Source organism: Modestobacter excelsi (assembly GCF_005930495.1).
Taxonomy (GTDB): Bacteria; Actinomycetota; Actinomycetes; order Mycobacteriales; family Geodermatophilaceae; genus Modestobacter; species Modestobacter excelsi.
The window spans coordinates 1-55,319 of the sequence record NZ_SJEX01000023.1; the positions used below are offsets into that span (position 1 = coordinate 1).

Annotated in this window: 52 protein-coding genes, 1 pseudogene and 1 riboswitch; of the genes and pseudogenes, 25 read left to right on the forward strand and 28 right to left on the reverse strand. The window is 75.5% G+C overall.

Going from position 1 to position 55,319, the window contains the following annotated elements:
* Nucleotides 1–233: hypothetical protein (locus FHL80_RS25410; protein WP_216870577.1), on the forward strand; the 233-nt coding region annotated here is incomplete at its 5' end.
* A 288-nt stretch (nucleotides 234–521) separates the two neighbouring features.
* Nucleotides 522–1,079 (forward strand): sugar transferase, encoded by a 558-nt coding sequence (locus tag FHL80_RS25415; RefSeq protein WP_281283457.1) that lies wholly within the window; start codon nucleotides 522–524, stop codon nucleotides 1,077–1,079.
* 18 nt (nucleotides 1,080–1,097) lie between these two features.
* Here the strand turns inward: FHL80_RS25415 and FHL80_RS10055 are convergent, their stop codons facing one another.
* Nucleotides 1,098–1,379, reverse strand: coding sequence for a hypothetical protein (locus tag FHL80_RS10055; RefSeq protein WP_138733287.1), 282 nt, complete (start codon nucleotides 1,377–1,379; stop codon nucleotides 1,098–1,100).
* A 392-nt stretch (nucleotides 1,380–1,771) separates the two neighbouring features.
* Between FHL80_RS10055 and FHL80_RS10060 the strand changes: the two genes are divergently transcribed.
* A complete protein-coding gene (locus tag FHL80_RS10060) occupies nucleotides 1,772–2,530 on the forward strand; it encodes a methyltransferase domain-containing protein (protein WP_138733288.1) in 759 nt (252 codons plus the stop codon).
* Between the two features lie 21 nt (nucleotides 2,531–2,551).
* Here the strand turns inward: FHL80_RS10060 and FHL80_RS10065 are convergent, their stop codons facing one another.
* The 5 genes from FHL80_RS10065 to FHL80_RS10085 all read right to left on the reverse strand — a co-directional run bounded on the left by FHL80_RS10065 (nucleotide 2,552) and on the right by FHL80_RS10085 (nucleotide 7,484).
* On the reverse strand, nucleotides 2,552–2,761 hold the full coding sequence (locus FHL80_RS10065; protein WP_138733289.1) for a hypothetical protein: 210 nt from the start codon (nucleotides 2,759–2,761) through the stop codon (nucleotides 2,552–2,554).
* Nucleotides 2,762–2,899: 138 nt separating this feature from the next.
* Entirely contained in the window at nucleotides 2,900–4,477 is a 1,578-nt protein-coding gene (locus tag FHL80_RS10070; RefSeq protein ID WP_138733290.1) for a glycosyl hydrolase family 28-related protein, read from the reverse strand.
* Between the two features lie 139 nt (nucleotides 4,478–4,616).
* Nucleotides 4,617–5,753: a glycosyltransferase gene (locus FHL80_RS10075; protein WP_138733291.1), complete on the reverse strand. Its 1,137-nt coding sequence runs from the start codon at nucleotides 5,751–5,753 to the stop codon at nucleotides 4,617–4,619.
* 1 nt (nucleotide 5,754) lies between these two features.
* A complete protein-coding gene (locus FHL80_RS10080) occupies nucleotides 5,755–6,945 on the reverse strand; it encodes an OmpA family protein (protein ID WP_138733292.1) in 1,191 nt (396 codons plus the stop codon).
* Between the two features lie 5 nt (nucleotides 6,946–6,950).
* The gene (locus FHL80_RS10085) at nucleotides 6,951–7,484 is read right to left on the reverse strand and encodes a YdcF family protein (RefSeq protein ID WP_216870579.1); all 534 of its coding nucleotides are present in this window, start codon (nucleotides 7,482–7,484) and stop codon (nucleotides 6,951–6,953) included.
* A 317-nt stretch (nucleotides 7,485–7,801) separates the two neighbouring features.
* Between FHL80_RS10085 and FHL80_RS10090 the strand changes: the two genes are divergently transcribed.
* The 5 genes from FHL80_RS10090 to FHL80_RS25435 are packed head-to-tail and all read left to right on the forward strand — an operon-like array spanning nucleotide 7,802 to nucleotide 13,986.
* Entirely contained in the window at nucleotides 7,802–9,295 is a 1,494-nt protein-coding gene (locus FHL80_RS10090) for a tyrosine-protein kinase domain-containing protein (protein ID WP_138733294.1), read from the forward strand.
* On the forward strand, nucleotides 9,292–10,647 hold the full coding sequence (locus FHL80_RS25420; RefSeq protein WP_216870580.1) for a lipopolysaccharide biosynthesis protein: 1,356 nt from the start codon (nucleotides 9,292–9,294) through the stop codon (nucleotides 10,645–10,647). The genes FHL80_RS10090 and FHL80_RS25420 overlap by 4 nt, the downstream gene beginning before the upstream one ends.
* Nucleotides 10,644–11,525: a glycosyltransferase family 2 protein gene (locus tag FHL80_RS25425; RefSeq protein ID WP_216870581.1), complete on the forward strand. Its 882-nt coding sequence runs from the start codon at nucleotides 10,644–10,646 to the stop codon at nucleotides 11,523–11,525. The genes FHL80_RS25420 and FHL80_RS25425 overlap by 4 nt, the downstream gene beginning before the upstream one ends.
* Nucleotides 11,522–12,865, forward strand: coding sequence for an O-antigen polymerase (locus FHL80_RS25430; RefSeq protein WP_216870582.1), 1,344 nt, complete (start codon nucleotides 11,522–11,524; stop codon nucleotides 12,863–12,865). Before FHL80_RS25425 ends, FHL80_RS25430 begins: the two co-directional genes overlap by 4 nt.
* A complete protein-coding gene (locus FHL80_RS25435) occupies nucleotides 12,862–13,986 on the forward strand; it encodes a glycosyltransferase (protein WP_216870583.1) in 1,125 nt (374 codons plus the stop codon). Before FHL80_RS25430 ends, FHL80_RS25435 begins: the two co-directional genes overlap by 4 nt.
* A 25-nt stretch (nucleotides 13,987–14,011) precedes the next feature.
* Here FHL80_RS25435 and FHL80_RS10105 read toward each other — a convergent pair whose 3' ends face one another.
* On the reverse strand, nucleotides 14,012–15,040 hold the full coding sequence (locus FHL80_RS10105; protein WP_138733296.1) for a GNAT family N-acetyltransferase: 1,029 nt from the start codon (nucleotides 15,038–15,040) through the stop codon (nucleotides 14,012–14,014).
* Between the two features lie 413 nt (nucleotides 15,041–15,453).
* Here FHL80_RS10105 and FHL80_RS10110 point away from each other — a divergent pair, with 413 nt between their 5' ends.
* From FHL80_RS10110 to FHL80_RS10125, 4 genes are all read left to right on the forward strand, one after another.
* On the forward strand, nucleotides 15,454–16,872 hold the full coding sequence (locus FHL80_RS10110; protein ID WP_138733297.1) for a tyrosine-protein kinase domain-containing protein: 1,419 nt from the start codon (nucleotides 15,454–15,456) through the stop codon (nucleotides 16,870–16,872).
* A gap of 101 nt (nucleotides 16,873–16,973) precedes the next feature.
* A complete protein-coding gene (locus FHL80_RS10115) occupies nucleotides 16,974–18,800 on the forward strand; it encodes a polysaccharide biosynthesis protein (RefSeq protein ID WP_138733298.1) in 1,827 nt (608 codons plus the stop codon).
* Nucleotides 18,797–19,954, forward strand: a complete 1,158-nt coding sequence (locus FHL80_RS10120; protein WP_216870584.1) for an aminotransferase class I/II-fold pyridoxal phosphate-dependent enzyme — start codon at nucleotides 18,797–18,799, stop codon at nucleotides 19,952–19,954. The genes FHL80_RS10115 and FHL80_RS10120 overlap by 4 nt, the downstream gene beginning before the upstream one ends.
* The gene (locus tag FHL80_RS10125; protein WP_138733299.1) at nucleotides 19,951–20,577 is read left to right on the forward strand and encodes a sugar transferase; all 627 of its coding nucleotides are present in this window, start codon (nucleotides 19,951–19,953) and stop codon (nucleotides 20,575–20,577) included. The genes FHL80_RS10120 and FHL80_RS10125 overlap by 4 nt, the downstream gene beginning before the upstream one ends.
* Before the next feature lie 56 nt (nucleotides 20,578–20,633).
* Here the strand turns inward: FHL80_RS10125 and FHL80_RS10130 are convergent, their stop codons facing one another.
* From FHL80_RS10130 to FHL80_RS10140, 3 genes are all read right to left on the reverse strand, one after another.
* The gene (locus FHL80_RS10130; RefSeq protein ID WP_138733300.1) at nucleotides 20,634–22,247 is read right to left on the reverse strand and encodes an FAD/NAD(P)-binding protein; all 1,614 of its coding nucleotides are present in this window, start codon (nucleotides 22,245–22,247) and stop codon (nucleotides 20,634–20,636) included.
* A complete protein-coding gene (locus tag FHL80_RS10135; RefSeq protein ID WP_138733301.1) occupies nucleotides 22,244–22,951 on the reverse strand; it encodes an acetyltransferase in 708 nt (235 codons plus the stop codon). Before FHL80_RS10135 ends, FHL80_RS10130 begins: the two co-directional genes overlap by 4 nt.
* A 198-nt stretch (nucleotides 22,952–23,149) precedes the next feature.
* Nucleotides 23,150–23,710, reverse strand: coding sequence for a phosphatase PAP2 family protein (locus FHL80_RS10140; RefSeq protein ID WP_216870585.1), 561 nt, complete (start codon nucleotides 23,708–23,710; stop codon nucleotides 23,150–23,152).
* A gap of 136 nt (nucleotides 23,711–23,846) precedes the next feature.
* Here FHL80_RS10140 and FHL80_RS10145 point away from each other — a divergent pair, with 136 nt between their 5' ends.
* Complete coding sequence (locus FHL80_RS10145; protein ID WP_138733303.1) at nucleotides 23,847–24,713, forward strand: HAD family hydrolase; 867 nt, start codon at nucleotides 23,847–23,849, stop codon at nucleotides 24,711–24,713.
* 3 nt (nucleotides 24,714–24,716) lie between these two features.
* Here FHL80_RS10145 and FHL80_RS10150 read toward each other — a convergent pair whose 3' ends face one another.
* Nucleotides 24,717–25,514, reverse strand: coding sequence for a Fic family protein (locus FHL80_RS10150; protein ID WP_216870586.1), 798 nt, complete (start codon nucleotides 25,512–25,514; stop codon nucleotides 24,717–24,719).
* Nucleotides 25,515–25,590: 76 nt separating this feature from the next.
* Between FHL80_RS10150 and FHL80_RS10155 the strand changes: the two genes are divergently transcribed.
* The 3 genes from FHL80_RS10155 to FHL80_RS10170 all read left to right on the forward strand — a co-directional run bounded on the left by FHL80_RS10155 (nucleotide 25,591) and on the right by FHL80_RS10170 (nucleotide 27,674).
* Nucleotides 25,591–26,181 carry a histidine phosphatase family protein gene (locus FHL80_RS10155; RefSeq protein WP_138733304.1) on the forward strand — a complete coding sequence of 197 codons (591 nt, stop codon included), beginning with the start codon at nucleotides 25,591–25,593 and terminating at the stop codon, nucleotides 26,179–26,181.
* A 162-nt stretch (nucleotides 26,182–26,343) separates the two neighbouring features.
* Complete coding sequence (gene cobU, locus FHL80_RS10165; RefSeq protein ID WP_138733305.1) at nucleotides 26,344–26,907, forward strand: bifunctional adenosylcobinamide kinase/adenosylcobinamide-phosphate guanylyltransferase; 564 nt, start codon at nucleotides 26,344–26,346, stop codon at nucleotides 26,905–26,907.
* Nucleotides 26,904–27,674, forward strand: a complete 771-nt coding sequence (locus FHL80_RS10170) for an adenosylcobinamide-GDP ribazoletransferase (RefSeq protein ID WP_138733306.1) — start codon at nucleotides 26,904–26,906, stop codon at nucleotides 27,672–27,674. Before cobU ends, FHL80_RS10170 begins: the two co-directional genes overlap by 4 nt.
* 1 nt (nucleotide 27,675) lies before the next feature.
* Here FHL80_RS10170 and FHL80_RS10175 read toward each other — a convergent pair whose 3' ends face one another.
* The 4 genes from FHL80_RS10175 to cobN all read right to left on the reverse strand — a co-directional run bounded on the left by FHL80_RS10175 (nucleotide 27,676) and on the right by cobN (nucleotide 33,328).
* Nucleotides 27,676–28,053, reverse strand: a complete 378-nt coding sequence (locus FHL80_RS10175) for a hypothetical protein (RefSeq protein ID WP_138733307.1) — start codon at nucleotides 28,051–28,053, stop codon at nucleotides 27,676–27,678.
* Between the two features lie 78 nt (nucleotides 28,054–28,131).
* Nucleotides 28,132–28,416 (reverse strand): MoaD/ThiS family protein, encoded by a 285-nt coding sequence (locus FHL80_RS10180; protein WP_138733308.1) that lies wholly within the window; start codon nucleotides 28,414–28,416, stop codon nucleotides 28,132–28,134.
* Nucleotides 28,413–29,570, reverse strand: a complete 1,158-nt coding sequence (locus FHL80_RS10185; protein ID WP_138733309.1) for a beta propeller repeat protein — start codon at nucleotides 29,568–29,570, stop codon at nucleotides 28,413–28,415. The genes FHL80_RS10180 and FHL80_RS10185 overlap by 4 nt, the downstream gene beginning before the upstream one ends.
* A gap of 116 nt (nucleotides 29,571–29,686) precedes the next feature.
* Nucleotides 29,687–33,328, reverse strand: coding sequence for a cobaltochelatase subunit CobN (gene cobN, locus FHL80_RS10190; RefSeq protein ID WP_216870587.1), 3,642 nt, complete (start codon nucleotides 33,326–33,328; stop codon nucleotides 29,687–29,689).
* A gap of 51 nt (nucleotides 33,329–33,379) precedes the next feature.
* Nucleotides 33,380–33,447, reverse strand: a riboswitch (cobalamin riboswitch).
* Between the two features lie 155 nt (nucleotides 33,448–33,602).
* On the opposite strand from cobN, the gene FHL80_RS10195 reads away from it, so the two are divergent.
* Nucleotides 33,603–34,796: a CynX/NimT family MFS transporter gene (locus FHL80_RS10195; RefSeq protein ID WP_138733311.1), complete on the forward strand. Its 1,194-nt coding sequence runs from the start codon at nucleotides 33,603–33,605 to the stop codon at nucleotides 34,794–34,796.
* 10 nt (nucleotides 34,797–34,806) lie between these two features.
* Here FHL80_RS10195 and FHL80_RS26215 read toward each other — a convergent pair whose 3' ends face one another.
* The 3 genes from FHL80_RS26215 to FHL80_RS10210 all read right to left on the reverse strand — a co-directional run bounded on the left by FHL80_RS26215 (nucleotide 34,807) and on the right by FHL80_RS10210 (nucleotide 37,508).
* Nucleotides 34,807–35,352, reverse strand: coding sequence for an FKBP-type peptidyl-prolyl cis-trans isomerase (locus FHL80_RS26215; protein ID WP_138733312.1), 546 nt, complete (start codon nucleotides 35,350–35,352; stop codon nucleotides 34,807–34,809).
* Nucleotides 35,353–35,521: 169 nt separating this feature from the next.
* On the reverse strand, nucleotides 35,522–36,943 hold the full coding sequence (locus tag FHL80_RS10205) for a family 43 glycosylhydrolase (RefSeq protein ID WP_138733313.1): 1,422 nt from the start codon (nucleotides 36,941–36,943) through the stop codon (nucleotides 35,522–35,524).
* 220 nt (nucleotides 36,944–37,163) lie between these two features.
* On the reverse strand, nucleotides 37,164–37,508 hold the full coding sequence (locus tag FHL80_RS10210; RefSeq protein ID WP_138733314.1) for a tetratricopeptide repeat protein: 345 nt from the start codon (nucleotides 37,506–37,508) through the stop codon (nucleotides 37,164–37,166).
* Between the two features lie 174 nt (nucleotides 37,509–37,682).
* Here FHL80_RS10210 and FHL80_RS10215 point away from each other — a divergent pair, with 174 nt between their 5' ends.
* The 6 genes from FHL80_RS10215 to FHL80_RS10240 all read left to right on the forward strand — a co-directional run bounded on the left by FHL80_RS10215 (nucleotide 37,683) and on the right by FHL80_RS10240 (nucleotide 43,513).
* A complete protein-coding gene (locus FHL80_RS10215; protein WP_138733315.1) occupies nucleotides 37,683–38,369 on the forward strand; it encodes a DUF4383 domain-containing protein in 687 nt (228 codons plus the stop codon).
* A gap of 241 nt (nucleotides 38,370–38,610) precedes the next feature.
* Entirely contained in the window at nucleotides 38,611–39,801 is a 1,191-nt protein-coding gene (gene cobG, locus FHL80_RS10220) for a precorrin-3B synthase (protein ID WP_138733316.1), read from the forward strand.
* On the forward strand, nucleotides 39,801–40,421 hold the full coding sequence (locus FHL80_RS10225) for a precorrin-8X methylmutase (protein WP_138733317.1): 621 nt from the start codon (nucleotides 39,801–39,803) through the stop codon (nucleotides 40,419–40,421). The genes cobG and FHL80_RS10225 overlap by 1 nt, the downstream gene beginning before the upstream one ends.
* 25 nt (nucleotides 40,422–40,446) lie before the next feature.
* Nucleotides 40,447–41,943: a precorrin-2 C(20)-methyltransferase gene (locus FHL80_RS10230; RefSeq protein ID WP_138733318.1), complete on the forward strand. Its 1,497-nt coding sequence runs from the start codon at nucleotides 40,447–40,449 to the stop codon at nucleotides 41,941–41,943.
* Between the two features lie 38 nt (nucleotides 41,944–41,981).
* Nucleotides 41,982–43,220 carry an MFS transporter gene (locus FHL80_RS10235; RefSeq protein ID WP_138733319.1) on the forward strand — a complete coding sequence of 413 codons (1,239 nt, stop codon included), beginning with the start codon at nucleotides 41,982–41,984 and terminating at the stop codon, nucleotides 43,218–43,220.
* Nucleotides 43,221–43,315: 95 nt separating this feature from the next.
* On the forward strand, nucleotides 43,316–43,513 hold the full coding sequence (locus FHL80_RS10240) for a hypothetical protein (protein WP_138733320.1): 198 nt from the start codon (nucleotides 43,316–43,318) through the stop codon (nucleotides 43,511–43,513).
* An 87-nt stretch (nucleotides 43,514–43,600) separates the two neighbouring features.
* On the opposite strand, the gene FHL80_RS10245 is transcribed toward FHL80_RS10240, so the two are convergent.
* The 7 genes and pseudogenes from FHL80_RS10245 to FHL80_RS10275 form a co-directional block, all read right to left on the reverse strand.
* Nucleotides 43,601–45,199 (reverse strand): YfjP family GTPase, encoded by a 1,599-nt coding sequence (locus FHL80_RS10245; RefSeq protein ID WP_138733321.1) that lies wholly within the window; start codon nucleotides 45,197–45,199, stop codon nucleotides 43,601–43,603.
* A complete protein-coding gene (locus FHL80_RS10250; RefSeq protein WP_138733322.1) occupies nucleotides 45,196–46,896 on the reverse strand; it encodes a GTPase family protein in 1,701 nt (566 codons plus the stop codon). Before FHL80_RS10250 ends, FHL80_RS10245 begins: the two co-directional genes overlap by 4 nt.
* Nucleotides 46,897–46,941: 45 nt before the next feature.
* Nucleotides 46,942–47,910: pseudogene (locus FHL80_RS10255) on the reverse strand (FAD-dependent oxidoreductase); the annotation flags it as partial.
* Between the two features lie 13 nt (nucleotides 47,911–47,923).
* The gene (locus FHL80_RS10260; RefSeq protein WP_138733324.1) at nucleotides 47,924–48,409 is read right to left on the reverse strand and encodes a hypothetical protein; all 486 of its coding nucleotides are present in this window, start codon (nucleotides 48,407–48,409) and stop codon (nucleotides 47,924–47,926) included.
* Nucleotides 48,406–48,759 carry a VOC family protein gene (locus FHL80_RS25445; RefSeq protein ID WP_216870588.1) on the reverse strand — a complete coding sequence of 118 codons (354 nt, stop codon included), beginning with the start codon at nucleotides 48,757–48,759 and terminating at the stop codon, nucleotides 48,406–48,408. Before FHL80_RS25445 ends, FHL80_RS10260 begins: the two co-directional genes overlap by 4 nt.
* A 58-nt stretch (nucleotides 48,760–48,817) precedes the next feature.
* Nucleotides 48,818–49,462, reverse strand: coding sequence for an HAD hydrolase-like protein (locus FHL80_RS10270; protein WP_138733325.1), 645 nt, complete (start codon nucleotides 49,460–49,462; stop codon nucleotides 48,818–48,820).
* Nucleotides 49,459–50,190 (reverse strand): cobalt-precorrin-6A reductase, encoded by a 732-nt coding sequence (locus tag FHL80_RS10275; protein ID WP_138733326.1) that lies wholly within the window; start codon nucleotides 50,188–50,190, stop codon nucleotides 49,459–49,461. Before FHL80_RS10275 ends, FHL80_RS10270 begins: the two co-directional genes overlap by 4 nt.
* A gap of 26 nt (nucleotides 50,191–50,216) precedes the next feature.
* On the opposite strand from FHL80_RS10275, the gene FHL80_RS10280 reads away from it, so the two are divergent.
* Nucleotides 50,217–51,296, forward strand: coding sequence for a cobalt-precorrin-5B (C(1))-methyltransferase (locus FHL80_RS10280; RefSeq protein WP_138733327.1), 1,080 nt, complete (start codon nucleotides 50,217–50,219; stop codon nucleotides 51,294–51,296).
* Nucleotides 51,297–51,298: 2 nt separating this feature from the next.
* On the opposite strand, the gene cobM is transcribed toward FHL80_RS10280, so the two are convergent.
* The 3 genes from cobM to def all read right to left on the reverse strand — a co-directional run bounded on the left by cobM (nucleotide 51,299) and on the right by def (nucleotide 53,973).
* Complete coding sequence (cobM, locus tag FHL80_RS10285) at nucleotides 51,299–52,039, reverse strand: precorrin-4 C(11)-methyltransferase (protein ID WP_138733328.1); 741 nt, start codon at nucleotides 52,037–52,039, stop codon at nucleotides 51,299–51,301.
* A gap of 76 nt (nucleotides 52,040–52,115) precedes the next feature.
* A complete protein-coding gene (gene cbiE, locus FHL80_RS10290) occupies nucleotides 52,116–53,336 on the reverse strand; it encodes a precorrin-6y C5,15-methyltransferase (decarboxylating) subunit CbiE (RefSeq protein WP_138733329.1) in 1,221 nt (406 codons plus the stop codon).
* A 79-nt stretch (nucleotides 53,337–53,415) separates the two neighbouring features.
* Nucleotides 53,416–53,973 (reverse strand): peptide deformylase, encoded by a 558-nt coding sequence (def, locus tag FHL80_RS10295; RefSeq protein WP_138733330.1) that lies wholly within the window; start codon nucleotides 53,971–53,973, stop codon nucleotides 53,416–53,418.
* Nucleotides 53,974–54,018: 45 nt separating this feature from the next.
* Between def and FHL80_RS10300 the strand changes: the two genes are divergently transcribed.
* A complete protein-coding gene (locus FHL80_RS10300) occupies nucleotides 54,019–55,071 on the forward strand; it encodes a cobalamin biosynthesis protein (RefSeq protein ID WP_138733331.1) in 1,053 nt (350 codons plus the stop codon).
* Nucleotides 55,072–55,319 lie beyond the last annotated feature (248 nt).

The following is a 55,319-nucleotide window of genomic DNA, read 5'->3' on the forward strand; positions in this document are numbered from 1 at the left end:
CCCTGCCACCGCCCGCCCTGCCGCCGCCGGTCACGCCGACCAACGCAGCCGCCGGCGGGTGTGGATCGGGCTCCTCCGGATTCGAGGAGCGGCTGCGCACCGGCGACCCGTCCTCGGCTCTCCCCGCTGGTGACCGGGCCGACGACGGCCTCGCCGGTGACGTCCGCGTACTGGTCGCCACGGTGGCACGGGTGACCTGCCACGAGGGCGACCCCGCCACACGCCCGGACTGAGCGGCCGCCGACCCGCGGCTCACCCGTTCCCGCCCGGCGTCGCCCGGGCGGCCTCGTCCCGGTGCACCAGCCGGTCGACGGCTGGAGACGGCGTGCCCGCGGTCGCACTCCCCGTCATCCATCGCTGCGGCCGTCGTGCCGCGACCACCCGAGGACCGACCTCATGACCGCCACCGTGCGCGGCAGGAGTCATCTGCCTTGCGCCGCCCGCGGCGTCCGGACGACCGCGACCGCGCCGACCCCGTCCGGACCCCGCCTCCTGATCACACCTGGCTCTGGGAGGACACCGTGTCCCTGACCATCCGCCACGACCTCGATCCACACGGGCCGCTCCCGCCCGCGAAGGCTGTCCTGGACCGCCTGGTGGCAGCCGTCGTCCTGCTGCTCGCTGCTCCGTGGATGACCCTCCTGACCGTGCTCCTGTGGAGCCACGGTGACGGTCCGGTGCTGCAGCGTGAACGGCGGCTGGGCCAATGGGGTCGACCGTTCGACCTGCTGCGGTTCCGCACCGTGGACCCGGCCGGTCCGGGCACCGACCGGGTCGGCGCCTTGCTGCGACGGATCTGTCTGGACGAGCTGCCCCAGCTGATCAACGTCCTGCGCGGCGAGATGTCCCTGGTCGGCCCCCGGGCGACATCACCGGCCGACGGGCGACGAGCGACGATGACGGTCACGCGGCTCGCGCTCAAGCCCGGTCTGATCGGCTTGGACGAGCTCGGCGAGGGGCGGGCGGGCGAGGACGCCCCGGCTGTCGTCGATCGTTACCTGCGGGAGTGGTCGCTGCGCCTCGACGTGGTCATCCTCTGGCACGCGGTCCGGCGGGCCGCGCGGGGACCGGCCGTCTGAGCGGAGGGGAACGCATCGTCAGCCGGCGTCCTCCGGGTCGCCGGCGGGTGGCTCGTGGCGGGGCCCGGCCGGTGGCCACGGGCTCGTCCGGAACCACTGCTCCAGCTCGTCGACGTCCGGCGAGGGCGGCCTGGCAGGCAGCGTGCGGGTCGACGCTCCACCGGCCCGGCTGCGCGACCGCTGCGCTGCGCGAGCGCCCTCGTCGTCCTGGCGGTCGGCAGCGCGGATCGCCCGGCCGATGACCAGGCAGAGCACACCGGTCGAGACCAGCCAGAGCAGCCCGATGACGGAGGTGGTCACGGGCCCCTCCTCGGGCTGGCGCCGAGCGGCAGACGGTGCGCTGCCAGCCATGTTCCTCCGCGTCTGGGCCTGGGACAACAGCATGGCGCACGCCGGACGGACCGGTCCCTCCCGGCGACGTCCCCGCCCCTGCTGTACGGACCAGACAGGCCGGTCAGCGGGTGAGGGGTGCCCACGGTCCGGTGGCGGTGCGGGGTCGGCGGTGGTCGCCTCCAGCAGCTCCGCCACGTCCGGGGATCCTGGCTCATGAAACCGAGCAGTCAGATCTCGTGGTCACACGCCCGTGACCAGATTCTCCGGTCAGTGCACCTGGCACCCCGCTGTTGACAGCGGTGCGCCCAGCCGCTTCGCTCGCCAGGACACCATCTGCGGCATCCGATCGGAAGGCCCCGATGATCTCCACCGCCGTCTGGAAGGCGAAGCAGGCGACGCGGCGGCTCGTCACGGCCTGGGAGCGCGCCGGGGGCCGCGGCGTGGCGGCAGAGCTCCTCCGCCTGGCTCGGGAGCTGGTGGGCGTCCCGCTGGCGCTCGCCCGTGAACTGCTCTTCGACCTGCGCCGGGGGATCCGCACCCGCGGGTTCGTGCGCAACGAGGACCACGTCGCGGCCCGGTCGGTCGGCGGCGACCCCACCTTCTACCAGCCCATCGGGCTGCGCCCGCTGAAGGAGGCACTGGCCACCGTCCCGGTCGACCGGGACAGGAGCACCCTGGTCGACCTCGGTGCCGGGCGGGGACGGGCGGTGCTGCTCGCGGCCGAGGCCGGCTTCGAGCGCGTCGTCGGTGTGGAGCTCGACGAGCGCCTCGCTGCGGAGGCGGAGCAGAACGTGCGGCGCTGGCACCGCCGGGCTCCGCGCGGCGTCCTCCCGGAGGTCACCGTCGTCCACGGGGACGCGGCGACCGCGCCGGTGCCCAGCGGACCGCTCGTGGTGACGATGTTCAACCCGTTCGGCGCGACCACTCTCGACCTCGTCCTGGGGTCGCTGTGCACCGCGCGGCGGGACGACCCCGATCCGGCCTGGGTCGTCTACGTCAACCCGGTGCACGAGGCGGGATTCGCGGCGTTCCCGCGCTTCACCGCGCACGCCCGCGGCCGCGACTGGGTGGTCCACCGGCTGGCACCGGCCCCGGGGACGGTCACGGCAGACAGTTGACGTGTGCCGCGTCAGGCGACGTCAGGAGGCGAGCGACGCCTCGTCGTGAGGAGCGGGGACGGCGACCGGAACGGAGCGCCACACCATCGACAGCGGGCTCCGCGGCGTCCCGCGCCGCGTGACCGCGGGACCCTCCGGTTCGTCGGCTCGTCGGAGGACGCAGCCCAGGCCGAGGCCGAGCAGGACCACCACGGCCGGCCACACGGCTGCGGACACGACCAACGCCGTCACACGCCCTCCTCCGGTCGACGACCGACCTGTGCTCATGCCCCACTCGGGTGGGCGCCGGGCGCGTCGGGGTGACCTTACACAAGGCGAGGGATTGGTCACGCAGTGTCTTGCCCGCGTGTCCTCCGTCTGGGGGAGCGCTCAGGGACCGACGGTGAGCTCATCGGCCTGCGGTCCGCACACCGCGTCCTCCACGCCCTGCAGGTCGTTGCCCCGCACCTCGACGTCGTCGACCTCGGCCGTCGCCGGCCACTCGGCGTGCACGGCGCAGGACCCCCCGCCATCCCCGGTCACGACGACCCTGTTGTCGGCCAGGCTGATGTTGCGGGCGTCGAAGGCTCGGCGCGGCGGGTCCGTCGAGCTGCCGTCGAGGGACAACGCCAGCAGCGGCGCCCCCCGGCTGGGCCGCCACGTGACGTCGTTGTCCGAGAACACGACGTCCGTGGTGTCCCAGGGCGAGCTGAAGAGCACCAGCGCTGACCCGACGACGCCGTCGAGGCGGTTGCCGGTGATCGTGGCGCCGTGCACCTGCGAGAGCCGTACCACCGCGTCGCTCCACGCGCCGTTCCCGGTGACCGTGTTGCCGCGGACGGTGAGCCCGGTGATCAGGTGGTGGTAGGTCCAGTTGCCGTCGGGGGGCATGTCCTGGTCGACCGCGCGCGTGGGCTCGCCCGGGAAGGCGGCGAACCCGACCATCCGGAACTCGTTGTCGCTGATGTCGACGCCCTCGATCTCGCCCGTCCCCAGCGCGTTGAACACCACGCCGCGGCCGCAGTCGAGGAACCGGTTGCCGGAGACGGTGATCTGGTCCTGCAGCCGCAGGTCCGAGGCGACGTCGGGACCGATGTAGACGGCCGGCCAGCTGTCGTTGATCACGCTGCCGGTGACGGCCTCACGCGCGCCGTGGAGCTCGACCCCGCCGCTGAAGCCGAAGGGCTGCTGGTCGTGGTCGATGACGATCCGCTCGACGGTGACGTCCGAGGCAGTGAAGTAGAGCGCCGAGAAGTCGTCCTGGTTCCGGTTGCCGGGTACGGACGTGCCGCCGTTGAGGAACGACGAGTCGCGCACCGTGATCCCGCTGCCCCCACCCTGGGCGACGACGTAGTTCTGCCCCGGCGTGTCCCGCATCGTCACCCCGTCCAGCGTGACGTCCTGCGCTGCGAACAGGTAGAGGCCGTAGCCGGTGATGGTCCGCCTGGCCGGGACCAGGTTGCCCGGCCCGTTGAGGTCGATCGTCAGGCCGGAGATCGTCACGCCGCTGACCGAGTCCCCGAGGAACACGTTCCCGCCCCACGCGGCCTTCGACGCCGCGATGACGCCGTCGGCCATGACGAGGACCGCGCCGGGGTCGGCCGTGATGGTCTGCCCGTCGCGCAGCTGGAACACGAAGTCCGCGCCGACGACGTCGTCCCTCGGGGTCGCGTAGGAGCTGAGGAGGTAGGTCCCGGCGGACACGTGCACCGACGTCGCCTCGGCCAGCGCCCGCCGCAGCGCCGGTGCGTCGTCGGTCACGCCGTCGCCGGTGGCCCCGAAGTCACGGACGTCCACCGCGCCCGGCGGCGGAGGCGTCCCCGTGCCGGGCGAGCCGGCGGGAGCAGCCGACGACGAGGGAGCCGCGGAGGCAGGCGGCTCCGGCCGGTCCTCGTCGGGGCTCCCGGTGACGACGAGCAGACCGATGCCCACCAGGACGACGGCGGCCACGGCGAGCCCGGCGCGCACGAGAACGCGACGAGCCGGCCTCCGGCTCCTGCGCGCGTGCGTCATCGCCTGTCCTGTCGTCCGAGGTCCGTCGGTTCCGGGGAGCTGCTCCGGAGCGTCGGTACAGCCGAACGACCTCGTGCTCCCCCGGGTTCCGCGCTCAGACTCCTCCATCCGTCGCGGACGGCGCGCACACGGCCCTCGCGGGCGCGTCGGGACCCGTCCCGCCGGGCAACCGCAGGGCCTCGAGGAAGGCTCCTCGCCACGCGGTGTAGCTGTAGTGCTGCTCGACCGCCCGCCGGGCGGTGTCGCCGCGCGAGCGCCGGGCGGTCTCCGACTCCTGCAGGACGGAGAGCAGCGCGTCCACCCACTCGTCGGTGCCCGTGGCCGCAGGGGCACCGAACTGCTCGAGGACCCGGGCGTTGACTCCGACCGGCGTGGCCACCGAGGGGAGGCCGGCCGCGCCGTACTGCAACAGCTTGTAGGCGCACTTGCCGCGGGTGAAGGGGGTGTCCGGCAGGGGCATGATCCCGCAGTCGGCGGAGGCCAGGAGGGCGTCGGTCTCCCGGCCGGCCCACGGGACGCGGTCGGCCATGACCTCGAGGTCGCCGAGGGACCGCTCCCCCGAGCTGACCACCGTGAGCCGCGCCCCGGTGCGCCGGTGGACCTCGAGGAGGGCGGGCGCGACGTGCGCCAGGTAGGGCTCGGTCGACGGTGACCCCACCCAGACGATCCGCGGCACCGGCCCGACGGCGTAGACGGACTTCCGCGGGTAGGCGTCGGGGTGCACGCAGCTCGGGACGATCCGCACCTCGGGGTTCAGCCGCGCCGCGGCCTCGGCGAGCAGGTCGTTGCCCGCGATCACCAGGTCCGCCCCCTGGACCGCGGTCGACCAGCCGGCGGCCTCGCCGAAGAAGCGGTGCACCCCGCCGCGGTCGTCGGCGAACAGGGCGTCGTCGAAGTCGAACACCCCCCAGTCCGAACGCCGGAGCAGGTCGGCCTCGACCCGCCCGCGGGTGAACGGGCCCAGTGAGCGCGAGATCAGCAACCGCTCCCAGCCGGGCCCGGAGCCGATCCGGCGCAGGTGCCGCTCGGCCCGCGCCACCCCCAGCGGCCGACGCAGCAGGGTCCCGGGACGCACGTTCGGCGTGCCCAGGTAGTCGAGGACGGCCTCGGCCTCGAGGCCGAGGAAGCGCAGCCACTCCAGCACCCGGACCCGGGTGCTGGAGCCGGCCGGCCCGTAGGACGAGCCGACGGCGATCGGGGGACACCGGGGCGGGACGTCAGGAGCAGCCACGTCAGACACACTGCACCGGCTCGGTGAAGTCGATGCGGATGGTGCGGTTGAGCGCCGCGGCCGCCGGTACGAGGTGCCCGGTGGTGTCCCGGTCGGGCACGTGACCGTCGAAGTCGCTGCCCAGACCCAGGACGTGCAGCTGCGGGATGGGCACGCCGAGGTCGATGAGGAGGTTGGCGACCTCCTGGGCCCGGTCCTCGCTGATCTGGCGGTCCACCTCGGGGTCGCCCACGGCGGGGGAGGTGCCGAAGACCTCGGCCACCACCCCGGGGCGAGCGATGAGCTGCTCGGCGTAGGGGCGCAGCCGCTCGGCCGCCGCGCTCTCGTCCAGCAGGGTCGGCTCGCCGGGGCGGAAGCCCAGCGGCCCGCCCGTGAGCGTCAGCGACCCACCGGTGCAGCGCATGCCCGGCTCGATCGCCACCGTCCGCACCGCGGGCAGGGCCGGGTCCGGGTCGCCGGTCAGCCGGACGTCACCCCGCTGGACGGCCACGGCGCCCGCCCGCTGGAGGACCTCGGTCCAGATCGAGGCGAGCTGTGCCCGGCGGGCGTCGTCGAGCGGCGGTTGCGGAGCCGCGGTGTCCCCCAGGCCCTGGAAGACGACCGACCAGCCGCGCAGGTCGGGCAGCTGGTTGGAGTCGGCGAGGGTGTCGGCGACCTCCCGCGGGTCGGCGTCGAGCATCCCCGGCGCGGTGAAGTCGAGCGCACCGGCGGTGGACAGGCCGGAGTCGACGAGGACGAGCGTGCGCAGCCCGGTGGGGGTGCCGACCGTCTGGACGCCGAGGTCGATGGCCGTCAGCAGGTCGCTCTCCGGCGTCCTCGCCCGCGCACCGGCAACGGCGTCGTCGACCCGCTCCCGGTTGGCGGCGTACTGCTCCTCCCGCGCGCCCGCGTCCGCCGCGTCGGCGGTCAGCGTCGCCGCCGGCCCCTCGGCGAAGGGCGCCCCGTCGGCGAGGACGAGGGAGAACACCGACTGCTGCGCGACCGCGACGTCGCGGGCCGAGGCGGCGACCCCGGACAGCGCGGGCGGTGCCGCGTTGGCCCGCCCCCCGACCACGACCACGAGCGCACCGCTCGGCTCCGCCGCGGTCGCCGCAGGGTCGGCGCACGCGGCCAGGCACCCGACGACGACCAACGACAGCAGGGCGGCCGGCCACCGGGCCGGACGCAGGGTCTTCCTCGAGACGATCTCCATGACGCTCAGCAGGCCTCATCTGTCAGGGCGGCGACCAGGCCACCCACCTCGTGCCCGATCGCGACACCCCACCGGGGCAGCGAGATCGTCGGCCGGGCCGCGACCATCACGACCTCGGCGTCGGTGCACCTGCGGACCAGCATCCCGGCGCGCTCCACGTGGTAGACGCTCGTCACGACCGTGATGCGGGTCCAACCGGACTGTTCCACCAGGTCCCCGATGGCGCGCGCCTCCGCGCGGGTGTCGTCGCCGTCGTCCGCCGACGGCCGGAAGCAGTGGACCTCCAGGTCCCCGTGCCCGCTGCAGAGCTCGCGCGCGGGGCCGTTGACCTCCCCGTCTGCGGCGGACACCACCAGCACCCCGGTCCCCTGCTCAGCCAGCTGGACAGCGAGGGGGACGCGGGTCTCGGGATCGCCGGCCAGCAGCACGACCGCGTCGGTGCTCGCGGGACCGGCCGTGGAGGGCAGGACGAAGACGCGGACCGTCACCGTGGCAGCCACCGCGAGCACGCCGGCCGCCAGGAGGGTCCACTTCCGCACGGCCGGAAGCTTTGCTGAACGATCCTCTCCCCGGTTGCAGGTACCGCCCGCCACGGATCCCGCACGAGCTCACAGCCCGCACCCATTGGCGAGTCGCTACTCATGGCGCTGAGTCGATCACGGCCAGCCCGTCCGTCTGCAGCGGAGTGGCACGATGTCCCCACCTGATTCACCCGAAAGTGCTGCATGGGAAAGGGACGAAGGGGTTATCCGGGCAGTTCGCGGCGGTTACCGTGTGGCCGCCTGGGAGCTGGGAGGGCTCTCCGGACTGGTGGTGGCCCCGATCGGCGGCCGGCACTCCCACGTCGAACGGGGGCATGGTGCAACTGGCGGACGCGCGACGCGCGCTGCGTGCCCGATGGGTGTTCCCCGTCCTCGGGGTCCTCATCGGTCTCGCGGTGGCCGCGCTGGTCCTGTGGCGGGCGAGCCCCACCTACTCGTCGACCACGCGTGTCTTCGTCAGCGCCACCGAGGTGAGCGACCTCCCCGAGGCGCACGCGGCCGAGCTGTTCGCCACGCAGCGGCTGGCGTCCTACGTCCAACTGCTCGGCAGCGAGCGGCTCGCCCGCGGGGTGGTCGAGGACCTCGACCTCGACGAGACGCCTGCCGACGTGGCCTCGCGCATCCGGGCGGCAGCCGTCCCGGACACGGTGGTCCTCGAGATCACCGTGACCGACCGCACCGCCGAGCGGGCCCAGCAGCTGGCCGACGCCGTCACCACCGAGTTCACCGACCAGGTGGCCACCGTCGAGCAGCCGCCCGGTGTCGTCGACTCCGCCGTGCAGGTGACGACCATCGAGCCGGCGACCTTCGACTCCCGACCGATCAGCCCGGCCCCCGCCCGTGACCTGTCGCTCGGCGGCGGGCTGGGCCTGCTCCTCGGCGCCCTGTGGGCGCTGCTGCCGGCCCGCGGCCGGCGGACCGTCTCCAGCGCCGACGACGTCCTCGCGGCGACGGGCTCCCGGCCGCTCGCCGTCCTGGTGGAGGACGCGACGCCGACCCGGGGCTCGGTCCTGCCCTCGCTCGGCCCCGACTCCCCCGACGCAGCAGCGCTGCGCAGGCTGCGCGCCCACCTCCGGTTCGGCCACGGGGACACGCCGCCACAGGTCGTGGTCGTGGCCGGGGTGCTGGCAGGCGAGGACCGCTCGGCGCTGGCCGCCCGGCTGGCGCTGTCGCTGGCCCAGGGCGGGCACCGGGTCGTGCTGGTCGAGGCGGACCTGCGCTCCCCCGACCTCGCCCGCACCCTCGCGCTGCCCGGCCACGCCGGTCTCAGCGACGTCCTCGCCGGCACCAGCGACCTCGACAGCGCGCTGCAACCGTGGGCCGACGGGTCGCTGGAGGTCCTGACCGCCGGCTCGACGCCGCTGGACCCCAGCACGCAGGCCACGACCGACGGCACTGCCGCGCTGCTGACCCGGCTGCGCAACCGGGCCGACGTCGTCGTCGTCGACGCAGCCCCGCTCGGGCCGGTGCCCGACGCCGTGGCCCTCGGGGACGTGGCGGACGGGTTCCTGCTGGCGAGCCGGTTCGGCGTCACCTCCCAGGAGCAGCTCACCGGGGCTGCCGCGATGCTCGCCGACACCGCCGCCGGGCTCCTCGGCGTGGTCCTGACCCACGTGCCCCGCCGCGCCGCCCGCATCCAACGGATGCTGGTCCCCTACGTGGCGGACCGGGCCGTCACCCCCGCGGCCACCCTGGCCCACCCGCGGCCGACTCCTCCCGAGGGGACCGGGCAGTCGGCCGGTCCCGGCCGGCAGGCCGGCCGGGACCGTGTGGGACGGCTGCCCGCGGTCTCCCCGGAGCCGTCGTGAGGGCAGAGCTCCCGTCGTCGACGGCGGTGGCCGGTGATCCGGCGGCGTCCGGTCCCGCGCCCGCGCAGGCCGGCCTCGCCTCGGTGCTGCGCGGTGCGCTGGGCACCCTGCGGGCCGGTGGCTTCCTCGACCTGCTCATCGCCCAGGTGGTGCCGCTCGGTGCCACCTTCCTGCTGACCCTGGTCTCCGCGACCCTGCTCGGGCCCGAGCGGCGCGGCGTCCTGACCTTCCTGATGACCGGCGCGCTCCTGGCCGGCGCCCTCGCCTACGGCAGCCTGCACGTACCGGTGGTCGAGGCCCTCCGCGGCGGTGACCGCAGCACCCTGCGCCACGGCATCCGGCTGGTCGCCGGCTTCGCGGTCACGCTGGCCGCGACCGGTGTCGCGCTCGTCCTCACCGGCCGAGGGGCCGAGCGCGTGGGCTCCGCGCACTCCGACGTCCTGCTCACCGGCTGGGCGCTCATGGGCGGCTCGCTCGTCGTCTGCCAGCTGTTCGCCAACCGGGTGCTCCAGGGCCTGGGCCGCGACCGCGGCTACCAGGTCACCATCGTGGTGCAGACCCTGCTCTACCTCGTCGGCGCCGGGGTGGTGCTGGCGACCACCCGGTCCCCCCTGCTGGTCTACGCCGCCTGGGCCCTGTCGGTGGTCGGCGGCCTGGCGATCGCGTCCACCCAGCTGGTCCGCCACCTGCGCGCACACGCGGTGGACCCGCCCACCGGGACGGGGGACTGGACCTGGCGGCGGTTCCTCCGCTCAGCCACCGCCAACAACGTCGGCAGCATCGGCCAGATGGTCATGCTCCGGGCCGACGTGCTCGTGGTGGGCGTGCTCCTCGGACCCACGGCGGCCGGCATCTACGGCATCGCCCTGTCGCTGACCGAACTGGCGCTGATCATCCCGGAGGCCTTCGCCCTGTCGGTGTTCTCCAGCCGGGCACGCATGACCGACGACCGCTGGGAGGGCCAGCTCGGCCGGACGGTCCGGCTCAACGCCGGCGTCGGCTGCATCGCCGCCGTGGGCATCGCCGGAGCAGCCGTCGTGCTCTCACTCGGGCCGCTGTCGGCCTACCGGGGCCTGGTGCCGCTGGTCCTGATCGTGCTCCCCGGCGCCGTCTTCGCCGGTTACTCGCGGGTAGCGCTGAGCGCGTTGCAGGCCCTCGGCCGGCACGCTGCGGTGGCGGCGTTCGGCGTGCTGGCCCTGGTCCTGGCGGCGGGGTACGTGCCCGGGGCGTGGCTCGGGGGCACCACCGGGACCGCCGTCGTCTCCACCGTCGCCTACCTCGTGACAGCGCTGTACCTGCGCACCAGCCTGCGGTCGGCACTCCGGCCGAGCTCGCGGGAGGAGAACCGGTGACCCGGACGTCGGTCGTGGTGGTGGCCTACCGCTCCTCCGGCTACCTCGAACGCGGCCTGCCCGCCCTGCTGCGCGACCCGGCGGTGGGCGACGTGGTCGTCGTGGACAACAGCAGCGACCCGGCCACCGCCCGCGTGGTGGGCCGCGCCGACGGGCGGGTCCGCTACGTCGACCCCGGGGCCAACCTCGGGTTCGCCCGGGGCTGCAACCTCGGCATGCGCGCCACCAGCGACCCGGTGGTCACCTTCCTGAACCCCGACGTGCTGCTCGAGCAGAGCCTCGCCGAGCTCGTCGACCGGTGCGGGGCCGACGACCGCATGGTCCTGGGTGGTGGGCTGACCGGCGAGGCCGGCGGCGCGCTGGGCAATGCCCGCCGCCGGGAGACGCTGGGCACCGAGCTGCGCCGGGCGGTGCTCGGCGCCGGCTCGTCCCTGCAGCCGGTCGCAGCGGACACCGGGACGATCGCCGTACCCCAGGTCGACGGCGCCTTCCTCATCGCCCACCGCACCTTCCTCGAGCTGCTCGACGGGTACGACGAGCGCTTCGAGCTGTACTTCGAGGACGTCGACATCTGCGACCGGGCCCGAGTCCACGGCCGCGTGCTCCTGGACACCCGCCGCTTCGGCAGCCATGCCGGTGGGGGAAGCTCGCGCACGGTCGCCGCCGTCTCCTACTGCGTGTTCCGCGTCTCCCGGATCCGCTACTTCGCCAAGCGGGGCGGCAGGGCGGCCGCGGCGGCGGCGCTGGTGGTCGCAGTCGCCGAGGTGGTCGCCCGCACGCTCACCCGGCAGCCGGAGGGCTGGCGCGTGCGGTGGCGGGCCCTGCGGCTGTCGGCCCGCGAGGCCTGGCGGCCGGGCACGGTCCGGGTGCTGTCGTGAGCGCGGCCATCATCCTGGTCGGCTCGGCGCTGCTGTTCCTGCTGTGCTGGCGCCGCTGGGGGATGCTGCACCCGCTGACCGTCACGCTCGCCCTCTGGCTCGTCATCGGCCTGCTGCTGGTGATCCGGCCGGTCGAGCTGTACGAGCCCAGCCCGCGGATCGCGGTGGCCATCGTCTCGGGCCTGACCGCGCTGATCGCCGTCCCGCTGCTGTTCGACCGCACGCCGCGACCTGGGGACGACGACGCGGCGGCCGACCCCCCGGTCCGGGTGTCGGTGCGGGTCGGCCGGCTGGCGGTCGCGACGGCGGTCGTGCTGGCGGTCGTGCTCTGGGGCTCCTGGCAGTACCGCCAGGCGGTCTCCAGCGTCCTCGGCGTCCCCTTCGGTCAGCTCGACAGCAAGCTGGTGCGCTGGGCGGAGCTCTACGGCAACCTGGTCATCCCCACGCCGGTCGGCATCGCGCAGGCGCTGGCCCCGCTGCTCGGCGCGTTCGGCGTCATCGGCGGGTTGTGCCACCGCTGGTGGTGGTTCCTCCTCATCCCGGTCGCGATCGCGACCACGATGCAGTCGCCGTCGCGCACGGCCACCCTCACCCTGGTCGTCACCAGCCTGTTCTTCCTCGTCCTGCTGCCGCGGGCGGCCGGCTTGGTGCGTCGCCACCGCCGTCGGATCCTGCCCCCGGGGGTGCGGGTGGCGGCCCTCGTCTCGCTCGTCGGCGGAGCGGCGCTGGCCTACTTCGGCTTCGTCGGCCAGCAGCTGGACAAGGGCGCGCTGCCGCCCGGACTCGTGGTGTCGGGCTGGCTGCCCGACTCGCTGGTGCAGCCGCTGCTCTACCAGGTCGGCGGCGTCAGCGCGTTCAGCGTCGCGGTCGACCAGTCCACCGGCGGCGCCGGGCCGTACGGGGCGTGGGGCCGGTCGCTCTACGCCGTGGTGAAGTCCCTCCAGTTCTTCGGCGTGCCCCTCCCGACGCCGCAACCGTTCGCCGACTACGTGGACATGCCGATCCCCTTCAACACCTACACGGCGTTTGGCGACGCCTACTTCGACTTCGGCCTCGCCGGTGTCGTCGCGGTCTTCCTGCTCGCCGGCCTGGTCGTCCACCTGCTGGGGACCTGGCCGCGGCCCGGTCACCCCGGCTCGATCTGGGCGATGAGCGTGATGGCCGCCGTCCTCACGGCGACGCCGATCCACGGGCGGTTGCTCGACATCGACGTCCTCGTGCCGGCGGTGACCGGCTGGCTGCTCGTGACCTGGGTGCTCCGTCCCGAGCGGACGCCACCGGCGGCCGCGCCGCAGCCGACCGCGGCCGCGCTCGCCGGAGAGGAGCGGGCACTCCGGTGAGCACGGACCGGGACCACGGAGGACCCGACGGGTCGGAGCGCAGCGGGACGGGCGAGCCCATCCGGGTCGGCCTGCTGACCAGCGTCGGCCGCACGCTGGACGCGTTCTTCCCCCCGATCGTCGACCGGCTCACCGAACTCGGCTTCGCGGTGACGTGCGCCAGCGGGACGGCGTCGTCGCTGCCGGGCTGGACACCGCTGGAGGGCTTCACCCAGCGCCCCTCCCGCGGCGTGCGCACCGCCCTGCGTTCGGTGCGGAGGTGGTCCGCGGCGCAGCGCCACGACGTCGTCGTCACCAACACCGCGACCGCCTCCGCACTGGTGCGGGTGGCCGGGTTGCGAGCACCGGTCGTCTACTTCTGCCACGGCCTGCACTGGGGCCGGGACGACGCCCGCGCGCTGCCGTGGAAGGCCGTCGAGCGCGCCCTGCTGCCGCGGACGGCCGGGGTGGTGACGATCAACCGGGACGACCAGGCGTGGTTCGAGCGGCACGGTGCGCGGAGCGTGCACCGCCTCGCCACCGGCGTGGGCGTCCCGCTCGAGCAGTGGCCGGCCGCGCCGCTGCCCGCGTCGGACACCCTGGACCTGCTCTGGGCCGGGGACATGACGCCGCGCAAGCGCCCCCTGCAGGCGGTCGCCGTGGTGGCCCGCCTGGTCGACCTGGGGGTGCCCGTACGGCTGCGCATGCTCGGTGACGGGCCGCTGCACGAGGCCGTGAGGGCCGAGGTCGCCGCACGCGGCCTGGGCGACGTCGTCCGCGCCGAGGGCCGGGGGCCGGTGTCCGCGGCACTGGGCGAGGCGACCGCGCTGCTGCACACCGCCTCGTGGGAGGGGCTGCCGCGCGTGGCCCTGGAGGCCGCCGCGGTCGGACGCTGGTGCTACGGGTTCGACGTCAAGGGCCTGCGGGACGCGCCGCTGGTCCGGCTCGCGCCGGACGGCGACCTGGAGGCCCTCAGCCGCCTGCTCGCCGCCGACGCCGCATCCGGTGCCGTGCGGGGCGTTCCCGACGTCCGTGCCGCACTGGATGCCACCACCGCTGCGGACGGGCTCGCCGACGCGCTGCTCGACGTGCTCGGCCGCCGGGCCCACCGCCCCGGGACGCGGGTGCCTCCGCCGGCCTGACCCGCCGGCCTGACCTCGTCCCGGTTCAGGCGGGGCGCCGCCACGGCGGGAAGAACCCGGCCGTGTCGTCGGTGCCCGCCAGCTCCCGGTAGCGCACCGGATCGTGCACGAGCTTGGCCACGTGGAAGGGCAACGGCTCGCTCTGCGGGTCGTAGCGGTGCTTGAACACGAACAACGGCGAGGTGGCCGACCCGCCGAGGCCGCCACCGAGGTGCACCCTGACCATGCCCTGGGCCTGCGCCCACTGGGCCGCCGCCACGAACAACCGGTTGGACGCACCGATCGTGCGGGCCACCTCGTCGGAGGCGCCGAGGTGGTAGTGCAGCCACGGCCCGTGCGCGAAGCACAGCAGCGCGGCCACCAGGCGCCCCTCCAGCCTGCCCTCGACCAGCAGGGGCCGCAGCGTCGCCGCCTCCGCGACGAGCGCCGCCCAGTAGTCGTCGCGGAAGTAGAAGAACGTGTCGGCCTTCTGGCGGCGCATCGTCGTGTAGTAGAGGTCCCGGAACTCATCCAGGCAGGCCGGCCGTGGATCGACGGTGACCTCGAGCCCCTCGCGGTCGGCCCGGCGCGCAGCCCGACGGTGGTGGGGGTGCATGCCCGCGAGCAGGTCACGGCCGGGCGAGACGTCCCAGGCCACGGTCGAGCCGGCCGGCACCAGCTCGGCCGACGGCGGGACCAGTGCCGCGTTGTCCAGCAGCGGGTGCAGGCGCAGGAAGGTGGTCACCACGCCGTTGGCCCGGGCCCACGCGTCCAGGGCCGAGCCCAGGGCGGTGGCCACGTCCCGGGAGCGGGCGACCGGCCCTCCGTAGCCGTAGGCGCTGATGGCGTCCCATCCCGCTCCGCCGGGCAGCGGCCGGAGCAGCAGCGGGAGCGCGACGTCGCCGCCCCGATCGCGCAGGTGGAGCAGCAACGGCCGCGTTCCCGGCACCTCGAGCAGAGCCGACGCCCGCGCATAGGCGGCGCTGGTGTAGGTGTCCAGTCCACCCAGGGCACCGACCACTGCGTCCCACCGGGCTTCGGGGACCACGTGCATGTCGCCCACTGAGGTCACCATCGCGTCCGTCCGGCGGCGACCCACGTCCGCCACGGTCACACGCGCTCCCCCGCCTCGGTGTCCACACCCGGAGGCTAGACGCCGGAGGGCCGCTGCAGACGGTGACCGTGCGTCATCACTCGTTCGGGCCAGAGGTCTGCGCACCGGCCTGTCGGCCGCCCACCGCCCGGGGGACAGCACCGGTCACCTGAATCGACCTCTGTCGATATGACAAAGGGTGACCATCACTGTCGCCACGATGACGACAAGCCGCCTCCTGTTGTCACCGAGCGTCGTACCGGCCGATTTCGCACAGAAAACCTACTGCGAGGGCCATCGCGGCCTTACTTTTCGTGACTCCGGCGCCTTTCCGGGCGGCGGCAGTGCAGAGAGCCTCCCAGCCGAGCGGGGCTCCACGGGGGATTGGTGGACGCGTGCGACGGATCGACCTGCTCGAGATCCTCCGGCGTCATCTCCGCCTCGTCGTCGCAGGGCTGCTGCTCGGGCTGGCGGTGGCCGGCGCGCTCAGCGTGACCGCGGTCCGGACCTACTCCTCCTCCACGCAGCTGTTCGTCGGGACGGCGGGATCGACCGCCTCCGCGGACGCGTACGAGGGCAACCTCTTCTCCCAGCAGCGCGTCGCCTCCTACGCAGAGGTGCTGACGTCGCGGGAGCTGGCGCAACGCGTGGTCGACGCGACCAGGCTGCCCCTGACCGCGCGCGAGGTGGCCGCCAAGGTCGCCGTCACGCCCCTGCCGGAGACGGTCGTGCTCGACGTCGTCGTCACCGACACCTCGGCTGAACGCGCGCAGCAGATCGCGGCGGCCCTCGGCCAGCAGTTCACCGCGCGGGTCGCCGAGCTGGAGACCCCCCGGGGCGCGGCCTCGCCGATGGTCACCATCACCACCATCCAGGACGCCGACCTGAACCCGACGCCGGTGAGCCCGGACGTCCTCGGCAACCTCTGGCGGGGCGCAGCCGTGGGCCTGCTGCTGGGCATCGGGCTGGCGCTGGCGCGCGGTCACCTCGACCGGACCGTCCGCGAGGTCGACGACGTCGAGCAGTCCACCGGCTCCCCCGTGGTCGGCCGCGTCTTCGACGACCGCAAGCTCGCCAAGCAGCCGCTGACGGCCGGCGCCGGCGGGCAGTCGCCCACCGCTGAGGCCCTCCGGGCCCTGCGGGTGAACCTGCGGCACCTGGGGGGTGGGTCCGGCCCGCGGGTCGTCGTGGTGGCCGGCGCGTTGCCCGGAGAAGGTGCCACCACGATCGCCACCGACCTGGCCGTCTCCCTCGCCGGCGCCGGCGACCGGGTCACCCTCGTCGACGCCGACCTCCGCCGCCCACGGGTGCGGCGCCGGCTGCAGCTGCCCGACGGACCCGGGCTCACCGAGGTCCTGATCGGTGCAGCCCAGCTGCCGGACGTCGTCCAGCAGTGGGGCGACGGTCCCGGCGGCCTCACCGTCCTCGGCGCCGGCGCCCTGCCCCCGGACCCTGAGGCGTTGCTGGGCTCTCCGGCGATGACGGCGCTCCTGCAGGCTCTGCGCGGGAGCCAGGACGTCGTGGTCGTCGACGCCCCCCCGCTGCTCCCGGTGGTCGACGGCGCCGTGCTGAGCTCCCGGGCCGACGTCTGCCTCCTGGTGGCGCGCTACGGGCGGACCGAACGGGGGCACCTGGCCGAGGCCGCCGCCGCGGTGGCCCGGGTCCGGGTCCCCTCACTCGGCGTGGTCCTCAACCGCGTCCCGCGCCGCGCCCGTGTCGCCACGACCGGATCGACGACCTACGCCGCCGACCGGCACGGGCGGCGGGTCGTCCCGGCCGGTCCTGCCCCCTCGCTGCCCCCGGGCCAGCCGTGAGCGGCATCCGACCCCGCAACGCCGGCCGGCGGACCCCGCCCCGGTCCCGCGACCAGATGACCGGGGGGCCGACCGCCGCCCAGCCTGAGAGGAAGGCCGACATGTCGGGAACGGACCCGGGCCTGCGGTGGCGTCTCATCCGCTTCGCGATGCTCGGCGGCGACGTGATCTCGCTGCTGGCGGGCCTGGTCCTGGCGGTCAGCGCCCGGTACGAGGGCGAGCTCGGCCAGATCAACACCAGGGGTCTGGTCGTGGCGTTGGCGCTCACGGTCCTGCTCTTCCCCATCGCGTCGACCGCCCTGCGCCTGCACCAGGGCCGCTACCCGGTGGGCAGCGCCGACGAGCTCAAGAGCCTGGTGATCGCCGTCGGGATGACCTCCCTGACCGTGCTCGCCGTCGACGCCGCCAGCGGGACGCCGCGGCTGCTGCCCCTGAGCGTCCCGCCGATCGCCGCCGTCCTCTCGTTCGTGATCATGGCCGCCTTCCGGCTGGCGATCCGCAGCCAGCGCGAGGGCGCCGTCCGGCCACGGACCGGGGAGCGGACGCTCGTCTTCGGTGCCGGGATCGCCGGCGAGCAGCTGATCCGCTCGATGCTCGGCGACCCCGACAGCCCCTACCTGCCGGTCGGTCTGCTCGACGACGACCCCACCAAGCGGCACCTGCGCATCCGGGGCGTCCGGATGATGGGCGGCCGCGAGCGCATGGCGGCCGCCGCCGCGGCGACCGGGGCTGAGGTCGTCGTCATCGCCCTTCCCTCGGCCGGCGGTGCGCTGGTCCGCGACCTGTCCCAACGGGCGACCGACGCCGGCCTCGCCGTCAAGGTGCTGCCCCGGATGTCGGAGTACTTCAACCGCCGGGTCGGCATCCGCGACGTCCGCGACATCGACGTCGCCGACCTGCTGGGCCGCCGGCAGATCGACACCGACGTCACCGAGATCGCCGACTACCTGCGCGGCAAGCGGGTCCTGGTCACCGGCGCCGGCGGGTCGATCGGCTCCGAGCTGTGCCGGCAGATCCAGCGTTTCGGCCCCGGCGAGCTGATGATGCTCGACCGCGACGAGTCGGCCCTGCACGCCCTGCAGCTGACGATGTTCGGCGAGGCGAGACTGCACGAGCCACAGGCCGTCCTCGCCGACATCCGCGACGGCGAGGCGCTCCTGCGGCTGTTCGGCGAACGTCGCCCGGAGGTGGTCTTCCACGCCGCCGCGCTCAAGCACGTCAACATGCTGGAGCAGTACCCCGACGAGGGCTGGAAGACCAACGTCCTGGGCACCCGCAACGTGCTCGCCGCCGCCACCGAGGTCGGGGTCACCCACTTCATCAACGTCTCGACCGACAAGGCCGCGAACCCGGTCAACGTCCTGGGGCACACCAAGCGGATGGCCGAGCAGCTCACCGCGGCCTACGCGCGGGGCGGTGGCGGTCGCTACCTGTCGGTGCGGTTCGGCAACGTGCTCGGCAGCCGGGGCTCGGTGCTGGAGACCTTCGCCGCCCAGATCGCCCGGGGCGGCCCGGTGACCATCACCGACCCGGAGGTGACCCGGTACTTCATGACCATCCCCGAGGCGGTCCAGCTGGTCATCCAGGCCGGCGCGATCGGCCGCGGCGGCGAGGCCCTGGTGCTCGACATGGGCGCGCCCGTGCGCATCGGCGACGTCGCCGCCCACCTGATCAGCCTCGAGGGCCGGCCGATCGAGATCCGGGTGACGGGTCTGCGGCCGGGTGAGAAGCTGCACGAGGAGTTGTTCGGCTCGGGCGAGCACGACAGCCGGCCGTTCCACTCGATGATCAGCCACGTGCCGGTGCCGGGGCTCGAGCCCGACGAGCTCGACCGTCTGGGGACCCGCTATCCCGCCGACACCGCCGGGACGACGCCACGCAACCACGTCGCCGTGCAGCCCCACCGCAACAGCGTGGTCCCGCTGTGACGGCCGCACCTGTCCGGCGACGGGGCCGGATCCTGCTCTCCTCGCCCGACGTCGGCGGCCGTGAGCAGGAACTGGTCGCCGAGGCCATCGCGTCCGGCTGGATCGCGCCCCTGGGGCCCATGGTCGACGCCTTCGAGCAGCGCATCGCCGAGCGGTGCGGCCGCGCGCACGCGGTGGCTCTGTCGTCCGGCACGGCCGCCCTGCACCTCGCGCTGCTCGAGCTGGGCGCGCGCCCGGGCCGGGCCGTCATCGTCCCGACGATGACCTTCATCGCGACGGCGAACGCCGTCGTCTACACCGGAGCGGAGCCGGTGTTCGTCGACTGCGATCCGGAGACCGGCATCCTCTCCCCGGCGCTGCTGGAGGAGGCCCTGGCCGCACTCCAGGCGGAGGGGACGACGGTGGCCGCCGTCGTCCCGGTCGACCTGCTGGGCCGCTGCGCCGACTACCCCGTGCTCGACGGGATCTGCGCCCGCTACGGCGTCCCGGTCGTCTCCGACGCGGCTGAGGCGCTGGGTTCCAGCTGGCGCGGCCGGCCGGCCGGGTCGTCCGGCGTCATGGCTGCCCTGTCGTTCAACGGCAACAAGATCATGACCACGAGCGGCGGCGGGATGCTGCTGACCGACGATGCCGCGACGGCGCAGCGCATCCGCTACCTGAGCACGCAGGCCCGCCAGCCCGCGGTGCACTACGAGCACACCGAGGTCGGTTACAACTACCGGCTGAGCAACGTGCTCGCGGCGCTGGGCCTCGCCCAGCTCGAGCGGCTCGACGAGATGATCGGCCGACGCCGCGCCCTGCGCGAGCACTACGCCGCGCTGGTCGACGGCGTCCCCGGGGTGCGGGTGTTCCAACGGGAGGGCGACGCGGGCGACAACTGCTGGCTGACCGCGCTGCTGGTGGACCCCGCCGAGGCCGGCTGGTCGGTCGACGACCTGCGCGGGGCGCTCGACCTGGCCGACATCGAGTCCCGGCCGCTGTGGAACCCGATGCACCGTCAGCCGGTGTTCACCGGCGCCCGCGGGCACCTCGACGGCTCGGCCGACCGGCTCTTCGCCACCGGGCTCACCCTGCCCAGCGGCTCGTCGCTGAGCGCCGACCAGGTCGACGACGTCCTGGAGACGATGGGGGCCTTCCTGGAGCAGCGGCGGTGAGACGGCCGTCCTACCTCCCGGTCAAGCGGGCCATCGACGTCGCGGCCTCCGGCGTCGGGCTGGTGGTCACTGCCCCGGTGATGGCCGCGGTGGCCATCGCGGTGCGGCGGGACCTCGGCTCGCCGGTGCTGTTCCGCCAGCAGCGGCCCGGCCGTGACGGGCGGCCGTTCGAGCTGGTCAAGTTCAGGACGATGCGCACCCTCGGGCCGGCCGACTCGGTGGCCAGCGACGGCGAGCGCCTCACGCCCTTCGGGAGGTGGCTGCGCAGCACCAGCCTCGACGAGCTGCCGACGCTGTGGAACGTGCTGCGTGGTGACATGAGCCTGGTGGGCCCGCGGCCGCTGCTCATGGAGTACCTGGACCGCTACACGCCCGAGCAGGCCCGGCGGCACGAGGTGCGGCCCGGGGTGACCGGGCTGGCTCAGGTCCGCGGCCGCAACCTGCTGGACTGGGACCAGAAGTTCGCCGCCGACGTCGAGTACGTCGACCGGCTCGGCCCCCGGTTGGACCTCCAGGTGCTGGTCGCGACGCTGCGGACGGTGCTGCGGCGGGAGGGCATCTCCGCGACCGACGCCCCGACCATGCACCTGTTCACCGGCAGCCGACGGGACGACGTCGCCTGACCCCCGCCGCTCGCGGACGGGCCGGGCCCCACACCGGACGGTGGGGGCCCGACCCGTCACTGCGGTGAGGTGGCCGGCGCCGCGGCCGCCAGCGCGGCGGCGAGGCTGCGGCCGAGCGCGGAGCCGAAGGAGCTGATCCGGCCGCAGTGCTCCATGTGCCAGACCGGCGAACCGTGGACGACGTTGCCCGCGAGCAGCGGGCCCATCACGTGCAGCCGCGGTGCCGCGGCCAGCGTCGTGTCCACGGCGATGCCGCCGCCGTACGGGGTCGGCCGGACGACGCCGCGCTCGATGAGCCCGGCGACGAGCGAGGGCGAGGTGTCGCGCAGGTACCGGGTGGGGCCGCCGCAGTTGAGGACCACGTCGGCGGGCCGGTCGAGCTCACCGGGCACGCCGCCGTGCGTGTACCGGACCCGCACCCCCCGCCCGCCGTCCGGGTCGACGCCGGTGAGGCTGCCGGCCACGGTGGCCAGCCGCCCCTCGGCGGTCAGGTCGTCGACCACCTCGGTGTACTCCCAGCCGGCGCGCCGCTGGTGCCGGCCGAGCTCGACACCCCAGTGCCCCGCGAACTCCAGGGTCTGCTCAGCCGACAGCTGAGGCAGCACCGCGGACACCCCCTCGGAGATCGGGCGCAGGGTGTCGGCCACCGTCAGCCCGGCGGCCCGGCCCCGCTCGAGGTCGGCGAGGGCGGCGGTGTAGACCTCGACGGCCGTGACCTCAGCGGAGTCCCGGAGCTCGCGCAGGCGCTCGGCCACGAAGCCGGGCCGGGGGGCGGTCAGCAGCTCGGGCAGCACGCCGCCCGGCGACACCACCGTGAAGACGGTGCCCTTCTCGGCGACGACGGGCAGGTCGTTGATCTGGTAGAGCATGTCCATCGTGCCGGCGTTGCCACCGATGAGGACGACGTGCGGCGGCCCGGCGTCAGCGGGGCGGCGCTCGAACGCCGCCCGGATGCGCTCCAGCGCCTCCCCCATGCCGTCGAAGGGGTTGTCGACGAGCACGGCGTCGTGCGGCTCCCCGTCGACGTCCAGGCGGGGCATCACCGGCGAGGACCCGGTCGCCAGCACGACGTGGCGGGCGTGCAGCGTGGTCTCCCGGCCGGTGACGAGGAGCACCGGTCCGACGGGGTCCACGGCGAGGACCTCGTCCCGCACCACGTCGACGGTGGCGATGCCGGCATCGGCGGAGAGCTCGATCGCCGCACGGACCCGCTGGGTGAGGTGGACGCCGAAGACGTAGCGGGGCAGGAACAGGTCGTCGAACTCGTCGCGGGCGACCGCCTCGCGGTGGCGCGCCCACCACCGCGTCGACACCGGCCCGCCGGCAGCCAGGAACTCGTCGAGGACCCAGGACTTGTGCACGGACAGCCACTCGGTGAACAGCTGCAGCTCGCCGGGCGGCAGGAAGTCCCGCAGCGGGGTGATGAGCAGCGAGGTGCGCCCGGTGCGGCTGCCGTAGGCGATGCCCGGGAACGGGTCGGACGCCCGCTCCACGACGGCGATCCGCAGCGGCTGCGCCGGCGGCGGGTCACCGGCCAGTGCCGTGAGCAGCGAGATGAGGACGTAGGACGTGGAGGCCCCTGCGCCGACGAAGACGAGGTCGTGCGTCGCCTCACCCCCGTCGCCGGGGGGCGCCGCGGTCGGCCGATCGTGCTGGTCGATGGTGGTCATGGCACCCGGAGTCCCGCCTGCTGCCGGCCGCCGGAGCTGACGAAGACCGGGTCCGGCGGCACCTCCCCGTCCCGGTCCGGGAGGATCCGCGCCGGGTTGCCGACAGCGGTGACGTGGTCGGGGATGTCTGCGATGACCACCGTGCCCGCGCCGATCTTGCACCACCGACCGATCGTGACCTTGGGGATGACGACCGCGCCGACGCCGACGTGCGTGCCCTCACCGACGGTCACGTGGCCGCTCAGCGCCACCTGCGGGCTGATGTGGGCGTAGTCGCCGATGTCGCAGTCGTGGTCGACGCTGGCCCCGGTGTTGATGAGGACGTGCCGGCCGATGCGGGCGTTGGGCTGCACCATCGCGCCGGCGAGGACCACGGTCCCCTCCCCGATCCTGGCCGACGGCGCCACGATCGCCGTCGGGTGGACTGCCTGCCCGAAGTGGGCGTCGAGGACCTGCGCGAGCTCGGCGCGCTCGCCGTTGATGCCGACCGCCAGCACGAGCGGCACGTCCAGCGGCGGGAAGTCGTCGGGCCCGACGACCCGGATGCCCGGGGACACGTCCTGGCTGGCGGGGTGCTGGTTCGCAGGGCTGTCGTTGTACATCCGCCGGACGCGGATGCCGCGCTCCCGGAGCACGTCGACCACGACCTGGGCGTGGCCACCGGCGCCGTAGACGTCGTAGACCGGCCTCTCGCCGAAGGTCACGCGGCCTCCTCGTCTCGTTCTCCCCGTTGCCCGCCCGCACCGCGCTGTGCACCGGGTGAGCGGGCGGAGCGTATGCGGCCCGGAGGGCTCCCGGGGACTCTGTTGCGCGCTGGGAGGGTGAAATCCGTACCGAAGAGTCCGCGTTCACCCGACCAGGCAGGCACGGCGCCCGTGTCCTCACTCCTCGTACGCCTGACGTCACGCAACGGGTTCACCGGCGATGACGGTGCGACGGTTCGCCAGCCGCTCGGACGACCAGGAGGCAGCTCCGCCGACGCCCGCGCCCAGCGCCCAGCCGGCGAGCACGTCGGTGACCCAGTGGGCGCCGAGGTAGGTCATGCTCACTCCCACGGCCAGCGTGCCGATCGTCAGCACCCCCGCGACCAGGCGTCCGACCCGGTCCGCCCGGCGCAGGCCCCACAAGACCAGCGGAACGGCGGCGCCGGCGGTCAGCGCGGCGATCGACGAGGGGAACGCGGCGCCGTCGGTGGGCACCAGCGCGAGGTCGGCGGGAGGGCGCGGCCGGCCGATGACCTCCTTGAGCCACTCGGCCAGCCCGGTGGCGACGAACGAGGAGACCATCGCCGCCGCCACCGCCCACCAGGCCCGGCAGGCCCACGCGAACACCAGGGCTGCGAGCCCGGCCAGGACGTACGTGGCCGCGGGCTGGCCGGCGTCCATGAGCCCTCGGGTGGCGGCGTCGGCCCAGCCGGTGCGGTGTCGCTCGATGGCCTCGAGCACCGCCAGGTCGAAGGACATGCCCTGAGTATCGATCATGCCGAGCACGTGCGTGATCCCCGGCCCAGCCGCACTGGCGAGCCGTTGATGCCCCGTCGGGGTGTGGACGGCGGTGCGCACGCCCTCCGGGACTGCCGATCCACCTACCGTGGAGGACGTGACCTGCGCCGCAGCGTTCTTCGACCTCGACAAGACGGTCATCGCGAAGTCCAGCACGCTGGCCTTCGGGCGCCCGTTCTTCCAGGGCGGGCTGATCAACCGCCGGGCCGTCCTGAAGGGCGCCTACGCGCAGTTCGTGTTCTCCCTGGCCGGCGCGGACGCCGACCAGATGGAGCGGATGCGCAGCCAGATCACCGCCATGACGACGGGGTGGGACGTCGCGGTGGTCCACGACATCGTGCGGGAGACCCTGCACGAGGTCGTCGACCCGCTCGTCTACGCCGAGGCCGCCGACCTGATCGAGGAGCACCGCGCGGCCGGCCGGGAGGTCGTCATCGTCTCCAGCAGCGGTGCCGAGATGGTCGGGCCGATCGGGGAGATGCTCGGCGTGGACCGGGTCGTCGCCACCCGGATGGTCACCGTCGACGGCCGGTACACCGGCGAGGTCGAGTTCTACGCCTACGGGGCCAACAAGGCCGCGGCGATGCGCGAGGTCGCCGCCGAGGAGGGCTGGGACCTCGCCGACTGCTGGGCGTACAGCGACTCGGTCACCGACCTGCCGATGCTCGAGGCGGTCGGTCACCCGACCGCGGTCAACCCCGACCGCGGCCTGCGCAGGACGGCCGCCGAGCGCGGCTGGCCGGTGCTGCAGTTCACCCGTCCGGTGCGGCTGCGGTCCCGGTTCTCCGGCGGTCGCGCGCCCGCGGTGACCGGCGCGGCCGTGGGCGTCGGTGCCGCGGTGGCCGGGCTGGCCTGGTACGCCCGACGCCGTGCCCTCCGGGCGCTGCCCGCGCTGCCGCACGTCCTGCCGCTCGCCGACCCCGTCACCTCGTCGGCGACCCGCCGGCGTCGCCGCGGCGCCTGAGCCTCAGCCGCGGAGCAGCGCCTCGCAGATCGCCAGGCCCTCGGCCGCGCCGAGCTCGGTGCCCCGGGCGCAGTGCACGAGCCAGCCGGCCACACCGGCCGGCTCACCGGAGCGGTACCCGGCCAGCGCCTCCGCGTAGGCGCCGCGGCCCAGCTCGGCGAGGCCCACCTCGGGCACCGAGACCGCCTTCGGGTCCAGGCCGCGGGTGATGCCCACGAGCCGGCCGGCGGCCCGGGCGACCACGCCGTCCTGCGTGCCGAACGGCGCCAGCGCCGCGAGCTCGCCGTGGACGACGCCGGCGACCACCACCGCCGGGACGGTGGTCGCGCCGGTGATGACGCTGAGCAGCCCGGCCAGCCGCGGCCCGGCGTTCCCCGAGGGCCGGCCGAGGTCGGCCGGGGCGGCGAGCCCGGTGGCGGCCAGCACGTGCAGCCGGGCGAGCACCTGGCCCGGCGCGCGGTCCCAGGTCTCCACCATCGAGCCCAGCCCTCCGGAGACCCGCAGCGCGCCCTGCACCACCGGGTCGTCGACCTCGCCCGCCCGGAGCGCTGCCAGCGGCAGGTCCACGCCCTCGAGCGCGGCCGAGGCCCGCGCTCCCCGCAGCGCCGACTCCGCACTGACCCCGGCGGACTCCCGGCGCAGCACCTTGTGGCCGAGCAACCGGTCGACCGCCGTGCGGGCGGCCTCGGCGGCCTCGGGGACCCCGGGCAGGCCCAGCAGGCCGGCCAGCGGGTCGGGGCCGGTCGGACGGGCGGCGGGCCGGGAGACCCGGCCGGCGCCGGGGCGGAGCGGGATGGTCACGGCTGCGACGGTACGAGCCGCGTGGCGCCGGACCACCGCCGCCCCGGAACCGTCCGCCGCATAGGCTCCCCCGACGATGGCCGCCTCGCTCACCCTGCTCCTGGTCCGGCACGGCCAGAGCGCGTGGAACGCCGCCGGCCTCATGCAGGGGCAGACGCCGCACGTGCCGTTGACCGAGCTCGGCCACCAGCAGGCCGCCCGGGCCGCTGCGGAGCTGGCCGGGCTGGGCCGCGACGGCGCGGGACCGGGCGCGCTGCTGTCCAGCGACCTGCTCCGCGCGGTGCAGACGGCGGAGCACTGCGCGGCGGCCACCGGGCTCACCGTCGGGACCACCCCGGCGCTGCGCGAGCAGGGCTACGGCGTGCTCGAGGGCCGGCCCTCCCGCGAGCTGTGGGACGTCGTCGACTGGACCGATCCGCACTGGTCCGCCGAGGGCGGGGAGAGCCTGGCCCAGCTCCACGGCCGGGTGGCCGGGCTGTTCGCCCAGCTGCTGGCCGACCCACCTGCCCCGGTGCTCGCCCTGGTGACCCACGGCGACACGATCCGGGCGGCACAGGCGGTGGCGGCCGGTCTGGGTCCGGACCAGCTGCCCGCGGTCACGCCGCACAACGGGTCGGTCACCCGGCTGGAGCTGGTGGAGCGGAACGACCCCGGAGCCGAGTCGTGAGCGTCGCGAGGACGACGGGCGAGCGAGCATCGCAGGGAGCGCCAGCGACCGAGGAGCGGAACGACCCCGGAGCCGAGTCGTGAGCGTCGCGAGGACGACGGGCGAGCGAGCATCGCAGGGAGCGCCAGCGACCGAGGAGCGGAACGACCCCGGAGCCGAGTCGTGAGCAAGGTCCTGGTCCTGGGCGGCTCCCGGTCGGGGAAGTCCGCCCATGCCGAGCACCTGCTGGACAGCGAGCTGGAGGTCACCTACCTCGCCACCTCCCGCCGGGACGACGCCGACGCCGAGTGGAGCGACCGGATCGCCGCCCACCGGTCACGCCGCCCGGTCAGCTGGACGACGGTGGAGAGCACCTCACCCTCGGAGCTCGTGCGGGGCGGTGCCGTGCTGGTCGACAGCATCACCACGTGGGTCGCCGCGCTGATGGACGAGACCGGGATCTGGGACACCCTCGACGGCGGTGGCGCCCACGCTGCCGACCGGTCCGGCGACCGCCGGGCCGCGCTGGACCGGCTCGCGCAGCGCTGCGACGCCCTGGTCAACAACTGGGTGATGACGCCCGCGCACGTCGTGGCCGTCAGCGACGAGGTCGGCCTGGGCGTGGTGCCCGAGACCCGCGCCGGCCGGCTGTTCCGGGACACCCTCGGGTCGGTCAACCAGCGGCTGGCCGCCACCGCGGACGAGGTGTGGTTCGTCGTCGCCGGCCTCCCCCAGCGCCTCCGGTGACGCGCCGGCCCTGGTCCGGTCCCGCCGAGGCCTTCGCCGTGCTCAGCATCGCCCGGGTCCCGGCGGCGTCGTCGGCCCGCGGTGTGCTGCCGTGGGCGCCGCTGGTCGGGCTCGTCCTCGGCGCGCTGGCCACCGCGGTGGGGTGGCTCGGCGGCCGGTACGCCGGCCCGCTGGTCGGCGCCGTCCTCGCCGTCGCCGTGCTCGCGGCACTCACCCGTGGCCTGCACCTGGACGGTCTGGCCGACACCGCCGACGGCCTCGGCCCGCTGCGCGGCCGGGAGCGTGCCCTGCAGGTGATGCGGGCAGGTGACGTCGGCCCCTTCGGCGTGGCCACCCTCGTGCTGACCCTGCTGCTGCAGGTCGCCTGCACGGCCCAGCTGCTGACCGTCGACGGGGGCTGGCTCACCCTGCCCGTGGCCACGGTCGCGGCCCGGGTGGCGATGGCCGGCACGGGGCTGCCCGGCACCCCGATCGCCGCCGGCTCGACGCTGGGCGCCGCGGTCGCCGGGACCGTGTCGCGGCGCTGGCTGACCGGCACCGCCGTCGTGTCCCTGGCCGCTGTCGGCGCCGTCGTCCTCGCCTCCGGGCACGGGTGGGGCCGGGCGCTGGCCCTGGTCGGCGCCACGGCGCTGGGGTGGCTGGCTGCCGGGGCCCTGCGCCGCCGGGCCCAGGCGCGCCTGGGCGGGGTCAACGGTGACGTGATGGGCGCGATGGGGGAGGTGACCGCGACGGTCGCCCTGCTGGCCGCCGCCGTCCTGGTGCGCTGAGTCAGCGCTTCCCGGTGAGCGAGCCGAACAGCTTGCCGAACCCTCCGGAGGACTTCGGAGCAGCGCGCCCACGTCCCGTGCCCGCCCGACCGCGGGTGCCGAAGCCCGTGAAGGAACGCCCGGTCCGGCCCTGCGCGCCGGTGGTGCCCGACCGGCCGGTGGCGGCCTGACCGCGGGCCCGGAAGCCCCCGAACGAACGCCCGGTCCGGCCGCGGCCGTCGCTGGCCCGGCCGCCCAGCCCGCCGCCCATGCCCTTGCCGGTGGTGCTGCGCCCGCCAGGGGTGCCTCCCCCGGCGGCGCGGCCTCCGGTGGCGCGGCCTCCGGTGGCGCGCGCGCCGGTGCTCTTCGCGGAGCCGGTCAGCCTGCTGAGGATGCCCATGCCGCCACCGTCCTCCCCGTCGCGACCGGCAGCGCGCCCCAGGACCTCAGGGCCCGCGTGCACGGCGTGCCGTCGCGCTCAGCCACCGGCGACGGACTGCACCACCATGACCTCGGCGTCGGCTGGCACCGGGGTGTCGAGCCCGGACAGCCGCCGGACCTCCTCGCCGTCGACGTAGACGTTGACGTGCCGGCGCAGTGCGCCGGTCTCGTCCCGGACCCGGCGGCCGAACACCGGGTGCTCGGCGGCGAGCACGTCCAGCAGCGCGTCGACGGTCGTCCGGGCCGGCACGTCGAGCGCCATCGACGTCCGGCCGCCGGTGCACTCGGCCAGCAGCCGCGGCAGCAGCACCTGGACCGTCACGAGTCCTCCTCGCTGGCGCTCGTCGCGCTCGCGCCGGACCGTGCCCTGTCCTCCGGCGACCTCGCGAGCTCGGTCGCCCCCAGCACCGCTGCCCGCACGCAGAGCACGTCGGGCAGGTGGGAGGCGACGGTGCCGAACGACTCCCCCTCGTCGGCGCTGGCGTAGACCTCCCCGCCGCGGGTGCCGACGTACACGCCGACCGGGTCGCCCGCGTCGACGCAGGCCGCGTCGCGCAGCACCGCGTTGTACTCGTGCGCCGGCAGCCCGTCGGCCAGCCGGCGCCAGCTCGACCCGGCGTCGTCGCTGCGGTGCACCGCCAGCTCGCCGCCGGGCGGGATCCGCTCGCCGTCGGCGACCAGCGGCACCACCCACACGGTCCCGGCGCGGCGCGGGTGCGCCAGCATCACGAAGCCGAAGTCCGAGGGCAGCCCGTCGGCGATCGAGGTCCACGAGTCGCCGTCGTCGTCGGAGCGGTAGACGCCGTGGTGGTTCTGCGCGTACAGCCGCCGCGGGTCGACGGCGTCCCGGGCGATCTTGTGCACGCACTGCCCGAACTCCGGCGCCGGCCCGGGCATGAAGTAGGCGCCGATCCCGGAGTTGCGCGGCTGCCAGGACCCCCCGCCGTCCGTCGTCCGGTAGACCCCGCCGGTGCTCATCGCGACGTGCACCGTGCCCTCCGGCCCGGGGACGACGGAGTGCGCCGCCGCCCCGCCGTAGCCCGCGCCCCACTCCGACCGGTGCGGGTGGTCCCACAGGCCGCGGCAGAGCGCGAAGGAGTCGCCGCCGTCGTCCGACCGCCACACCGAGATGGGCTCGCAGCCGGCCCAGACGACGCCCGGCCGGTCGGCGGAGTCCGGGTGCAGCTGCCAGATGCGCTCGACGGCGGCGCCGGTGTCGGCCGGGAACCGGATGGCGCCGTGCTCGGGCTCGTCCCAGGTGACGCCGAGGTCGTCGGAGTGCACCACCGTCGGGCCGAAGTGCTCCGAGCGCACGCCGATCATGAGCCGGGTGCGCCCACCGCGGGTGTCGATCCCGATGCTCGGCACCTCGGTCATCAGGAAGTGCGGTGACGAGAGCGACCAGCTGCGCCGGTCCTCACTCGTCGCGAGCCAGAGCCCCTTGCGGGTGCCGATCGCCAGCAGAGTCGTCGCCATGCAGCTGGAGACCGCCGGGCGACGACGAACTCATCGCTCCGGGCGCCTTCATCGGCCCCGTCCGGAGGCTCACCCCGAGCTTGCGAGGGGTGAGAGGGACGGGGTCCTCCTGCTGATCAACGGCGAGCCGCCGCCTGCGTGTCGCCGCCCTCCAGGTCGCCCTCGGTGTCCAGGTAGGCCTGCTGCAGCTCGGCGAGCAGCGCCGGGTCCGGCTCGGCCCACATGTTGCGGTCCACGGCCTCGAGCAGCCGCTCGGCGATGCCGTGCAGCGCCCAGGGGTTCGACGTCTCCATGAACTCCCGGTTCTCCGGGTCGAGCACGTAGGTCTGCGCGAGCTTCTCGTACATCCAGTCGGCGACCACGCCGGTCGTGGCGTCGTAGCCGAACAGGTAGTCGACGGTCGCGGCCAGCTCGAAGGCGCCCTTGTAGCCGTGCCGGCGCATCGCGGCCAACCACTTGGGGTTGACCACCCGGGCGCGGAACACCCGGGACGTCTCCTCGACCAGCGACCGGGTCCTGACCTGCTCGGGCCGGGTGGAGTCGCCGATGTAGGCCTCCGGCGAGGACCCGGTCAGCGCGCGGACGGTGGCGACCATCCCGCCGTGGTACTGGAAGTAGTCGTCGGAGTCGGCGATGTCGTGCTCGCGGGTGTCGACGTTCTTGGCGGCGACCGCGATCCGCCTGTACGCGGCCTCCATGTCCGGCCGGGCGTCCACCCCGTCCAGGTCGCGGCCGTAGGCGTAGCCGCCCCACACCGCGTACACCTCGGCCAGGTCGGCGTCCCCGCGCCAGTCCCGTGAGTCGATCAGCGACAGCAGCCCGGCCCCGTAGGCGCCCGGCTTCGACCCGAACACCCGGGTGGTCGCCCGCCGCCGGTCGCCGTGACCGGCGACGTCGGCGTCCACGTGGGCCTTCACGAAGTTGTGCTCGGCGGACTCCGAGTCGAGGGCAGCCACCAGGGTCACCGCGTCGTCCAGCATGGTCACCACGTGCGGGAAGGCGTCCCGGAAGAAGCCCGAGATCCGCACCGTGACGTCGATCCGCGGCCGGCCCAGCTCGTCCAGCCCGATCGGCTCCAGCCCGGTGACCCGGCGGGAGGCATCGTCCCAGACCGGCCGGACGCCGAGCAGCGCCAGCACCTCGGCCACGTCGTCGCCCGACGTCCGCATCGCCGACGTCCCCCACACCGACAGCCCGACCGAGCGCGGGAACTGCCCGTCGTGGTCAGCCTGGTAGCGCTCGACCAGCGACTCGGCCATCGCCGACCCCGTCTCCCAGGCCAGCCGCGAGGGGATCGCCCGCGGGTCCACGGAGTAGAAGTTGCGGCCGGTCGGCAGCACGTTGACCAGCCCGCGCAGCGGCGAGCCCGACGGCCCGGCCGGCACGTAGCCGCCCTCCAGGGCGTGCAGGGTCATGTCCAGCTCGTCGGTGGTGCGCTCCAGCCGGGGCACCACCTCGTCGACGGCGAACCGGAGCACGGCGGTCACCTGGTCGTCCGTCGTCCCGAGGACCCCTCCCACGACGTCGGCGATCGCCGAGGCCGCCCAGCCGCGCTCCTCCATGCCGGCGACCAGCGCCTCGGCCCGCGCCTCGACCGCGTCGGTGGCGTGCAGCCCGGCGGTGCCGTCCTCGGTCAGCCCCAGCGCCTCGCGCAGCCCGGGCAGCGCGACCGAGCCGCCCCAGATCTGCCGCGCCCGCAGCATCGCCAGCACCAGGTCGACCCGGTTCTGCCCCGCCGGCGGGGCGCCGAGCACGTGCAGCCCGTCGCGGATCTGGGAGTCCTTGATCTCGCACAGCCAGCCGTCGACGTGCAGGATCATCTCGTCGAAGTGGTCGTCCTCGGGCCGCTCGGCCAGGCCGAGGTCGTGGTCGAGCTTGGCGGCCTGCAGCAGCGTCCAGATCTGCTGCCGGACGGCGGGCAGCTTGGCCGGGTCCATCGCGGCGATGTTGGCGTGCTCGTCCAGCAGCTGCTCCAGCCGGGCGATGTCGCCGTAGGAGTCGGCCCGGGCCATCGGCGGCACCATGTGGTCGACCAGGGTGGCGTGCGCCCGGCGCTTGGCCTGGGTGCCCTCCCCCGGGTCGTTGACCAGGAACGGGTAGACCAGCGGCAGGTCGCCGAGCGCGGCGTCCGGCCCGCAGGCAGCCGACATCCCGACGGTCTTGCCGGGCAGCCACTCCAGGTTGCCGTGCTTGCCGACGTGCACCATCGCGTGCGCTCCGAACCCTCCGCGGGCCGGGGAAGATCGCAGCCACCAGTAGGCGGCCAGGTAGTGGTGGGAGGGCGGCAGGTCCGGGTCGTGGTAGATCGCGATCGGGTTCTCCCCGAAGCCGCGCGGCGGCTGGACCATCACCACCACGTTCCCGGCCCGGAGCGCGGCGAAGACGATGTCGCCGTCGGCCACGAACAGCGAGCCCGGGGCGGGCCCCCAGTGCTCGACCATCGCCGCGCGCAGGTCGGCGGGCAGGGTGTCGAAGAAGCGCTGGTACTCCCCGGCCGGGATGCGCACCGGGTTGCCGGACAGCTGCTCCTCGGTGAGCCAGTTCTCGTCCTGCCCGCCGGCGGCGATGAGGGCGTGCACCAGGGCGTCGCCGTCCAGGTCGGCGACGCCGGGCAGCGCCTCGGGGCCGTCGAAGGGGCCGATGTCGTAGCCGGCGCCGGACATCGCGGCCAGCAGCCGGACGACGGACGCCGGGGTGTCCAGGCCGACGGCGTTGCCGATCCGGGCGTGCTTGGTCGGGTAGGCGGACAGCATGACCACGATCCGGCGCTCGCCGGGCGGGGTGTGCCGGAGCCGGGCGTGCGCGACCGCCGTCCCGGCGACCCGGGCGGCCCGCTCGGGGTCGGCGACGTAGGAGGTCAGCCCGTCGGCGTCGGTCTCCTTGAAGGAGAACGGCACGCTGATCAGCCGGCCGTCGAACTCGGGGATGGCGACCTGGTTGCCGACGTCCAGCGGGGAGAGCCCGTCGTCGCTGGCGGCCCAGTCGGCGCGGCTCGACGTCAGGCACAGCCCCTGGACGACGGGGACGTCCAGCGCAGCCAGCTCGCCGACGTCCCAGGCGCCGTCGTCCCCGCCGGCCTGGGCGGTGGCCGGCCGGGACCCGCCGGCGGCGAGCACGGTGACGACGAGGGCGTCGGCGGTGCGCAGCACGTCGACCAGGCCCGGCTCGACCGTCCGCAGCGAGGCGGTGAACACCGGCAGCGCGCGGCCGCCGGCGTCCTCGATGGCGGTGCACAGCGCCTCGACGAAGCCGGTGTTCCCGGACAGGTGGTGCGCCCGGTAGTACAGGACGGCGACGACCGGGCCCTCCGTCACGGCTGAGGAACGGTCCAGCACGCCCCACTCCGGCGCGACCGACGGCGGCTCGAAGCCCTCGCCCTCGAGCAGCAGGGTGTCGCCGAGGAAGCGGTGCAGCTGCGCCAGGTTGTCCGGGCCACCCTGGGCGAGGTAGCCGTGCGCCTCGGTGGCCACGCCCATCGGGACGGTCGAGAGCTCCATCAGCTCGGCGTCGGGCACGTTCTCCCCGCCGAGGACGACGACCGGCGCAGGGCCGGCCAGCAGCGGGGCCAGCATCTCCTCGTACTGCCGGCGCACGCCGAGGATCCGGACGACGACGAGGTCGCTGCCGGCGGCGAGCTCCACCATCCCGGCCGCGCCGAGCCGGGTCGGGTTGCCCAGCCGCCACTGCGCCGGGCAGGACCGGGCCGACAGCAGGTCGGTGTCCGACGTCGACAGCAGGGTGTAGGTGCGAGAGCTCAAGGCCATGCCTCCCTCGGGGTCCGCGCCCCGGGTCGTCGGGCACGGCAGCCGAGGTGTCTGGCTCCCCCGCGAGCGGGGTCACAGTGGCGGGACCGCACCGGTCTTGCACCGGCTTCCCTGCTGCACTGCCGTGGGTGACGCAGACGCTACCCGGCGGGCCGGTCCTGCCGGAGCGCGCGCGGCCCCTCGATCAGCGGTCGGTTAGCGTGATCCGCGGCTCGGTTGCACAGCGAAACCGGCGGCAGCCCGCCGCCGACGACGAGGAGATCCCCCCATGGCGAGCGGTACGGCGACCGGCACCCGACCCGGCACGGCCCCCCGGTCGGGGTTGCTGCTGGCCGGCATCCTGCTCATCGCGGTCAACCTGCGGGCGGCGATCACCTCGGTCGGCCCGGTCATCGAGGACATCCGCACCGACCTGGACATCGGCGGCGCGACGGCGTCGGTGCTGGTCAGCCTGCCACTGGTCGCGTTCGCCGTGGTGTCACCGCTCGCGCCGGCCCTGGCGCGCCGGATCGGCATCGAGCGCGCGCTGGGCGCCGCGCTCGCCGTCCTGGCTGCGGCCACGGTGGTCCGCTCGCTGCCCTCGATCCCCGCACTGTGGGTGGGCACCGCCTTCCTCGGGATCGCCATCGCGGTGATCAACGTGCTGCTGCCGTCCCTGGTCAAGCGGGAGTACCCGGACAGGATCGGCCAGGTCACCGGCCTCTACTCCTCGGTCCAGGGCGCCGCCGCGGCGCTGGCGTCCGGTTTCGCCGTCCCGCTGGCCGGCACGACCCAGCACGGCTGGCGGCTCGCGCTCGGCATCTGGGCCGGGCTGGCCCTGGTCGCGCTGGCGGTCTTCCTCCCCCAGCTCCGGCGCCGCAGCGTGCCGGTGGACGCGGCGACCACGGTCCGCTCCCGGTCGCCGTGGGGATCGGCGCTGGCCTGGCAGGTCACCCTGTTCATGGGCACCCAGTCGACGGTCTACTACACGCTGATCACCTGGTGGCCCTCGGTGGAGCAGGCCCACGGCACCTCCGCCACCGCGTCGGGCTGGCACCTGTTCGCGCTCCAGGTCGCCGGCCTGCTGGCCAACCTGGCGACGGCGCGGCTCATCCCCCGCCGCGCGGACCAGCGGCTGCTGATCGGCGGCGCGGCCGGGCTGGTGGCCATCGGGATCGCGGGTCAGCTGGCCCTGCCGGCGGCCTCGCTGCTGTGGATCGTGCTCGCCGGCGCCGGCGGTGGCGCCAACATCGTCCTCGCCCTGTCCCTGTTCGGGCTCCGGACCCACGACCACCACCAGGCCGCGGCGCTGTCCGGGATGGCCCAGTCGGTCGGGTACGCCCTGGCCGCCGCCGGCCCGGTCCTGCTGGGGGCGCTGCACGACGCGACGGGCAGCTGGACCGCGCCGCTGTGGGTGCTGCTCGCCGTGCTGGTGGTCCAGGCCGCCGCGGGCGTGCAGGCCGGTCGCGCCCGGCTGCTCTGACGCCGACGGCTCAGGTGACGTCGACGCAGTCGACGATGAAGGTCAGGGTCGCGTCGCCGGGGATCGGCCCCTGGCCGTCCGGGCCGTACCCGAGGTCGCTGGGGATGACGACCATCCGCCGTCCGCCCACCTGCATGCCCTCGACGGCCTGGTCGAAGCCGGCGATGACCTGCCCGGCGCCGACGGTCACCGGGAACGTCTCGTCCGCCCCGCGGCTCCAGGAGGAGTCGAACTCCTCGCCGGTCTCGTAGAAGGCGCCGACGTACTTCATCGTCGCGGTGCTGCCGGCGACCGCCTCGGCGCCGGTGCCGACCACCACGTCGCTGACCACCAGGTCGGTCGGGGGCGCGGCGTCGAAGCAGGGCGCCTCCGGCTTGACCGCGAGGTCGGTGGAGACCCCGGCTGGGGCCTCCGTCGACGGCGGCCGGCTCTCGCACGCCGAGGACGTCGCGCCCGACCCGGCGGACGACGTCCCCTCGTCGTCGCCGCCGCACGCGGCCAGCGAGGCGGCGACGGCGAGCGTGAGCAGCAGGCGCGGGGCGGTGCGGCGGTTCATCGGGGTTCTCCTGGCCGAGCGGTGTGCTCGAGTCGTGGCGCGGGGCGCGGCGGCCGGTGGACGGCGGCACCCAGCACATCACAGCCCCGCAGTGCGGCCTGCCCCGGACAGCAGGACGGGCCCCCGGCCGGGGCGCTCCCCGGCCGGGGGCCCGTCGCTGCGGCGGAGGTCAGTACACGTCCACCGCGTCCAGCTCGGCGTAGAAGGTGCCACGGGTGAGGGTGACCGTGTTCCAGCCCTTCTGCAGCTCCACCCGGTGCTCGACCATCTGCCAGTTGCCCCAGGTGGTGTGCCAGAAGGTCACGGTGCCGGCGTCGCGGCCGTTGACCGTGACGGTGTCGGTCGACTCGACGGGGTAGCCGCCCTTCTCCGAGCCGTTGGCGAAGCGGATGCCGAGCGTCGCCGGCCCGGCCTCGTCCGCGAACACCCGAAGGGTGACCGAGCTGCCGGCGAAGTCCAGGCCACCGACCTTGGCCAGCCCGGAGGCGGTGTCGTCCGGGACGACCCGCGCGTCGGTGATCACACCGAGCTCGGCCTGGTAGCGGGTGGCCGCCTCCTCGACCGACGGGACGCCGGTTGAGGACCAGTCCAGGTCGCTGACGTACATCGCACGGTAGGTGTAGGTCGGGTCCCAGCCGTGGAAGACGATCGAGGTGCTGCCGTCGGGGTGGGTGACGACGTCCTGGCCACCAGGGCCGCGCACGTCGCCCTGGAACCGGTCGGTGGTCATCAGCTCGGTGCGGGACTTGGTGTACGGCCCGGTGATGCTGGAGGACGTCGCGTAGTTGGTGCGGTAGCCGCCCCCGGCGAAGTCGTTGGCCGAGTAGAAGAGGTAGTACGTGCCGCCGTGCTCCACCAGCGTCGGCGCCTCGACGACGTTGCCCTCGAACGGCAGGTCGCGGCGGATCAGCTCGGTCGGCGGGCCGGTCAGCGTGGTGCCGTCGGCGGACAGCGGCTGGATGAAGATGATCGCCGTCTTGCCCTCGCAGCAGTTGCCGTCGGCCTTCCACAGCAGGTGGAGCTGGCCGTTCTCGCGGTAGGTGCTGGCGTCGATCGCGCCGCCGAGGTCCTGGGTGCCGTTCTCGCCGTTCGGGCAGACCAGCGGCTCGGTGCCCACCGGCACGAACGGCCCGTCCGGCGAGGTCGACGTCGCGACCCCGATGCACTGGCGCTCCGTGGTGCCGTCCCGCGCGGTGTAGTACAGCGCGTACCCGCCCTGGACCGTGGTGACCTCAGGGGCCCACACGCAGCGGTCGGTCGCCCCGCCGGGAGGGAAGGTGCACGGGCCGGTCCAGGCGCCGAGCGCCGGCAGGGCGTCGGGCCGCGGCGTCCAGTGGACCAGGTCGGTCGAGGTCTGGTGCTGGACGTTCTGCCCGGCGTTGTTGGTCGCGTAGGCGTGGTGGACGCCGTCGACGAGGAGGGTGTCCGGGTCGGGGAAGTTGGCGTCGATCACGGGCTCGATCGACGGCTGCGACCCCGCCGACGGCGGTGGCGCCGCCTGCGCGGTGCCGGCGAACGCGGGCGCGAACACCCCGAGCACCAGCAGGGCGATGACTGCGGCGGTGCGGCGGGAGGACGTGGGTGACGGCATCGTGACCCTCTCCAGATGTGCGGGACCTGTGCGAGAGCGTGCGCTGCCGACCGCCCACGGTCAATCGCCGATCGGAGTGTCCGGTCGCTGCCCGTCATGCTCAGGGGTGCGGCTGCTGCCCGGTGATCACCGGTCGACTGGTCCTCGCCGTCGGGGCCGGCTCGCTCTCCTCAGGGGCCTGCGCCGAGCCTGCGCGGCGTGCGGGCGGAGGGGTCCTCGTTCAGGCGGCGCCGAGGGCGTCGGCCACGCGGTGGTGCACGGCGGCGTCCGCCGCGCGGCTCTGCCGCTCCAGCGTGCGGGCCAGTGCCCGCCGGGCCCAGCCGTTGGCCGGGGCCAGCTCCACCAGGCGGGCCAACGACGTCTCGGCCCGGTTCAGCTGGGCGGACCCGAAGTAGCTGCGGGCGAGCAGTTCCAGGGCGGCCTGGTTGTCCGGCTCGGCCTCGAGCACACCCTCGAGCACCTTGGCTGCCTCGATGGGCTGGCCCATGGCGAGGAACAGGTCGGCGCGGAGGTACTCGGAGTGCAGGTCGACGTCGTGCGGCTGACGGGCGTTGGGCTGGGTCATGACGCTCCTTCCACTGCCCGCCAACAGAGCGGGGCGCGCGGACCTTCCCGGCGGGCGCGCGCAACGGAACACGAAAAGTCGCGTCCAACAGAATTGACCCGCATCAAGTGGGGTAGCTCACGGTGGCCGGATGCCGCCCGGCCCGGTACCCGACTCCCTCCCGGAGTTCCTGAGATGACCCACGCTCTGCACCTGCCGCACTCCTCCTCCTCGGCGCAGGAGGAGGGGCTCGTCCCCGCCGTCCACCGGACCGGCGCCGTGGTCGTCGCCGCGGTGATCGCCGCCTTCGGCGTCCTCGGCCTCGTCAACGGTCTGGCCTACTTCTCCACCGACGGCCAGCGGGTCGCCGGCCTGTCCTCGAACGGGCTGCTGTCCACCATCTCGCTGGTCACCGCGGCCGTCCTGGTCGCCGCCGCGTTGCGCGGGTCGCGGGTGGCCTCGACGACGATGCTGGTCATCGGCGTGCTGTTCCTCGTCTCCGCGCTGGCGAACCTCGCCGTCCTGGAGACCGACCTCAACATCCTGGCCTTCTCGATGGCGAACGTGATCTTCTCGATCGTCGCCGGGCTCGTCCTGCTGACGCTGGGCGCGTACGGCCGGGTGAGCGGGAACCTGCCGGTGGACAGCCCCTACCGGGCCGGGGGTGACGGGGTCCCGGACGACGACGACACGAGCCAGCAGCTGCCCGAGACCCCGGCCGAGCGGGCCGCGGAGCGCGCCATGCGGAACGCCGAGCTGGCCGTGGTCGAGCGCCGCGCCACCCCCGACCAGCAGCGCCGGGTGGCGGCCATGGCCGAGGTGCGCACCCGGGCCGACCGCCGCGCGGTGTGGATGTCCTTCGACCGCGCGACGCTGGGCTGACGGGCCGACCGTGGCGCCGACGTCCGGACGGGGACTGGCCCTGCTGACCTTCTGCGGTCCGGCCCGACCGGACGGCGGCGACCGCGCCGCCGACCGCCGGGGTCGCCGGCTCCGGCCCGGCCGGAGCCGCCGACCACCCGCTGCGGGCGGTCATCAGGGCTGATCCCGGGCGTCGGTGTGCGCGAGGCGCACCGGGACGGCGGGACTGCGGGGCCCGGTGGGAAGTAGCCTCGCGGGCGCCATGTCATCTCCTGCCCTCCCCGCCGCCGCGCCGTCCCGGGACCGGGCCGACGCCTGCCCCGGCGCGCTGCAGGCCCATGCCGCCGCCGACGGCGGCCTGGCCCGGGTGCGGGTGCCCGGCGGCACGCTCTCCGCCGACCAGCTGCGCACGCTGGCGGCCTCGGCCCGCGAGCTCGGCGACGGGCACCTGGAGCTGACCAGCCGGGGCAACCTGCAGCTCCGCGGCCTGGCGCCCGGCGCGGAGACCTCCCTGGGTGCCCGGCTCGCCGCCGCCGGGCTGCTGCCCAGCGACACGCACGAGCGGGTCCGGAACGTGCTGGCCAGCACGCTGTCCGGCCGGACCGCCGACGGGCACCTCGACGTCCGGTCGTGGGTGCGCGACCTGGATGCCGGGCTGCGCGCCGACCCCGTCCTCGCCGGGCTGCCCGGCCGGTTCCTCGCCACCCTGGACGACGGCCGGGGCGACGTCGCCGGCCTCGGCGGGGACGTCGGCCTGCTCGCCCTCGCCCCCGGCACCGTGGCACTCACCCTCGCCGGCACCGACTCCGGACTCCGCACCCGGCCCGCGGACGCCGTCGCCCTGGCGCTCGCCGCCGCGCGGGCCTTCCTCGCCGAGCGCGCGGCCCAGGGGTCGTCGGCCTGGCGGCTGGCCGAGCTGACCGACGGCCCCGCCCGCGTCGCCGCCCGCCTGGAGGGCCATGGTGGCCAACACGGCCCAGCGGTGCAGGTGCCCGACCCACTGGTGACCGGGCCGGTGGGCGCCGCGGCCCAGCTCGACGGGCGCACCGCGCTGATCGGGGTCGTCCCGCTCGGCCGGCTCACCGCCGACCAGGCCGACCTGCTCGCCCGGCTGGCCGCCGAGGCCCAGCTGACCCCGTGGCGCAGCGTCGTCGTGCCCGACCTCGCCGAGGACGCCGTGGACGACGCCGCGGTCGACCTGTTCCGTGGCGGCATGGTGTTCGACGAGGCCAGCCCCTGGCTGCAGGTGACCACCTGCGCCGGGCGGCCGGGGTGCGCGAAGTCGCTGGCCGACGTCCGCGCCGACGCCACCGCCGCCGTCCGCGCCGGGGCGCTGCCCGCCGGCGGCGCCCGGCAGCACTGGGTGGGCTGTGAGCGGCGCTGCGGCCGGCCCCAGGGCGGCGTGGTCGACGTCGTCGCGACGCCTTCCGGTTACCGAGTCGAAGAGGACTGATGTACGACTACGAGCACGACGGCGCCGAGATCTACCGGCAGTCCTTCGCGACCATCCGCGCCGAGGCCGACCTGTCCCGGTTGCCGGCCGACGTGGCCCGGGTGGCGGTCCGGATGATCCACGCCTGCGGGCAGGTCGACCTGGTCGACGACGTCGGCTTCTCCCCCGGAGTCGTCGAGCGGGCCCGCGAGGCGCTGGACGCCGGCGCCCCGGTGCTCTGCGACGCGCAGATGGTGGCCTCCGGGATCACCCGCCGCCGACTGCCCAAGGACAACGACGTGGTCTGCACGCTGAACGACCCGCGCACTCCCGACCTGGCCCGGGAGCTGGGCACCACCCGCACCGCCGCGGCGATGCACCTGTGGGGCGACCGGCTCGACGGCGCCGTCGTCGCGATCGGCAACGCCCCGACCGCGCTGTTCCACCTGCTGGAGCTGGTCGCCGGCGGCGCGCCCCGGCCGGCCGCCGTCGTCGGCATCCCGGTCGGCTTCATCGGCGCCGTGGAGTCGAAGGAGGCGCTGGCCGCCTCCGACCTGGAGCACCTGGTGGTGCGCGGCCGGCGCGGGGGCAGCGCGATCACCGCAGCCGCCGTCAACGCGATCGCGAGCGACGTCGAATGAGGGCCATGGTGGCCGGGGGCGTGGCGTGAGCGGGCGGCTGTACGGGGTCGGGCTCGGGCCCGGCGACCCGGAGCTGGTGACGGTCAAGGCCGCGCGGCTGATCGCTGCGGCCGACGTCGTCGCGTTCCACGCTGCCCAGCACGGCCGGTCGGTCGCCCGCGCGCTGGCCGCCCCGTACCTGCGCGAGGGGCAGGTCGAGGAGCTGCTGGTCTACCCGGTCACCACCGAGACCACCGACCACCCCGGCGGCTACCAGGGGGCGATCGACGAGTTCTACGAGGCCGCCGCCGCCCGGCTGGCCGCGCACCTGGACGCCGGTCGGGACGTCGTCGTCCTCGCCGAGGGCGACCCGTTCTTCTACGGCTCCTACATGCACATGCACAAGCGGCTGGCGCACCGGTACCCGACCGAGGTGGTGCCGGGCGTGACCAGCGTCAGCGGTGCGGCCGCGGTGCTCGGCCAGCCGCTCGTCGAGCGCGACGAGGTGCTCACCGTGCTGCCCGGCACCCTGCCCACCGAGGAACTGGCCGAGTGGCTGGCGACCACGGACTCGGCCGCGGTGATGAAGCTGGGCCGCACCTTCCGCAACGTCCGCGACGCCTTCGCCGACGCCGGCGTCCTGGACCGGGCCTTCTACGTCGAGCGCGCCACGACGGCGCAGCAGCGCACGATGCCGCTGGCCGAGGTCGACCCGGACACCGTGCCCTACTTCTCCCTGGCGCTGCTGCCCAGCGAGCTGACCGGCCCGGTGCCCGGACCCGAGCAGCCGCGCGAGGACGAACCGCGCACCGGTGAGGTCGTCGTCGTCGGGCTGGGCCCCGGGCAGCGCAGCTGGACGACGCCGGAGACCGCCGAGGCGCTGTCCCGCGCCGACGACCTGGTCGGCTACGGCCCCTACCTCGACCGCGTGCCGGCCAACCCGCGGCAGGTCCGGCACCCCAGCGACAACCGGGTCGAGGCCGAGCGGGCGGCCGCCGCCCTCCGGCTGGCCAAGGACGGCCGACGGGTGGCCGTCGTCTCCAGCGGCGACCCCGGGGTGTTCGCGATGGCCGCGGCGGTGCTCGAGGTGGCCGCGCAGCCGGAGTTCGCCGGCGTCGAGGTGCGGGTCCTGCCCGGGCTCACCGCGGCCCAGGCGGTGGCCTCGCGGGTCGGTGCGCCGCTGGGCCACGACTTCGCCGTGCTCAGCCTGTCCGACGTCCTCAAGCCCTGGGACGTCGTCCTGGACCGGCTGCGGCACGCGGCCGCCGCCGACCTGGTGATCGCGCTGTACAACCCCCGCTCCAGGGCCCGGCCGCACCAGCTGGCCGAGGCCCGCGACCTGCTGCTGGAGGTCCGGAAGCCCGAGACGGTGGTCGTCGTCGGCCGGGACGTCGGCGGGCCGGAGGAGTCGGTCACCGTGACGACGCTGGACGCCTTCGACCCCGAGACGGTGGACATGCGCTGCCTGGTGCTGATCGGCTCCACCCAGACCCGGGTCACCCCGGCCGGCACGGTGTTCACCAGCCGCCGCTACCCCGGCTGACGGGAACACCGCGGGCCCGTTGCGGCTTGCACCCGAGCGTGCCCCGTCGAGTGCTCGCCCGGCCCGCCGCCTTCTGGACCGTCGCCGTCCTGCTGGTGCTCGTGCTCGCCGCGTCCGGGGTGCCCTCGCCGCTGTACCGGGTCTACGCCGAGCAGTTCGGGTTCGGGCCAGGCGTGATCACCGTCGTCTTCGCCGTCTACACCTTCGCCCTGCTGGTGTCGCTGCTGGTGGTCGGCGGGCTCAGCGACCACGTCGGCCGGCGCCCGGTGCTCGCCTCGGCGCTGGTCCTGGAGGCCGCGTCGATGGTGCTGTTCCTGACCGCGGACGGCGTCGGCTGGCTGCTCACCGCCCGGATCGTGCAGGGCTTCGCGACCGGTGCGATGACCGGCGCGTTCGGTGCCGCGCTGCTGGACCTGCAGCGCCTGGACCGCCCGCTCGGCCCGCTGGTCAACTCCGCCGCCCCCGGCTTCGGCCTGTCCCTCGGCGCGGTCGGCGCCGGTCTGGCCGTGGAGTTCCTGCCCTCCCCCACCGACTGGGTGTTCGGGCTGCTCACCGCGCTGTGCCTGGTCGCCGCCGTCGGCGTGTGGGTGTTCCTGCCGGAGTCCTCGCCGCAGCTGCCCGGTACGGCTGCCTCGCTGGTGCCCAGCGTCCGCGTGCCCACCTCGCAGCGCCGGGCGTTCCTGGTCGTCCTGCCCTGCCTGATCGCCACCTGGGCGCTCGGCGGTCTGTACGCCTCGCTCGGCCCCTCGCTGGTCGCCGGCGTCTTCGGGGAGCAGGACCACGTGGTCGGCAGCCTGCTGATCCTCGCGCTCAACGGCACCGGCCTGGTGGGCTCGCTGACCATGCGGGGCGTCGCTCCGGCCCGCCTGATGGTGATCGGCGCGCTGGTCTTCGCCTCCGGTGTCGGCAGCACCGTGGCCGCGCTGTCCACCGGGTCGCTGGCCTTCTTCTTCGTCGCCGCGATCGTCTCCGGGTTCGGCTTCGGGTCGGCCTTCCTCGGCGCGATGGCCACCGTCACCCGCGGCGTCGCGCCGGGTGAGCGCGCCGCCCTCCTCTCGGCGGTGTTCACCGTCAGCTACCTCGGGTTCAGCCTGCCGGCCATCGCCGCGGGCATCGCGGCCGGTCACATCGGCCTGGAGCGGACCGCGCAGGTCTACGGCGTCGGCGTCATCGTGCTGGCCCTGCTCGCCGTCGCCGGGCTGGCCCTGCAGGCCCGCCGTCCCACGCCCACCGCGCTCCCGGTCCCGAGCATGGAGTCGGCCACGCTCGGCGACTGAGCGTCGGGACGCAGTTGACAGGCCGGCGCCCGGGCCCCACCTTTGCCTCATCCGCCCCGGTCACCGGGCGCTCCTCGCGACGGAGGGTGATGTCCATGCTCCTCGGTACACCCGCACTGGTCATCGCCGGCCTGGTCGCCCTCGGCGGCGTCGCGGCCGGGATCGTCGGCCCGTGGCTGCACCGCCGGAACCCGGTGGAGCAGCCCCGGACGCGTCCGGCCCCGAGCAGCCCGGTACCGGTCGAGGCCCGCCGCGCCGCGGGCCCGAGCTGGTTCACGGGACCCGGGGCCTGACCGGCCGCTGCTCCGAGGGGGTCCTCCTGCGCGACGCTCGTGCTCTGCTCACCACGGTGAGCAGCGCACGAGCGTGCCCGGGTGAGGTCAGCTGCCGGCGCGGGTGACCGCGGCGCAGAACCGGTCGTGGTCGGCGCGGGCCTCGGTCAGCGGCTCGAGGACCTCGATGTCGGCCACCTCGGCCACCCGGTCGGTCAGCCGCCGGCGCACCTGCCGAGCGCGTCTGCGCGCGCCGGCGTGCACCAGCGGTCTGCTCACCAGCGCGAGCAGCAGCCCGGCGAGCAGCCCGCCCACCAGCAGCAGGGTGGGCACCGGGATGCCCTCCACCCGCGGCAGCGGGACGACGTCCTCCAGCTGCAGCAGGCCGAGCCCGACCAGGCCGAGCAGCCACAGCGCCCCGGCCAGCGCCACCAGCGCGAGCAGCCACTGCAGCCCGCCGACCGCCCGCTGCCAGATCGGCGTGCGGTCCGGCCCCAGGTCGGTGCCGGCGACGGCCCGGTCCAGCCGGTCGGCCAGCCGCTCCTCCGACAGCTCCGAGGTGCGCCGCAGCTCGTCCCGCCAGGCCTGGGGCAGCCCCTGGCCGGCGGCGTCCCGGGCCCGGCGCAGCGCCGCGTCCATGCCCGCGGTCTGCACCGCACCGGCCTCGGGCAGCGAGGTCCGGGCCGCCTCGTCCCCGAGGTGCAGCCGGCTCAGCGGGTCGGCCCGGAGCTTCGACGTCCAGCGCAGCACCGGCCAGCCGGTGTGCTGGTTCCCCCGGCGGCGCGCCGAGCGCTCGACCGCGCTGACGACGGCCGGCACCCCGGCCGCGTTCGCGAGGGCGTCCGCCAGCCCCTCACGCTCGTCGCGGTCCTGGCTGCGGTCCTCGCCGGCGTCCGGCGCGCAGTGCTCGGCCAGCGCGGCCGCGGCGGCCCGGGCGTCGGCGGCCAGCCGGTCGGTGGCCGCCCGCCGGGCGGCCACCCGGGAGGCCAGCTCGGCGCGCAGCTCGGGCAGCCCGGCCCCGGTGCGCGCCGCGGTCGGCACGATGGGCGTCGCGGCCAGCCCCTCCCGGTCGAGCAGCCCGCGCAGGTCCGCCAGGCAGGCCCGGACCGAGGCGTCGTCCAGCCGGTCGACCTGGTTCAGGACGACGACCAGCACCCCCGCGTGCCCGGCCAGTGGCGCCAGGTACCGCGAGTGCACCGCCGCGTCGGCGTACTTCTGCGGGTCGAGCACCCAGACCAGCACGTCGACCAGCTCCACCAGCCGGTCGACCTCCAGCCGGTTCTCCAGCCGGATGCTGTCGTGGTCGGGCAGGTCGAGCAGCACCAGCCCGTCCAGCGCGGGCTCGGCCGGCTGCACCCGGTGCCGGCGCGGCACCTGAAGCCAGTCCAGCAGCCGGTCGGCGCCGTGCTCGCCCCACACGCTGGCGTGCGCGACGCCGGTGGTCGGCCGGCGCACCCCGGGGGTGCTCACCTCACTGCCGCTCAGCGCGTTGAACAGGGTGGACTTGCCGCTGCCGGTCGCCCCGGCGAGCGCGACGACGGTCGCGTCACCGAGCGCCTCCCGGGCACCGGCCTTGGCCAGCAGGGTGCGGGCACGGGGCACCTCCGGCACGTCGAGCCGGCCCTCGGCGACCTCGACCGCCTCGCGCAGCGCGGCCAGCCGGTCGGTCAGGGAGAGCTCGGTGCGCCGCCCGCCGCCCAGCCTCACGCCCGGGCCCCGCGGGCGGTGGCCAGCCCGGCGACCGCGGCGCGCAGCTCGGCTGCGGCGTCCGGGGTGGGCGCCACGTCGTCCAGCAGCTCGGCGAACCGGTCCTGCTCCATGCGCAGCACCCGGTCGGCGCGGGCGTCCAGGTCGGCCCGGGCCTGCACCGCGAGCTCCCGGACGGCGTTGTCGCCGAACACCGCCTCCAGCAGCCGCTGACCGACCGCGGTGGTGCCACCGGCGATGACGACCTCGGCGCCGGAGAGCCCCGCGGTGGAGGCGAAGACGGCGATCATCAGCGCCGCACCGGCGCCGTTGACCCCCCAGGACAGCAGCCGGGCCTGCGACCGCTTGCCCGCGCCCTCCCGGCGGACCAGCTCCAGCACGAAGCCCTGCCAGTCGCGCACCTCGTCGGCGGCCACCCCGGTGAAGGCCGGGGACACGCCGTCCAGCTCGGTCTCCCGGCCGCCGATCAGCGCGATGCCGCCGGGCAGCGTGCGCCAGGCGGTGACGGTCTTCTCCGCCGCCCGGTCGGCCTCCGCGCGCAGCAGCAGCTCGACGCCGGACTCGAGCGCGCCCTGCAGGTCCGCGGCCGGGTTGGGCCGGCCGCTGAACGCCGCGGCCACCCGGTCGCGCAGCCGGCCGACCTGACCCTGCAGGCTGCGCATCCACTCGCCGGTGCCGACGAACTCCTGCCAGCGGGCGAGCACCTCCCCGCGCAGCAGGCTGCCGTTGCCCACGCCCTCGTCGATCGCGGCGCGGGCCCGGGCGTAGGCGGCGTCCACGGCGGCCCGGAGCGCCTCGGCGGAGGTCGCCTGCTCCTCCACGCCGGCGACGACGGCGTCGACCCGGCCGCTGAGGCTCTCCAGCGCGCCGGCCAGCGTCTGCCGGACGACGGCGGCCCGCTGCTCCTGGTCGGCGGCGAGCCCGTGCAGCCAGTCCCGCAGCGGCGCCACCTGGTCCGCGGGCAGGAAGCCGTCGACCAGCGGCCGTTCCTCGACGACGAACAGCCGGGCGCCGCCCAGCCCGCCGCGCTGCAGCATCCCGGCCAGGTCCTCGGCCACCTCGCCGACCGCCTCGGGCGGCACCCGGTCCAGCACGACGGCCAGGGCGGTGCCCCGCTCCTGCGCCGTCCGCAGCAGGTCCCACGGGACGGCGTCGGCGTACCGGGCCGCCGTGGTGACGAACACCCACAGGTCGGCCGCGCCCAGCAGCTGCCCGGCGAGCTCGCGGTTGGCCTCCACGACCGAGTCGACGTCCGGGGCGTCGACGAGGGCCAGGCCGGGCGGCAGGGCGTCGGTGGGCACGAGCGTGATGCCGCTCATCGTGTCGCCCTCGCCCGTGGTGCGGGCCATCCCCGGGAGCACCCGGTCGCCGGAGAAGGCGCCCACGTCGGCGGTCGAGCAGACCAGCACCGGCGAGCGGGTCGTCGGCCGGAGCACGCCCGGGGTGGTCACCCGGGCGCCGAGCACGCTGTTGACCAGCGTGGACTTGCCGGCGCCGGTGGAGCCGCCGACGACGGTCAGCAGCGGGGCGTCCAGGTCACGCAGGCGGGGCAGGAGGTAGTCGTCGACCTGGTCGACGACGGCGCGGGCGGTTCGGGCGGCGGCATCGCGGCCGGTGGTCGCCAGGCCCAGCGGTGCCGCGGCGACGGAGTCGCGCAGCCGCTGCAGGGCGTCCGGCAGCCCGGTCGGGGTGGTCATGGTCAGCTACGTGCCCGCCCCGGTGGATCTTCACCCCTCGACCGTTCAGCCGGCTCCGGCGAGGCCTGCTCCGGCCAGGTCGGCAACGGCCTCGGCGCACCCCCAGGACAGCGTGACCCCGGCACCGCCGTGGCCGTAGCAGGCGATCACCGGCACGGCGTCACCCGGGACGTGCTCGAGCCGGATGCTCTCGCGCCCCGGCCGCAGCCCGACGGCCCGGGAGAGGACCGGCTGCCCGGCCAGCGCCGGGACCAGGGCCGCGGTGCGCGCCAGGATCGAGGCCTCGACGGCGGGGTCGACGGCCAGTTCCCAGGACCCGACCTCGGCCACCCCGCCGCAGACCACGTCCGCCCGCCGGGCCACCACGTAGGTGAGGCCCTCCGGGTGCTCGTCGTCGGTGAGCCAGTCGGTGATCCCCGGGTTGGCCACCCGCACGACCTGGCCGCGGACGGGGAACAGCGAGTCGTCGTCCAGCAGTTCCCCCGACCGCAGCCCGGCGGCGACCACGACCAGGTCCGCCGAGCCGGCCAGCTCGTCGACCGCCGGGACGGTGCGCGGGGAGAAGCCGACGCCGAGCGCCGCGCACCGGGCCGCCAGCCAGGGCAGGTACTGCGACCCGGTGATCACCGGCACCGTCGCGCGGACCCCGCTCAGCGCACCGGGCGGCAGCTCGGCGGGCAGCGCCTCGCGGGCCGCGGGGACCGCCGCCGTCCAGGACCGATCGGCCCCCGGCGCCCGCTCCACGACCGTCCCCTCCCGCAGGTCCACGCCGGTCCCGGGGTCCTCGGCGAGCTCGGCGAACCGGATCAGCGACCGGGCCAGCCACCGCGGCATCGACGGGGACGCCCCGGCCCGGTAGGGGAACCACACCGCGGCCGCGACGGCGGACACGCTGTCCGCGGCCGTCCGGTCGGCGACCACGGTCACCCGGTCACCGGCGCGGGCAAGCTCGTGGGCGACGCTCAGCCCGATGACCCCGGCGCCGACGACGGTGACCCGGCGCGGCGTCACCCGGCGCCCCCAGCGGTCACTCGCGCACCGGCCAGGCGACGACCGGGCCCAACGCGACGCGGGCGTCGTCCACCCCGTCGTCGGGACGGACGACCTCGGCGTGCTCGTGGCTGCCCGCCGCGTGCGCGAGCGCGGCCAGCAGCAGGGTGAGCTCCGCCCGGTCCACCCCCGCGGTCAGGTCGGCGAGGTCGACCGGCTGGCCGTCGGCGAGGCCGGCCGCCGCCCGCAGCAGGCGGAGCTGGCCACCGCTGCCGGAGATCGCGCCGCTGCGCAGGGCGCCGTCGAGGTCGGCCCACTGGACCGCGGCCCAGGGACCGCCGTCGGCGTCGCCGTCCAGCGCGATGGCGATCAGACCGGCGGCCTGCAGCCGGGGCAGCCAGTGGCCGGAGTTGGCCAGCAGCAGCACGGCGGCCTCGGCGGCGTAGTCGCCGACCGCCGCCCGGAGCAGCGCGCTCTCCACGTCCAGCAGGTCCAGGTCGATCGCCCGCGGTTCACCGATCACGGCAGTGCACCTCCACGGCAGAGCGCCCCCACGGCAGAGCACTGGTGTGCATCCGACCCCACTCTGCCCGCAGGGTCCGACAGAACCGCACGGCCCACCGTCGCGACCGGATCGTGACCGACGGGTGCCGACCGCGGGTCAGGGGGTCGCCGGGGCGCGCTCGGCGTCGCTGCGCCCTCGATGAACAGCAACCGCTGCCCGCCGTCCGGCGCGGCGATGAGGCACTCCTCGTGGCCCGGTCCGTTCGGGTCGTCCGGGTCCTCGGCGAACCCCAGCACCGCCGACCAGAACAGCGAGAGCGCGTAGGCGTCGGTGCAGTCGAACGTCGTGTGCGAGATGCGTGCGGTCATGGGCGGCAGGCTCGCCGTCCGCGGGCCGGGGTGTCCACGGGATCGCCGGGCCCAGGCTCTAGAGCGAGGCCAGCGCCGCGACCACGTCGGCCGGGGTGGCGGCGATGGCCGCCGCACCGGCCGCGGCCAGCTCGCCGGGCAGCGCCGGGCCCCAGCCGGCGCCCACGCAGGGCAACCCGTGCGCGGCGGCGCCCAGCACGTCCTGCGACCGGTCGCCGACCAGCACCGGCCGCTCGCCGGCCGGGTGCGCGGCCAGCGCGGCGGCCACCACCTCGTGCTTGTGCCGCACCGTGCCGTCCAGCGTCGCGCCGTGCACGCCGGCGAACGCCGTCAGCAGACCCGCGTGCTCGAGGACCTGCACCGCGAACGGCTCGGGCTTGCTGGTCGCCACGGCGAGGGTCGCCCCATCGGCGCGGAGCGCGGCCAGCAGCTCGGGGATGCCGGGGTACACGTGGGCGTCGAACATCGCGCCGGCCCGGTAGTGCGCGCGGTAGGCGGCCACCGCCCGGTCGATGTCGTCGCCGACCAGACCGAGGGCGCCGGCGAAGCCGTCCTGCAACGGTGGGCCCACCATCGACCGCAGCTGCGCCGGCGTCGGCTCGGGGAGGCCGAGCTCGGCCGCGGCGACCCGGACCGAGGCCCAGATCCCCGGCGTCGAGTCGACCAGCGTGCCGTCCATGTCGAGGAGCACCAGCCGGCTCATCGGCCGCGCAGCCAGGCCAGTGCCTCGTCGACCGTCGCCACGGTCTCGACGCCGGCCGGCAGCGGTGGCCGGCGTACCAGCACGACCGGGATGCCCAACTCGCGGGCGGCGGTCAGCTTCGCCTCGGTCAGGTGCCCACCGGAGTCCTTGGTGACGACGACGTCCACCGCGTGCTCGCGCATCAGCGCCAGCTCGTCGGCGACGCTGAACGGTCCGCGGTCCAGCAGCAGGGTCGCGCCGGCGGGCAGCGGCTCGTCGGGCGGGTCGACCGAGCGCACCAGCACCCGCCCGGGCAGGTCGGCGAACGCGCGCACGCCCTGCCGGCCGGTGGTGAGGAAGACGCTGGAGCGGTCGGCGACGGCCGCGGCGGCCTCGGCCAGCGAGCCGACGGACCGCCAGTCGTCCCCGGGCTGCGGCGTCCAGCCCGGCCGCTGCAGCCGCAGCAGCGGGGTGCCGCGCGCCGCCGCGGCGGCCGCCGCCGAGGCGGTGATCCCGGCGGCGAACGGGTGGGTCGCGTCCACGACGGCCCGCGGGCGGTGCTCGGCCAGCCAGTCGGCCAGCCCCTCCGCGCCGCCGAAACCGCCGACCCGCACCGGCCCCTCGGGCAGCACCGGCTCGGCCGTCCGGCCGGCCAGGCTGGAGAGCACGTCCACACCGTCGGCGACCAGCGCCGCGGCGAGCTGCCGCGCCTCCCCCGTGCCGCCGAGCACCAGCACCTGACCGGTCACGTGGACGCACCCCCGAGAATGGCTCCGTGAGCAGGGACGGCGCGGGGCTGAGGCACGGCTGGACGACGGGCGCCTGCGCCACCGCCGCGACCACCGCCGCCTACACCGCGCTGCTGACCGGGGAGTTCCCCGACCCTGTGACGATCGACCTGCCGGGTGGCCGGCACCCGTCGTTCGCGCTGGCCCGCGAGGCCCTGGACGGCGCCCGCGCCACGGTCGGCATCGTCAAGGACGCCGGTGACGACCCCGACGTCACCCACGGCGCGCTGGTGTCCGCGACGGTCACGCTCGGCGAGCCCGGCAGCGGTGTGGTCTTCCGGGCCGGCGCAGGCGTGGGGACGGTGACCAAGCCCGGCCTGCCGCTGGCGGTGGGCGAGCCGGCGATCAACCCGATGCCGCGGCAGTTCATGACCGAGCACGTCGTCGCGGTGGCCGGCCGGTTCGGCGGTGCCGGGGACGTCGTCGTCGAGGTGTCGGTGGAGAACGGGGCCGAGCTGGCCCGCAGGACCTGGAACCCGCGGCTCGGGATCCTCGGCGGCCTGTCGATCCTGGGCACCACGGGCGTCGTCGTCCCGTACTCCTGCTCGTCGTGGATCGACTCGATCCGCCGGGGGATCGACGTGGCCCGCGCCGCCGGGCACACCCACGTGGCCGGCTGCACCGGCTCGACCAGCGAGCGGACCGTGCAGCAGCTCTACGGCCTGCCCGAGGACGCGTTGCTCGACATGGGCGACTTCGCCGGTGCGGTGCTCAAGTACCTGCGCCGGCACCCGGTCCCCCGGCTGACCGTCGCCGGCGGCATCGGGAAGCTCGCGAAGCTGGCCGAGGGGCACCTGGACCTGCACTCGGGCCGGTCGCAGGTCTCGTTCGCGGCGCTGGCCGACCTGGTCGCCGGGGCCGGCGCCGACGGTGAGCTGGTCGAGGGCGTGCGGACGGCGAACAGCGCGCTCGACGCGCTGCTGCAGTCCCAGGCCGCCGGGCTTCCGCTGGGCGACCTCGTCGCCGCCGGCGCTCGCCGGACGGCGGAGGCCGTGCTGCTCGGGGCCCCGGTCGAGGTGGACGTCGTGGTCATCGACCGGGCCGGGAGGATCGTCGGTCGCGCCTGACATCAGCGCGGCCGCGTCGTCGAGTAGAGGTGGCTGTCGAGGAACTGCTCGGCGGCCAGCACCCGGCCGACGACCACCACCGCGGTCCGCCGGACGCCGGCCGCGGTCACCTGGCCGGCGATGTCGGCGAGCGTGCCGCGGAGCACCCGCTCGTCGTCCCGGCTGGCCCGGGCCACCACCGCGACCGGGCAGTCGTCGCCGTAGTGCGCGGCCAGTTCCGGTGCGAGCTCGTCCATCCGCTGCACCGCCAGGTGCAGCACCAGGGTGGCACCGGTCGCTGCGTAGGCGGCCAGCTCCTCCCCCGGCGGCATGGGCGTCGACCGGGCCGACGTCCGGGTGAGGACGACGGTCTGCGCCACCCCCGGCACGGTGAGCTCCCGCCGGAGCGAGGCCGCAGCGGCGGCGAACGCCGGCACCCCCGGGACGACGTCGTAGGGCACCCCCGCGGCGTCCAGCCGGCGCATCTGCTCGGCCATCGCGCTGTAGACCGACGGGTCGCCGGAGTGCAGCCGGGCGACGTCCTGTCCGGCCCGGTGCGCGGCGACCAGCTCGGCGGTGATCTGGTCGAGGTCCAGGTCGGCGGTGTCGACCAGCCGGGCGCCCGCCGGCGCGGTGTCCAGCAGCTCGCGCGGGACGAGCGCGCCGGCGTAGAGGCAGACCGGCGCCGACGCGATCAGCCGCGCGGCCCGCACGGTGACCAGGTCCGGCGCCCCCGGCCCTGCCCCGATGAAGTGGATCGTCACACTGCGATCCTCACGGATCGCACCGCGGCCAGGTGCCGTGCCCCATGACCGGGAGCCGCTCCCGGCGACAGGATCCTCACCTCGTCACGCTCCAGATGGTCACCGGCATGGCGGGCTTCCAGCCGGTGAAGCCGCCGACCGGCTGGGCGTGCGCGACCAGCAGCCGGGTCAGCTGGCCACCGACCCGCGCCTGCCACTGCGCCAGCACCGCCTCGCTCTCGACCGTCACGGCGTTGACAACGAGCCGGCCACCGGGGGTCAGCGCGTCCCAGCACCTCTCCAGCACGCCGGGCACCGTGGCCCCGCCGCCGACGAAGACGGCGTCCGGCGCGGGCAGCCCGCCCAGCGCCTCCGGCGCTCTGCCCTCCACCACCTGCAGCCCGGGGACGCCGAGCCGCGCGGCGTTCTGCCCGATCCGGTGCGCGCGGTCGGGCCGGGACTCGACGGCCACCGCCCGGCAGGAGGGGTGCACCCGCATCCACTCGATGCCGATCGAGCCGGCGCCCCCGCCGACGTCCCAGAGCAGCTGGCCCGGCAACGGGGCGAGCCGGGACAGCGTCACCGCCCGGACGTCGCGCTTGGTCAGCTGCCCGTCGCTGGCGTAGGCCTCGTCGGGCAGGCCCGGGACGGTCGGCAGCGGCACGGTCCCGGGGTCGGCGACGACCTCGACCGCGGTGACCACCAGCGGGTCGGTCTCGGCGTGCGCCCACTCGTCGGCGGTGCCGGTGAACCGGCGCTCGGCGGCGGCGCCGAGCTGGGCCAGTGCGGTCAGCCGGCTCGCCCCGTAGCCCCACTGCCGCAGCCGGTCGGCCACCTGACCGGGCGTGGTGGTGTCCGCGCCCAGCACGACCAGCCGCCGTCCGGGGGTGACGTGCGGGACGAGCAGCTCCAGCGGACGCCAGACCACCGACACGACCGTGGTCTCCTCCACCGACCAGCCCATCCGCGAGCAGGCCAGCGTCACCGACGACGGGTGCGGGACGACGTCGACCGCGGCCGCGCCGAACCAGCGGACCAGCGTGGTGCCGATGCCGGAGAACATCGGGTCCCCGCTGGCCAGCACCACCACCCGGCGGCCGGGGTGGGCGGTCGGGAGCTCCCGGACGGCCAGCGCCATCGGCGACGGCCACGGCACCCGCTCGGCGTCCACCTCTGCGGGCACCAGGCCGAGCTGGCGCGAGCTCCCCCGCAGCACGTCGGCGCCCGCGATCGCCCGCCGGGCGGCCGGGGACAGCCCGTCCCAGCCGTCGGCACCGATGCCGACGACGGTGACGGTCCACCCCTCGGGAGCACTCACGCCGTGCTCACTGGCGCGACTCCGCCCTCGATCCGCCCCTCGGTCGCCGGCGCTCCCTGCGGTGCTCCCTCGGGCGTCGTCATGCGGGCAGCTCCCCCTCGGGGCCGGCGGCCTCGGCGAGCAGCCGCTCGCGCAGCTCCTCGGGCAGCCGGTCGACGTAGACGGTGCCGTCGAGGTGGTCGACCTCGTGCTGCAGGCAGCGGGCGGCCATGCCGGTCGCCTCGATCGAGGTGGGCTCACCGTGCGCGTCGACCCCGTCGACCCGTGCCCGGAAGGCGCGCTCCAGCTCGGCGTAGGGGCCGGGCACCGACAGGCAGCCCTCCTCGGTCACCTCGACGGCCGGCTCGTCGCCGACCGGGTCGAGCACCGTGAGCACCGGGTTGACCACGTAGCCGATGACGTCCTCGCCGTCGGCGTCGGGGCAGTCCATCACGAAGACCCGGGCGTCGACGCCGATCTGGTTCGCCGCGAGGCCCACCCCGTCGGCCGCGTGCATGCTGGCGAACATGTCCAGCAGCAGGTGCCGCAGCGCCCGGTCGAACTCGGTGACCGGGGTGCACGAGCGGTGCAGCACGGGGTCGCTGCCGTAGGTGACGATCGGCCGGGCGACGCCGTCGTAACGGCCGGGCAGGCGCATGACCGTCGATCCTAGGGACGTCCCGGCTCTCTACAGTCACCGGCGATGTCCTCCGCCGACGCTCGTGCTCTGCTGCCTCCCCGGGAGCAGCGCACGACCGCGGGCCGACCAGGTGCTGCGACGGCGGCCGGACTGGCCCTCGGCGCTCTCGCCGACCTGCTGCTGGCCGACCCGCGGCGCGGCCACCCGGTCGCCGGTTTCGGCCGGGCCGCCGCCGCGCTGGAACGCCGCACCTGGCGGGACTCGCGGGCCGCGGGGGCCGGCTACGCCCTCGTCTGCACCGGGACGGCGACCGCTGCCGGGGTCGCGGCCCAGCGGCTGACCGCGGGCCGCCCGCTCGCCCGCACCGCGCTGACCGCCGTGGCCACCTGGGCGGTGCTCGGTGGCACCTCGCTGGGCCGGGCGGCCACCACCATGGAGCACCACCTGACCGACGGCGACCTGCCCGCCGCCCGCGCGCACCTGTCCACCCTCGCCGGGCGCGACCCCAGCGGGCTGGCGGAGGCCGAGCTGGTGCGGGCGACGGTCGAGTCGGTGGCGGAGAACACCTCCGACGCCGCGGTGGCGCCGCTGTTCTGGGGCGCGGTCGCCGGGTTGCCCGGCCTGCTCGCCTACCGGGCGGCCAACACCCTGGACGCGATGGTCGGGTACCGGTCGCCCCGGCACCTCCGCTTCGGCTGGGCCGCCGCCCGGCTCGACGACGTCCTCAACTGGCTGCCCGCCCGGGCGACGGCCGCCCTCACCGTGCTCACCGCGCCGCTGGTCGGGGCCTCCCCGGCCGGGGCGTGGCGTGCCTGGCAGCGCGACGGCGCGGCCCATCCCAGCCCGAACGCCGGGCGCTGCGAGGCCGCACTGGCCGGCGCCCTCGAAGTGCGGCTGGGCGGACGCAACGTCTACGGCGAGCGGGTCGAGGAGCGTCCGGCCCTCGGCGACGGCCGGTCGCCGGAGCGCGGGGACATCCGCCGGGCGGTCCGGCTCTCCCGGGCGGTGTGGACCGCCGCGGCCGCCCTGGCCGCCGCCGCAGCGCTGGCCCGCCGGGTCCGGGCGCCGAGCTGGCCGCGGCAGTCCGCGGTGGCCGCAGCCGGTGACTCCGCGTGAGGGTGGGCAAGCGTACCGTCAGCGCGTCGAGACCGTGTGCGTGTCGCGCTCCAGCGCGGTAGCTTTTCACCACTGGAGCGGTCGCGCCCTCAAGGCCCGACGGGTCGTCCCAGGTCGAGTCAACGGCTGGACGACCCCCACCGGAGAACTCCGGTGCGCCCGGCTAGATCGGTCGATGCAATGTCCTCCACCTCCGCGCTCCCCCGCCCGACGCAGGTGCGCCCTGCCGCACCGGCCCGGTCCGCTCG

Bases quoted from the DNA above. Each gene is read 5' to 3' on its own strand.
- FHL80_RS10060 (WP_138733288.1), top strand. From the start codon at position 1,772: ATGATCTCCACCGCCGTCTGGAAGGCGAAGCAGGCGACGCGGCGGCTC.
- FHL80_RS10080 (WP_138733292.1), bottom strand. From the start codon at position 6,945: ATGGAGATCGTCTCGAGGAAGACCCTGCGTCCGGCCCGGTGGCCGGCC.
- FHL80_RS10090 (WP_138733294.1), top strand. From the start codon at position 7,802: ATGGTGCAACTGGCGGACGCGCGACGCGCGCTGCGTGCCCGATGGGTG.
- FHL80_RS10105 (WP_138733296.1), bottom strand. From the start codon at position 15,040: ATGGTGACCTCAGTGGGCGACATGCACGTGGTCCCCGAAGCCCGGTGG.
- FHL80_RS10115 (WP_138733298.1), top strand. From the start codon at position 16,974: ATGTCGGGAACGGACCCGGGCCTGCGGTGGCGTCTCATCCGCTTCGCG.
- FHL80_RS10130 (WP_138733300.1), bottom strand. From the start codon at position 22,247: ATGACCACCATCGACCAGCACGATCGGCCGACCGCGGCGCCCCCCGGC.
- FHL80_RS10140 (WP_216870585.1), bottom strand. From the start codon at position 23,710: ATGTCCTTCGACCTGGCGGTGCTCGAGGCCATCGAGCGACACCGCACC.
- FHL80_RS10155 (WP_138733304.1), top strand. From the start codon at position 25,591: ATGGCCGCCTCGCTCACCCTGCTCCTGGTCCGGCACGGCCAGAGCGCG.
- FHL80_RS10175 (WP_138733307.1), bottom strand. From the start codon at position 28,053: ATGGGCATCCTCAGCAGGCTGACCGGCTCCGCGAAGAGCACCGGCGCG.
- FHL80_RS10185 (WP_138733309.1), bottom strand. From the start codon at position 29,570: ATGGCGACGACTCTGCTGGCGATCGGCACCCGCAAGGGGCTCTGGCTC.
- FHL80_RS10195 (WP_138733311.1), top strand. From the start codon at position 33,603: ATGGCGAGCGGTACGGCGACCGGCACCCGACCCGGCACGGCCCCCCGG.
- FHL80_RS26215 (WP_138733312.1), bottom strand. From the start codon at position 35,352: ATGAACCGCCGCACCGCCCCGCGCCTGCTGCTCACGCTCGCCGTCGCC.
- FHL80_RS10205 (WP_138733313.1), bottom strand. From the start codon at position 36,943: ATGCCGTCACCCACGTCCTCCCGCCGCACCGCCGCAGTCATCGCCCTG.
- FHL80_RS10210 (WP_138733314.1), bottom strand. From the start codon at position 37,508: ATGACCCAGCCCAACGCCCGTCAGCCGCACGACGTCGACCTGCACTCC.
- FHL80_RS10215 (WP_138733315.1), top strand. From the start codon at position 37,683: ATGACCCACGCTCTGCACCTGCCGCACTCCTCCTCCTCGGCGCAGGAG.
- cobG (WP_138733316.1), top strand. From the start codon at position 38,611: ATGTCATCTCCTGCCCTCCCCGCCGCCGCGCCGTCCCGGGACCGGGCC.
- FHL80_RS10225 (WP_138733317.1), top strand. From the start codon at position 39,801: ATGTACGACTACGAGCACGACGGCGCCGAGATCTACCGGCAGTCCTTC.
- FHL80_RS10240 (WP_138733320.1), top strand. From the start codon at position 43,316: ATGCTCCTCGGTACACCCGCACTGGTCATCGCCGGCCTGGTCGCCCTC.
- FHL80_RS10250 (WP_138733322.1), bottom strand. From the start codon at position 46,896: ATGACCACCCCGACCGGGCTGCCGGACGCCCTGCAGCGGCTGCGCGAC.
- FHL80_RS25445 (WP_216870588.1), bottom strand. From the start codon at position 48,759: ATGACCGCACGCATCTCGCACACGACGTTCGACTGCACCGACGCCTAC.
- FHL80_RS10270 (WP_138733325.1), bottom strand. From the start codon at position 49,462: ATGAGCCGGCTGGTGCTCCTCGACATGGACGGCACGCTGGTCGACTCG.
- def (WP_138733330.1), bottom strand. From the start codon at position 53,973: ATGCGCCTGCCCGGCCGTTACGACGGCGTCGCCCGGCCGATCGTCACC.
- FHL80_RS10300 (WP_138733331.1), top strand. From the start codon at position 54,019: ATGTCCTCCGCCGACGCTCGTGCTCTGCTGCCTCCCCGGGAGCAGCGC.